Annotated in this window: 52 protein-coding genes and 2 pseudogenes (1 of these 54 only partly in view); 31 read left to right on the top strand and 23 right to left on the bottom strand. The window is 50.3% G+C overall.

Translation table 11 applies throughout. The annotated features are described in order from the left end of the window. On the bottom strand, nt 1-597 hold the 5' portion of the coding sequence (gene brnQ, locus FD09_RS08680) for a branched-chain amino acid transport system II carrier protein (protein ID WP_057820429.1). It extends 756 nt beyond the left edge of the window; only the first 597 of its 1353 coding nucleotides appear in the window; its start codon is at nt 595-597; its stop codon lies off the left edge, out of view. Nucleotides 598-768: 171 nt separating this feature from the next. Between brnQ and FD09_RS08675 the strand changes: the two genes are divergently transcribed. Next, nucleotides 769-1458 carry a YoaK family protein gene (locus tag FD09_RS08675; RefSeq protein WP_157053737.1) on the top strand — a complete coding sequence of 230 codons (690 nt, stop codon included), beginning with the start codon at nt 769-771 and terminating at the stop codon, nt 1456-1458. A gap of 61 nt (nt 1459-1519) precedes the next feature. On the opposite strand, the gene FD09_RS08670 is transcribed toward FD09_RS08675, so the two are convergent. Further along, the gene (locus tag FD09_RS08670; protein WP_057820426.1) at nt 1520-2155 is read right to left on the bottom strand and encodes an LVIS_2131 family protein; all 636 of its coding nucleotides are present in this window, start codon (nt 2153-2155) and stop codon (nt 1520-1522) included. A gap of 522 nt (nt 2156-2677) precedes the next feature. On the opposite strand from FD09_RS08670, the gene FD09_RS08665 reads away from it, so the two are divergent. Continuing rightward, nucleotides 2678-3988, top strand: a complete 1311-nt coding sequence (locus FD09_RS08665) for an APC family permease (RefSeq protein ID WP_083487702.1) — start codon at nt 2678-2680, stop codon at nt 3986-3988. Here FD09_RS08665 and FD09_RS08660 read toward each other — a convergent pair. Further along, nucleotides 3985-4893, bottom strand: a complete 909-nt coding sequence (locus FD09_RS08660) for a LysR family transcriptional regulator (RefSeq protein ID WP_057820424.1) — start codon at nt 4891-4893, stop codon at nt 3985-3987. The two genes, FD09_RS08665 and FD09_RS08660, sit on opposite strands and share 4 nt — an antisense overlap. A gap of 164 nt (nt 4894-5057) precedes the next feature. Between FD09_RS08660 and FD09_RS08655 the strand changes: the two genes are divergently transcribed. The 4 genes from FD09_RS08655 (at nt 5058) to nrdF (ending at nt 10117) form a co-directional block, all read left to right on the top strand. Next, on the top strand, nt 5058-6272 hold the full coding sequence (locus FD09_RS08655; RefSeq protein WP_057820422.1) for an aminotransferase-like domain-containing protein: 1215 nt from the start codon (nt 5058-5060) through the stop codon (nt 6270-6272). Nucleotides 6273-6557: 285 nt separating this feature from the next. Then, nucleotides 6558-6788 carry a glutaredoxin-like protein NrdH gene (nrdH, locus tag FD09_RS08650; protein ID WP_057820417.1) on the top strand — a complete coding sequence of 77 codons (231 nt, stop codon included), beginning with the start codon at nt 6558-6560 and terminating at the stop codon, nt 6786-6788. Nucleotides 6789-6913: 125 nt separating this feature from the next. Next, entirely contained in the window at nt 6914-9079 is a 2166-nt protein-coding gene (gene nrdE / locus FD09_RS08645) for a class 1b ribonucleoside-diphosphate reductase subunit alpha (RefSeq protein ID WP_057820414.1), read from the top strand. Nucleotides 9080-9115: 36 nt separating this feature from the next. Beyond that, a complete protein-coding gene (nrdF, locus tag FD09_RS08640; protein ID WP_057820412.1) occupies nt 9116-10117 on the top strand; it encodes a class 1b ribonucleoside-diphosphate reductase subunit beta in 1002 nt (333 codons plus the stop codon). A gap of 289 nt (nt 10118-10406) precedes the next feature. On the opposite strand, the gene FD09_RS08635 is transcribed toward nrdF, so the two are convergent. The 7 genes from FD09_RS08635 to FD09_RS08605 form a co-directional block, all read right to left on the bottom strand. Next, on the bottom strand, nt 10407-11543 hold the full coding sequence (locus tag FD09_RS08635; protein WP_057820410.1) for a hypothetical protein: 1137 nt from the start codon (nt 11541-11543) through the stop codon (nt 10407-10409). After that, nucleotides 11515-12042, bottom strand: coding sequence for a sigma-70 family RNA polymerase sigma factor (locus FD09_RS08630; RefSeq protein WP_057820408.1), 528 nt, complete (start codon nt 12040-12042; stop codon nt 11515-11517). Before FD09_RS08630 ends, FD09_RS08635 begins: the two co-directional genes overlap by 29 nt. A gap of 116 nt (nt 12043-12158) precedes the next feature. Next, nucleotides 12159-13358: a CPBP family intramembrane glutamic endopeptidase gene (locus tag FD09_RS08625; protein ID WP_057820406.1), complete on the bottom strand. Its 1200-nt coding sequence runs from the start codon at nt 13356-13358 to the stop codon at nt 12159-12161. Between the two features lie 130 nt (nt 13359-13488). Then, entirely contained in the window at nt 13489-14028 is a 540-nt protein-coding gene (locus tag FD09_RS08620; RefSeq protein WP_057820404.1) for a GNAT family N-acetyltransferase, read from the bottom strand. Further along, nucleotides 14015-14383: a DUF1634 domain-containing protein gene (locus tag FD09_RS08615; RefSeq protein ID WP_057820403.1), complete on the bottom strand. Its 369-nt coding sequence runs from the start codon at nt 14381-14383 to the stop codon at nt 14015-14017. Before FD09_RS08615 ends, FD09_RS08620 begins: the two co-directional genes overlap by 14 nt. Further along, nucleotides 14383-15234 (bottom strand): sulfite exporter TauE/SafE family protein, encoded by an 852-nt coding sequence (locus FD09_RS08610; RefSeq protein ID WP_057820401.1) that lies wholly within the window; start codon nt 15232-15234, stop codon nt 14383-14385. The genes FD09_RS08615 and FD09_RS08610 overlap by 1 nt, the downstream gene beginning before the upstream one ends. 2 nt (nt 15235-15236) lie before the next feature. Continuing rightward, nucleotides 15237-15941, bottom strand: coding sequence for a hypothetical protein (locus FD09_RS08605; RefSeq protein ID WP_057820399.1), 705 nt, complete (start codon nt 15939-15941; stop codon nt 15237-15239). Nucleotides 15942-16084: 143 nt separating this feature from the next. On the opposite strand from FD09_RS08605, the gene FD09_RS08600 reads away from it, so the two are divergent. Next, nucleotides 16085-17044 carry a helix-turn-helix domain-containing protein gene (locus FD09_RS08600; protein ID WP_057820395.1) on the top strand — a complete coding sequence of 320 codons (960 nt, stop codon included), beginning with the start codon at nt 16085-16087 and terminating at the stop codon, nt 17042-17044. A 115-nt stretch (nt 17045-17159) separates the two neighbouring features. On the opposite strand, the gene FD09_RS08595 is transcribed toward FD09_RS08600, so the two are convergent. Both FD09_RS08595 and FD09_RS08590 read right to left on the bottom strand, forming a co-directional pair. Continuing rightward, complete coding sequence (locus FD09_RS08595) at nt 17160-18461, bottom strand: ABC transporter substrate-binding protein (RefSeq protein ID WP_057820394.1); 1302 nt, start codon at nt 18459-18461, stop codon at nt 17160-17162. A 204-nt stretch (nt 18462-18665) separates the two neighbouring features. Next, entirely contained in the window at nt 18666-19634 is a 969-nt protein-coding gene (locus FD09_RS08590; protein ID WP_057820392.1) for a helix-turn-helix domain-containing protein, read from the bottom strand. A 96-nt stretch (nt 19635-19730) separates the two neighbouring features. Here FD09_RS08590 and FD09_RS08585 point away from each other — a divergent pair, with 96 nt between their 5' ends. Further along, nucleotides 19731-21017 carry an MFS transporter gene (locus tag FD09_RS08585; RefSeq protein WP_057820391.1) on the top strand — a complete coding sequence of 429 codons (1287 nt, stop codon included), beginning with the start codon at nt 19731-19733 and terminating at the stop codon, nt 21015-21017. Here the strand turns inward: FD09_RS08585 and FD09_RS08580 are convergent. Genes FD09_RS08580 through FD09_RS08570 form a run of 3 tightly spaced genes read right to left on the bottom strand, consistent with a single transcriptional unit; the run spans nt 20977 to nt 26595 of the window. Then, a complete protein-coding gene (locus FD09_RS08580; RefSeq protein WP_057820389.1) occupies nt 20977-22872 on the bottom strand; it encodes an alpha-glucosidase in 1896 nt (631 codons plus the stop codon). The two genes, FD09_RS08585 and FD09_RS08580, sit on opposite strands and share 41 nt — an antisense overlap. Then, nucleotides 22869-24260, bottom strand: a complete 1392-nt coding sequence (locus FD09_RS08575) for a glycoside-pentoside-hexuronide (GPH):cation symporter (protein WP_057820386.1) — start codon at nt 24258-24260, stop codon at nt 22869-22871. Before FD09_RS08575 ends, FD09_RS08580 begins: the two co-directional genes overlap by 4 nt. Beyond that, complete coding sequence (locus FD09_RS08570) at nt 24253-26595, bottom strand: alpha-galactosidase (protein WP_057820384.1); 2343 nt, start codon at nt 26593-26595, stop codon at nt 24253-24255. Before FD09_RS08570 ends, FD09_RS08575 begins: the two co-directional genes overlap by 8 nt. A 237-nt stretch (nt 26596-26832) precedes the next feature. Between FD09_RS08570 and FD09_RS08565 the strand changes: the two genes are divergently transcribed. Genes FD09_RS08565 through FD09_RS08555 form a run of 3 tightly spaced genes read left to right on the top strand, consistent with a single transcriptional unit; the run spans nt 26833 to nt 30795 of the window. Beyond that, nucleotides 26833-29223: an ATP-dependent DNA helicase gene (locus FD09_RS08565; RefSeq protein ID WP_057820383.1), complete on the top strand. Its 2391-nt coding sequence runs from the start codon at nt 26833-26835 to the stop codon at nt 29221-29223. Then, the gene (locus tag FD09_RS08560; RefSeq protein WP_083487695.1) at nt 29198-29911 is read left to right on the top strand and encodes a hypothetical protein; all 714 of its coding nucleotides are present in this window, start codon (nt 29198-29200) and stop codon (nt 29909-29911) included. The genes FD09_RS08565 and FD09_RS08560 overlap by 26 nt, the downstream gene beginning before the upstream one ends. After that, nucleotides 29908-30795, top strand: coding sequence for a sce7725 family protein (locus FD09_RS08555; RefSeq protein ID WP_057820380.1), 888 nt, complete (start codon nt 29908-29910; stop codon nt 30793-30795). The genes FD09_RS08560 and FD09_RS08555 overlap by 4 nt, the downstream gene beginning before the upstream one ends. A gap of 9 nt (nt 30796-30804) precedes the next feature. On the opposite strand, the pseudogene FD09_RS08550 reads toward FD09_RS08555, so the two are convergent. From FD09_RS08550 to deoC, 4 genes and pseudogenes are all read right to left on the bottom strand, one after another. Then, nucleotides 30805-32246, bottom strand: a pseudogene (locus FD09_RS08550) (MFS transporter). 324 nt (nt 32247-32570) lie between these two features. Next, a complete protein-coding gene (gene deoD, locus FD09_RS08545; protein WP_057820378.1) occupies nt 32571-33278 on the bottom strand; it encodes a purine-nucleoside phosphorylase in 708 nt (235 codons plus the stop codon). A 21-nt stretch (nt 33279-33299) separates the two neighbouring features. Continuing rightward, nucleotides 33300-34505 (bottom strand): phosphopentomutase, encoded by a 1206-nt coding sequence (locus FD09_RS08540; RefSeq protein WP_057820376.1) that lies wholly within the window; start codon nt 34503-34505, stop codon nt 33300-33302. Nucleotides 34506-34525: 20 nt separating this feature from the next. Next, nucleotides 34526-35182 (bottom strand): deoxyribose-phosphate aldolase, encoded by a 657-nt coding sequence (gene deoC / locus FD09_RS08535; protein WP_057820498.1) that lies wholly within the window; start codon nt 35180-35182, stop codon nt 34526-34528. Nucleotides 35183-35413: 231 nt separating this feature from the next. Between deoC and FD09_RS08530 the strand changes: the two genes are divergently transcribed. The 3 genes from FD09_RS08530 to FD09_RS08520 all read left to right on the top strand — a co-directional run bounded on the left by FD09_RS08530 (nt 35414) and on the right by FD09_RS08520 (nt 38967). Continuing rightward, the gene (locus FD09_RS08530; RefSeq protein ID WP_057820374.1) at nt 35414-36841 is read left to right on the top strand and encodes a PTS transporter subunit EIIC; all 1428 of its coding nucleotides are present in this window, start codon (nt 35414-35416) and stop codon (nt 36839-36841) included. Beyond that, nucleotides 36786-37703: an alpha/beta hydrolase gene (locus FD09_RS08525; protein WP_057820496.1), complete on the top strand. Its 918-nt coding sequence runs from the start codon at nt 36786-36788 to the stop codon at nt 37701-37703. The genes FD09_RS08530 and FD09_RS08525 overlap by 56 nt, the downstream gene beginning before the upstream one ends. A 142-nt stretch (nt 37704-37845) precedes the next feature. Continuing rightward, nucleotides 37846-38967, top strand: coding sequence for an NAD(P)-dependent alcohol dehydrogenase (locus FD09_RS08520; RefSeq protein WP_057820372.1), 1122 nt, complete (start codon nt 37846-37848; stop codon nt 38965-38967). A gap of 449 nt (nt 38968-39416) precedes the next feature. Here the strand turns inward: FD09_RS08520 and FD09_RS08515 are convergent, their stop codons facing one another. Both FD09_RS08515 and FD09_RS08510 read right to left on the bottom strand, forming a co-directional pair. Beyond that, nucleotides 39417-39887: a threonine/serine exporter family protein gene (locus FD09_RS08515; protein ID WP_057820370.1), complete on the bottom strand. Its 471-nt coding sequence runs from the start codon at nt 39885-39887 to the stop codon at nt 39417-39419. 21 nt (nt 39888-39908) lie between these two features. Continuing rightward, complete coding sequence (locus FD09_RS08510) at nt 39909-40691, bottom strand: threonine/serine exporter family protein (RefSeq protein ID WP_057820368.1); 783 nt, start codon at nt 40689-40691, stop codon at nt 39909-39911. 182 nt (nt 40692-40873) lie between these two features. Between FD09_RS08510 and FD09_RS08505 the strand changes: the two genes are divergently transcribed. From FD09_RS08505 to FD09_RS08485, 5 genes are all read left to right on the top strand, one after another. Beyond that, on the top strand, nt 40874-41608 hold the full coding sequence (locus tag FD09_RS08505) for an ABC transporter ATP-binding protein (protein ID WP_057820366.1): 735 nt from the start codon (nt 40874-40876) through the stop codon (nt 41606-41608). Next, nucleotides 41601-43235 carry a hypothetical protein gene (locus tag FD09_RS08500; protein WP_057820364.1) on the top strand — a complete coding sequence of 545 codons (1635 nt, stop codon included), beginning with the start codon at nt 41601-41603 and terminating at the stop codon, nt 43233-43235. The genes FD09_RS08505 and FD09_RS08500 overlap by 8 nt, the downstream gene beginning before the upstream one ends. 151 nt (nt 43236-43386) lie before the next feature. Then, nucleotides 43387-44154: an acetoin reductase gene (locus FD09_RS08495; protein ID WP_057820362.1), complete on the top strand. Its 768-nt coding sequence runs from the start codon at nt 43387-43389 to the stop codon at nt 44152-44154. Between the two features lie 368 nt (nt 44155-44522). After that, nucleotides 44523-45791 carry a CPBP family intramembrane glutamic endopeptidase gene (locus tag FD09_RS08490; RefSeq protein ID WP_057820360.1) on the top strand — a complete coding sequence of 423 codons (1269 nt, stop codon included), beginning with the start codon at nt 44523-44525 and terminating at the stop codon, nt 45789-45791. Between the two features lie 14 nt (nt 45792-45805). Beyond that, nucleotides 45806-46435, top strand: coding sequence for an SDR family oxidoreductase (locus FD09_RS08485; protein WP_057820355.1), 630 nt, complete (start codon nt 45806-45808; stop codon nt 46433-46435). Between the two features lie 247 nt (nt 46436-46682). Here the strand turns inward: FD09_RS08485 and FD09_RS08480 are convergent, their stop codons facing one another. Next, entirely contained in the window at nt 46683-47144 is a 462-nt protein-coding gene (locus FD09_RS08480) for an Hsp20/alpha crystallin family protein (protein WP_057820347.1), read from the bottom strand. Between the two features lie 382 nt (nt 47145-47526). Between FD09_RS08480 and FD09_RS08475 the strand changes: the two genes are divergently transcribed. The 12 genes and pseudogenes from FD09_RS08475 to FD09_RS08425 all read left to right on the top strand — a co-directional run bounded on the left by FD09_RS08475 (nt 47527) and on the right by FD09_RS08425 (nt 56762). After that, nucleotides 47527-48636 (top strand): hypothetical protein, encoded by a 1110-nt coding sequence (locus FD09_RS08475; RefSeq protein ID WP_057820345.1) that lies wholly within the window; start codon nt 47527-47529, stop codon nt 48634-48636. Beyond that, complete coding sequence (locus FD09_RS08470; protein WP_057820344.1) at nt 48633-49829, top strand: hypothetical protein; 1197 nt, start codon at nt 48633-48635, stop codon at nt 49827-49829. Before FD09_RS08475 ends, FD09_RS08470 begins: the two co-directional genes overlap by 4 nt. A 12-nt stretch (nt 49830-49841) precedes the next feature. After that, a complete protein-coding gene (locus FD09_RS08465) occupies nt 49842-50726 on the top strand; it encodes an ABC transporter ATP-binding protein (protein WP_057820342.1) in 885 nt (294 codons plus the stop codon). 174 nt (nt 50727-50900) lie between these two features. Beyond that, nucleotides 50901-51641 carry a hypothetical protein gene (locus FD09_RS08460; protein WP_157053733.1) on the top strand — a complete coding sequence of 247 codons (741 nt, stop codon included), beginning with the start codon at nt 50901-50903 and terminating at the stop codon, nt 51639-51641. After that, nucleotides 51613-52320 carry a hypothetical protein gene (locus FD09_RS08455; protein ID WP_057820338.1) on the top strand — a complete coding sequence of 236 codons (708 nt, stop codon included), beginning with the start codon at nt 51613-51615 and terminating at the stop codon, nt 52318-52320. The genes FD09_RS08460 and FD09_RS08455 overlap by 29 nt, the downstream gene beginning before the upstream one ends. Before the next feature lie 29 nt (nt 52321-52349). Next, the gene (locus tag FD09_RS08450) at nt 52350-53015 is read left to right on the top strand and encodes an ABC transporter ATP-binding protein (protein WP_057820336.1); all 666 of its coding nucleotides are present in this window, start codon (nt 52350-52352) and stop codon (nt 53013-53015) included. After that, nucleotides 52996-53454 carry a hypothetical protein gene (locus tag FD09_RS08445; RefSeq protein ID WP_057820334.1) on the top strand — a complete coding sequence of 153 codons (459 nt, stop codon included), beginning with the start codon at nt 52996-52998 and terminating at the stop codon, nt 53452-53454. Before FD09_RS08450 ends, FD09_RS08445 begins: the two co-directional genes overlap by 20 nt. A 153-nt stretch (nt 53455-53607) precedes the next feature. Then, nucleotides 53608-53787, top strand: coding sequence for a hypothetical protein (locus FD09_RS08440; RefSeq protein WP_057820332.1), 180 nt, complete (start codon nt 53608-53610; stop codon nt 53785-53787). After that, nucleotides 53747-54055 (top strand): annotated as a pseudogene (locus tag FD09_RS08435) (hypothetical protein); the annotation flags it as partial. The gene FD09_RS08440 and the pseudogene FD09_RS08435, both read left to right, overlap by 41 nt. A 37-nt stretch (nt 54056-54092) precedes the next feature. Then, the gene (locus FD09_RS17090) at nt 54093-54380 is read left to right on the top strand and encodes a hypothetical protein (protein ID WP_420806852.1); all 288 of its coding nucleotides are present in this window, start codon (nt 54093-54095) and stop codon (nt 54378-54380) included. 9 nt (nt 54381-54389) lie between these two features. Continuing rightward, a complete protein-coding gene (locus FD09_RS17085; protein WP_420806851.1) occupies nt 54390-54764 on the top strand; it encodes a DUF2399 domain-containing protein in 375 nt (124 codons plus the stop codon). A gap of 381 nt (nt 54765-55145) precedes the next feature. After that, nucleotides 55146-56762 (top strand): ATP-binding cassette domain-containing protein, encoded by a 1617-nt coding sequence (locus FD09_RS08425; protein WP_057820328.1) that lies wholly within the window; start codon nt 55146-55148, stop codon nt 56760-56762. 107 nt (nt 56763-56869) lie between these two features. On the opposite strand, the gene FD09_RS08420 is transcribed toward FD09_RS08425, so the two are convergent. Continuing rightward, the gene (locus tag FD09_RS08420; protein ID WP_057820326.1) at nt 56870-57637 is read right to left on the bottom strand and encodes an SDR family NAD(P)-dependent oxidoreductase; all 768 of its coding nucleotides are present in this window, start codon (nt 57635-57637) and stop codon (nt 56870-56872) included. Between the last annotated feature and the right edge of the window lie 34 nt (nt 57638-57671).

Here is a 57671-nt window from a genome sequence, read left to right as displayed (position 1 = left end):
GCCCTCTACAAAACCGGTATTGAGCGGATGGGACTGATACGTGTGCAAAGAACTCATCGCACCTGCATGACCCAACGGCAAGAATAATGCCGTCAACATCAATACGCCTAAGAGGACCAAGAAAGTAGGCGTCAAAAATTTCCCCACGTATTCCATGATGCGGGATGGTTTGCGGGAAAATAGCCACACGGTGAGAAAGAATAAAATAGAGAAGATGGCTAAAACCAAAGTCTGTTGACCGCTGGGGACAAACCGGCGAATACCAACTTCATAGGATACGGTAGCCAACCGTGGCGTGGACAATAGCGGCCCAATGACCCAGTAAAGGAGGACGGTGAAAATGAGGGCGAAGGGGCGATTCACATTCTTGGCCAGGTCAAATACCCCTGCCGCCCGGGTGATACCGATGGCGACGACACCGAGCAACGGCAAGCCGACACCAGTGAGTAAGAAACCAATAATGGCCGGCCAGACGTGATTGCCCGCCTGTTGGCCCATGAAGATGGGAAAAATAAGATTGCCGGCACCAAAGAACATGCCGAATAACATGATTCCGACAAAGGTCAGGTCTTTGCTTCGTAAACGCGAATTATTCATGGCGATGCCTCCGAGTTGTGATAACCCATTCTACGAAATTAAATGCTGAATTGACAACTATTTACCATGTCGCCACCGAATTATTTTCGTCGTGAGACATTCCTGAATCACGCCGATGTATTTCATGGCATAATAGGTCATATCTGATTTTCAGAAAGGACAGTGTTCACTGTGGCGCAACTAACCGCCAATCATCCACCTGTGTTTCCCCTCCATGAACAACTTTCCGCTGCTATGATCCTAGCTGGCGTCGGCGGGTTTATGGATGCCTATTCCTACCTGCTCCACGGTAATGTATTTTCCAGTCTGCAATCCGGAAATGTCATTCTCTTGGGGATTCATCTTGCGCGCGGACAGTGGGCCAGTAGCGGCCATTATTTACTGCCGCTGGCTGCCTTCTTTCTTGGCGCCTTTCTCATTACTTGGTTCGCGCGCTATGTGCACAAGCCGGGCCAACGGCGCACCCATATTGTCGGGGTAAGTGCCGAAATCTTCGTGCTTTTATTGACTGCGATCTTTGCAAATCGGTTGCCGGATACTGTGGTGATTGCAATGATGTCCTTCACCGCCGCCATTCAGCTCAGTGTTTTCCGTAAAATGAAAGGTCAGCCCTATACCACCACCATGACCACCGGCAACATTCAAGCCAGTGCGGCCAATCTGGCCAACGCCGCCATGGGCGCCCAGCCCAATGCCGCCCACCGCAGTTGGGACCGATTCGCAGTTGCCCTGGGCTTTGGCCTCGGAGCTTTCCTCTCCGCTAGTCTTGTTCCGTTCTTGGGGCAGCACGCCATTATCGGTGGGGTCTTGCTCCTCGGCATTATTCTGCTCTTGTTATTGCGCGAAAAACCGACGGATTAAACGCAACCGCTAAAAAAGCCCGTGCACTTCAGACAAGTGTACGGGCTTTCTAGCAACCCCATTATTTAGTCGGATTATCAATATACACGAATAAGTCACTGGGCAGCCGAATCAGCTCATGATAGCTGGCTGCGCGTCCAGCATGCAGCCCCAACCCATTGAATGGCGTGTTCTTGTATGTGGCGCGAATTACAGCCACAAAGGATTGGCGGGTATTTTTATCGACCCGATCCAATGCCTTCGTCTGCCAAGGATAAGCCGCCGCTTCAGCCGGGACAATCTTTTTACCGGTAGAAATCGTTGCAGTTTGGCTGCTGATTTGGTACCGGGACCCTTCCGTCCAGTAGGTATACGTCTGAATTGGATTATGACCAGCGCCATTGTGCACCCGCACCAAATATCCCTGATCCCCTTTGGTCTGCATGACCAAAGTCCGGTACGAGTACTTCAATTCAATGGCGTGACGATTGTCGATATTGTCGCTGTGCAAAAACGTCGCATACGTCATAAAACCAAAACTGGCGACTAACACAATGATCCAGACAAGATCGAGTGCAAAATTTTTACCGGAAAAACGTCGGTGTTCAGTTACCAACATTTTTAACCGTCGTTTGCGGATATTTTGTACGGCGAATACTAAGATGATCACGGCCAGTGTCCAGCAAGCGACACCCAGCCAGTTCCACGATGCCCACATGGGTAAAAACTCCCCTCTCAATAACTGCTGATGGTCTAATTATACATTGGAAAGCAAGAGAGCGGAACCCGCCGTTTGAGGAGGAGTTGTTTTTTAGTGCCTGGCATCATTAAATTCAGCACGGCAGCAACTAGACAAAGTTTTGAATTCCGATGGATATAGTGCCAATGCGGAGCAAGCGAAGGTGGCAGGGGGCTCAGTGGTGGAAACGTCACAGTGGCCCGGTTTTGGCCACTGATGACGTTAAGCGTGTTTGAGACCGCGCCCCTCAGCGGGCTCAAAGCGCCGTCACAGCTAGCTTCGCCTGCGGCTACGCACTAGCTGCGCGTCGCCAGCCCATTTCAGCCGTAGCTTACGCAGCTTTGGCACGGCCCATCATACAAGAAATTCTACAATTCCGAACATTAAATGAGAATTGAAAACAATTACACCATATTTTCCCAACTTTTTATTGACGCCATCCCCACCATACCGTAGCATGGTACCCGTATAGAGAACAATTGATATAGTGGAGGCGCAGTCATGGAAGCACAGCAGGACAAAGGAGCCCAGTTAGGGCTCTTCAGTATTGTATTACTTGGTATTAACGGCATTATCGGGTCCGGTATCTTCTTATTACCTAATCAAGTGGCCACTTTGATGGGCACCGCTGGTATTTTTTCTTTAATCTTTGACGCCTTCCTGGTTATCACCATTGCCATGTGCTTCGCCAAAGCGGCCACCTATTACGACCAAGACGGCGGTCCCTACCTGTACGCCAAGGATGCATTTGGTGACTTTGTCGGTTTCGAAGTGGGGTTTGTGACCTGGGCGATTCAAATTATCGCGGAAGCGACCATGGCCGTGGCCTTTGCGACTGCGCTAGGGGCCACTTTCCCCGCCTTGGCCACCGTGTTGGGCAAAAATATCACTGTGACGGTATTATTAGGTCTCATGGCATTGATGAACATCGCCGGGGTGAAGGTATCTAAGATTGTTAACAATATCGTGGCTCTCTCTAAGTTGATCCCGCTGGTACTCTTCGTGGCCCTCGGCATTTGGTTTATCCACGGGGGTAATTTCACCCCGATGTTTCCCCATGGTCATTATGTCGCCGGTCATTTTGGGGCCGCAGCGGTGACCATGTTTTATGCCTTTGCCGGGTTTGAACGGGTCGTGGTCGCCGCTGGCGATATGCGCAATCCAAAGAAAAATCTCCCCCGCGCGTTGCTCATTATGGTGGGAGTCGTGTTGGCCTTCTACCTATTGATCCAAACAGTTTGTACTGGCGTCCTCGGAGCCAGTGCCTTAAGCCACACGACGGCGCCGATTCAAGCCGCCTTCGCCCATTTTGCCGGCGGTTTCGGTAATGCATTGGTGGCGGCGGGGACGCTGCTCTCCACTGCCGGTTTCTTGGTTGCCTCTAGCTATGTCACGCCACGGTCTGGCGTCGCCTTGGCGGAAAACCATATGATGCCCGCCATGATCGCCAAGCGGAACAAAAAGAACGCCCCCTATATTGCAATCTTGATTTCCATCAGTATCAGTATCCTCATCGCCTGGTCAGGACAATTCGCCTATCTGGCCCAAATTAGTGCGGTTTCTCGGTTTGCTCAGTATATCCCCACTTGTCTGGCCGTCTTGATTTTCCGTCATTCTAAATCAGCTGTGCCTGGTCGCTTTAACTTGCCCCTGGGTCCAGTAATTCCCATCGTGGCCGTGGCCGTCAGCGGCTGGTTGCTATTGCAAGTATCGGCGCAGCAACTGATCCTCGGATTAGGCGCATTAATTGTGGCCGTACCGTTTTACTTCTTGATGGGCAAACAGGCGGCGACTGTAAAAGATCTTTCTTAATGGCTCGGCGCGCTTTGCCCCAAATAATCATCTCCATATGTTTTCTGCAAATAACGATGAATATCATTTAAGAAATGTTGGGTCGACGGCGCCGGTGCCTCCTTCCGGGTCAACACACAGATAGTCCGGCGAAAGGCCTCCGAAAATGGATAGATGTGCACATTACCGACCAGTTTCTGCAATGCTAAATCGGGCAGGATGCCAAACCCCAGGCCGCTTTCTACCATTGAGAGGATCGATTGGTCATCGATGGAATAGGCCAGCGAATTGGGAGCAACATTGTACCGATCCAGCGCTTTCTTGGTGTCCCCATCGTAATCGGCTTGTTGCAAAATAAAGTGCTGGTCGGCGATATCCGCTCCAGTGACGAATTCTTTGTTGTGGGGGGTGAAATCGGCAGGTGTCACACAACGGATCGTGTCCGCTGCCACCGGTTCGACCTGAACGTTTTCCTCCACCGGTAATGTGGAAAACCCAATATCAATCGAACCCACCCGGACCTGGCGGGCAATTTCTGGGAAGGTACCCTGGACGACTTCCACGTCCACTTGGGGGTACCTTTTTTTGAATGTTTGAATAATGGTCGGCAACCAGTTGATGCAGACACTACTGAAGGCCCCCAACCGCACCAGGCCAGAATTCAAGCCCTGGATGCTGTCGGCAACTTGTTGCAGCTGGGCCTCTTTATTGAGGATCTCTTGGATCACCGGCAAGATTGCTGAGCCGTCCGGAGTCAACTCAACGCCGGTGCGGTGCCGGATAAATAAGGGAAAGCCGAGGGTCGTTTCTAGCTGAGCGATGGAGTGGCTCACCGCGCTGGGGGTGACATTAAGCCGGGCAGCGGCGGCCACGAAAGTCTTTTGCTGGACCACTTCGGTAAATACTTCATAGGCAAAATCAGCCATGGTGATTCCTCCAATAGTGAATTGAATTCATCTTAAATTGAATAAGTTGAGTTTTACTAATCATACCACAGGCCGTATGATAATCAATGAAAGCAAGGCAGAAACAATTTACCGCGCCGGATCGAGCGTGCCGCGCACGCAATACTAATCAGGGGGTCATCATTATGAAAAAGGAAATTTTTGCTAAACGGACCATTGAAGCAGCTCAGGCGGGCATTGCCGATGCATTTGCCGCCAGTAACAACACCGAGTTGATCTCCTTTGCCGGCGGCTTCCCTGATGCCCAACTCTTCCCAAATGACGAAATGGGTGAAAGCTTCCGTCAAGCCTTCACCGAAAATAGTTTAAATGTTTTGCAATATCACGATAACCGCGGTTATGCTAAGTTGCGTCAGATCTTGGCCAAGCGCCTCACGGCCGATGGCACAAATACCAGCGCGGATGATATTATTTTGACCCAAGGTGCGCAACAGGCCATTGATCTGGTTGCCCGCATGCTCATCAACCCCGGCGACGGCTTGGTCGTGGAAGCACCGACTTACTTTGGTGCGCTGGGCGCGTTCGATGCTTACGATCCGACTTATTATGAAATCCCCATGGACGCCGATGGCATGAACATGCACGCCCTGCAAAAAGTGTTAATGGCCCATTCCGTGAAGATGATCTACACGATCCCTGATTTTCAGAATCCCACCGGCGCAGTGATGTCCCTGGCTAAGCGTCAAGAATTGATCCGGTTAGCTAACCAATACGATGTGGTGGTCCTGGAAGATTCCCCGTACCGCTGGCTGCGTTTTTCTGGCAAACAATTGCCGACACTGCGTTCTCTGGACACCGAAGACCGGGTCATTTCCCTAGGCAGTTTCTCGAAGATCCTGGCTCCCGGCCTGCGTCTGGGTTGGGCAACCGGCGGTCAAAAGTGGATTGATGCCATTGCCACTCTGAAGAACGGTGCGGATCTAGAAAGTCCCTTCATCACGATGGTGGCCGTAGCCAATTACTTAAGCAATAATGATTTGGATGCCCACTTGGCGACATTGCGGAAAATTTACGCTAGCAAAAAGGACGCTATGGTGGCTGCGCTGCAAGAGAACTTGCCCAATGGCTTCACGGTGAATAACCCCCAAGGCGGTTTCTTCGTTTGGCTGCAAGCGCCGGCTGGGGTCGATATGGGCCAGATCATGAAAGCCGACATCACCCCTAACGAAGGCGTTGCCTATATTCCGTCACAGAACTTGTATCCATCTAAGACCGTCTGCAATGCAGCTCGGTTGAACTTCACCGGTGAAGACATCCCCACGATTCAAAAGGGAATCGCCCGGTTAAGCAAGGCGCTACAAAAGTACGCACCAGTGGTACCGGCTGCGGCCCTTTCCTAATTATTTTGCACCACCAGATATAGGGCTTTCTGAATTTTTTGAACCTGCAAAAATTCAGAAAGTCCTTTTGTTATCGATTGCACAATTCCTGCACATTTCTATGGGTCTAGGCGCGTGGAACGCGGCCTGGTGTGGATTTTCAAGGGGTGCCTCACAAATGGCCGATATCATTTGATACCACTGAATGTGGTGCTACTGTAAATAAGTAAGCACAACATATTGTGTTCTGTGCGCTAACGCTTTATACTTAACACATGAATTAAGTGAACTACTGGAGGGATTCCGATGAGTCAAGTGGTTGTATATACCCGTACCGGTTGCATGCAATGTCGCATGACCGAGCGTTATTTAAAGGAACACAACGTGCCGTTTGAAGAGCACAATATCAATGAAGAGCCGCAATACGTGGATCATTTGAAGGCTTTGGGTTTCCGTTCGCTGCCTGTCGTGATGCCTAAAGACGCCGAACCCATTGTCGGTTTTCGGCCTGATTCACTCAAAGCATTGGTCGGCTAGCCGCATCAAGATGGTTGCAAAATGACCGTTTGAAAACACCAAGGCGTGGTCGTGAATTGCCCCTTGGTGTTTTTTTGACCCATTTCACGCATTCGCTAGGATTGTAGAAAGGACAGTGGTGCAGCATGTCACTGAAGACGCTGGACATTGATAAAGTGTCATATTTCAAACTCAATAACGAGGTGAACCGCCCCGTTAACGGCAAGATTCCGTTGAACAAGGATAAAGAAGCTTTGGCCGCATTTTTACAGGAAAATGTGCAGCCCAATATGAAACACTTCGATTCCATCTTGGCGAAGATCGATTATTTAATCGCCAATGATTATTTGGAAGAAGGGTTCATCGATAAGTACCCGCGGCAGTTTATTGCTGACCTGTACCAGCGCCTGCTGGATGTGGATTTCCACTTCCAGTCTTTCATGGCCGCCTACAAGTTTTACAACCAATATGCCATGAAGACCAACGACGGTACTGAATATCTGGAAAACATCGAGGAGCGGGTTCTTTTTAACGCCTTGTATTTCGCAGATGGCGATCAATCCTTGGCGACGGATATTGCGGATGAAATTATCCATCAGCGGTATCAACCGGCCACCCCGTCCTTCCTGAATGCTGGTCGCGCGCGCCGGGGCGAGTTTGTATCGTGTTTCTTGATCCAGTTAACCGATGACATGAACAGCATTGGCCGGGGAATCAATTCGGCCTTGCAACTGTCTCGAATCGGCGGCGGCGTGGGGATTGCCCTGTCCAATCTGCGTGAAGCCGGTGCGCCCATCAAGGGCATCGAAGGAGCTTCCAGCGGTGTGTTGCCCGTCATGAAATTGCTAGAAGACAGCTTTTCATACAGCAACCAGTTAGGCCAGCGGCAAGGAGCTGGTGCCGTTTATTTGAATGTCTTCCATCCTGATGTCATCCGCTTCCTGTCCGCAAAGAAGGAAAATGCCGATGAAAAGATTCGGGTGAAGACTCTCAGCTTAGGTCTGGTGGTTCCGGATAAGTTCTATGAATTAGTCCGGGAAGATGCCGACATGTATCTCTTCTCCCCCTACTCTGTGGAACGCGAATACCACGAACCCTTTGCTTATGTAGACATCACCAAGGAATATGACAATTTGGTGGCCAATCCGCGGATCAAGAAGTACAAGATCAAGGCTCGGGATTTAGAGAACGAAATTTCTAAGTTACAACAGGAATCCGGCTATCCTTATATCTTGAATGTGGATACCGCCAACCGCAGCAATCCCATCGATGGCAAGATCGTCATGTCCAATCTGTGTTCTGAAATCCAGCAGGTTCAGATTCCGTCCAAGATCGATGATGCCCAACATTATGAGGAAATGGGTACCGATGTCAGCTGCAACTTGGGTTCTACGAATATCTTGAATCTGATGCATTCACCGGACTTCGGCCACTCTGTGCGAATCATGACCCGAGCGTTAACTTATATCACCGACCATTCCAATATCGTCGCCGTACCCACCGTCGCCCACGGCAACAAGTTGAGCCACTCCATCGGTTTGGGCGCCATGGGGTTGCATACCTTCCTAGCGGTCAACCATATGGAATACGGTTCTAAAGAAGCGCTGGATTTTGTGAGTACCTACTTCATGTTGCTGAACTACTGGACATTGGTGGAATCCAACAACATTGCCCGGGAACGCCATGAATCGTTCTATAATTTTGAAAAATCCAAGTACGCTGATGGTTCATATTTCGATAAATACTTGGACAACAGTTTTGCGCCCAAGACTGCTCGGGTTCAGAAGCTGTTTGCAGACATCTTCGTTCCCGCCACCGCTGATTGGGCCGCTCTACGCGATGCGATTAAAAAGTACGGTCTGTATCATCAAAATCGGTTGGCCGTGGCACCAACTGGGTCCATTTCATACATCAACGACACCAGTGCCTCACTCCATCCGATTACCCGCTTAGTCGAAGAGCGGACTGAGAAGAAGAACGGCAAGTTGTACTTCCCAGCGCCCCACCTGAGCAACGACACACTGCCTTATTACAAGTCTGCGTATGACACAGATATGCGTAAAGTGATCGACACCTATGCGGCGGCCCAGGCGCATGTCGACCAGGGTATGAGCCTCACCTTGTTCCTGCGCTCCACGATTCCCGATGGTTTGTACGACTGGAAGCACGAGCCGGAACAAACCACCCGGGATTTGAGCATTTTGCGTAACTATGCTTTTTACCAGGGAATCAAGTCCCTGTACTATGTCCGGACATTTACGGATGATGCCCAGGAAGTTGGCAGCAACGACTGTGAAAGTTGTATTATCTAGTTATGCATTCCGCAAGAATCGGTAAAGGAGTTAAACATGGCGAACACTGACACACCGAGCAGTACGTATTACAAAGCAATTAACTGGAACAACATCGAAGACCAAATCGATAAGGCCACATGGGAAAAGCTGACCGAGCAGTTTTGGCTTGATACTCGGATTCCGCTATCCAACGACTTGGATGACTGGCGGACCCTGTCTCCCCTGGAGCACACACTGGTGGGTCACGTCTTTGGCGGTCTCACCCTGCTGGATACCCTGCAGTCCCAGGATGGTATGAACCAAGTCCGCAAAGATGTCCGGACACCCCAGGAGCTGGCGGTTTTTAACCAGATTCAGTTCATGGAATCGGTCCACGCCAAGAGTTATTCTTCCATCTTCAGCACACTGAATACGTCAGAAGAAATTGACGAAATCTTTGACTGGACCAGCAAGAACCCCTATCTGCAGAAAAAGGCCAAAATCGTCAATGAGATTTACCAAAACGGGACACCATTGGAGAAAAAGGTGGCCAGTGTCTTCTTGGAAACCTTCTTGTTCTATTCAGGTTTCTACACGCCGCTGTATTACTTGGGCAACAACAAGTTGGCTAATGTGGCGGAAATCATCAAGTTGATTATTCGGGATGAATCTGTGCATGGGACATATATTGGTTATAAGTTCCAGCTTGGCTTCAACGAGTTATCTGATGATGAGCAGCAGCGTCTGCGGGATTGGATGTACGATTTATTGTATGAACTGGCATCCAACGAAGAGAATTATACAGAGACGTTGTACGGTGAAATTGGCTGGGTCGATGAAGTAAAGGTATTCTTACACTACAACGCCAACAAAGCTTTGATGAATCTGGGGCAGGAACCGTTGTATCCGGAGACTGCGGATGATGTGAACCCGATCGTCATGAATGGGATTTCGACGGGGACGTCAAATCATGACTTCTTCTCGCAGGTGGGTAATGGGTACTTGCTGGGTCATGTGGAAGCGATGAATGATTCGGATTATGATATTGGTCGGCCGAAGAAGGACGACAAGAAGTAATTGAGTGCACACTAAAAAGGGTTGCGGCAGTAGTCTCCTCTGATGTCGTGCCAAGTGCTGCGCAATCTCCGGCTGACTGAGGCTGGAACGCTGTGACGGCGGTTTGAGCCCGCAAAGTGCGCGGTCTCAAACACGTCTAACAACATCAGCGCGGAAAACCACCGCGCTGTGTTGTTTCCACAGCTGAGCCTCATTCAGCCTCCGATTGCTCCGCACTTGGCACTGGTTGCATCGGGGATCTGACTATTGCTTCAACCCTTTTTGTGTCCAGATTTTTTCTCGAATCAACTTATTTTTCGAGTAATGACTTCAACGGCACAGTGAATGAACCGACTGTTTGGCGTTCGTGGCCGGATTTGCTGGGAATTTCTAGGACGAATTTGACTTGGGTGCCGGCGGGGGCGGTGGTGAGTTTGTGTTTGGTCGCCGCGCCGGTGGTGTATATTTTGGCGAATGTGGAACTGAACTGAGTGGTGACTTGTTTGCCGGTGGTCTTGGTGTTTAAGAATTGGCCGCCGCTGGCCAGTTGGAGCATACCGACTTCCTTGCCCGCTGCGTCGACGAGTTTGGCTTCTGATATCCAAGCGGCTTGTTGGTAGTTGCTGATTTGTTTTTTGGTCATCTCATCCGTGATCGTGAATGCGGTGGTGTAATTGATCACCATCGAGGTGCCCGTGGTTTTGGCATTCACGAGATGGCCGGTGACTTTCCCGCCGAACGGGACGGCTGCCGAGATTGTTTGTTGAATTGGGACGTCTTTCATTGGCGGCTGTTGCAACGGAATGTTGCCAAAATCAACGGTTTGGTGCACACCGTTGATATCGGTTAGCTGCAGTTTGATGCCTGTCACGGCCGCAGGATCTGGGCCGATGGTATAAAAGGCGATGACTTGCCGATAATGGCCCAACACAATCTTGCCAAAATTAAAGTTTGTGTCCATGATCGCCTGGCCATTGGTTTGCTGAACTTTCACCATTTGTTGGCGTAAGTGGTCGGGTTGGATGCCGGGGCCGGTGTAATCGACAATGACTGCCGCCACGCCCGCCGTGGTGATCGTACCAATGGGTTGGACCTTAATGCCCCCCACTTCTTGCGCGGGCACGCTCAGCTTATGATAATTGTCCGTATCGGCCAAGTCTCCGAGGATGGCATCCATGGTGTCATCAAAATAGTGGGTCTTGGCCATTTCTTTATCTAATAGTTGCGTAAATGCCGGGATGATTCCCCCCGCTTGAATCGATACTGGGGCAATCACTGCGGTACCAGCTAGCAGCACAGTAGCCGCGGCTCCCATGATCGCCCAGTGGCGCCGATTGGTCCGCCGTTGCCGGGGAGCCGCATCACTGATCCCCCGGGCAATGGCTGCACTCACTAAATTCTCTGGTACCGGAATAGTCTCAATGGTTTTGTGAAAATCGGTATTCATGAATGACGTCTCCTTCCTCACGCATCCGCTGCAATCCTCTAGCGATCCGACTCTTGACGGTCCCTGTGGGAATGTGCAGCACTTGGGCCACTTCTTGCAGCGATAAGTCGTTGAAATAATAGAGAATCAAGACATCGCGCAACTTAGGCGGTAGTTTATTCAGATCCTGCAACAAGTCCCAATGCAGTTCTGGTCGAGCAGCCGTGGTTCCCTGATGCATGTCGGCCAACTCAGTGTTTTTCTGATGCCGCAGCAATCGGTATGCCGAGTTAATCAGAATACGAATGAGCCAGGTATCAAAGAACTCTGGCTGGCGCAGCTTTTTAATGCTCAGCATCGCCTGCAGCGCTGTTTCCTGAATGACATCCAGCGCATCCGTCTGGTTATGGACGTAAAGAAAAGCCGTTCGATAGAGCTTATCTTGACGGGCCTGTAACAATTGACCCAATGCCTCCCCGTCTCCCGCTTGGGCCTGGGTAATTAGCGATCCTTCATTCATGTTGTCCCTCCTTATTCGTCACACCAATTAGTGCCACTGAGAAGGTAAAAGGTTCCATTTTCTGTATAAAAAAGACGACGTATCATGATATCGACATGATGCGCCGTCCAATTAGTCTAAGTCAACGAATCGAGTGTTTGCTGCGCCACTGCCCGCTGTTTCCCCATTGTGAGCAGGGCTGCGGCAGCCACGAAGATTAATGTGGTAATGATCGTAATTTCCCACTGATAAAGATTCGGTGTCGTCGAAATTACCGTCCCCGTGGCGAAGAAACCCATCAGATCAGTCATCGTATGCATCAGGATGGCCAGGCTAATGCTGCCACTGTAGAAGTACAGCGCGGCCATGAACAGCCCGCCGCCAAATGCGGATATCATTTGGTTCACTGTAGCTGGCACATTTTGCACCACCAGGTTGGTGATGTGCCACAAGCCAAAGATAGCGCCACTGATCAGAGCCAGTGTAAACGGTGACCGATGCGCCCAGTGTTGCGGCAGAGTAAGCAGCAGCGAGACGATCAAGCCTCGATGCAGCCACTCTTCCCCAATCCCTGCCTCTAGCGCTTGGTAAAATAAATTCAACTTGGGATAATGTGGCACCGCCCAGTGTGTGAGCAGGGTCTGCCATTGATCGGCCGTGCTAAATCCATTGAAAATGACATACGCGGTGCCCACCACGACCGCAATCAAAAGAATGGACCAACGCAGATTCTTATTAAAACGCCACCGCGGTAGTTTGATGTGCCATAACGGGGCAAAAACGAAGGAGGCCAAAACAAACATCAAAATACCCATCAAATTAGTGTCGATGACATCTCCGAGGATACCGTGTTTCGCCAATCCCATGGGTGACCAAAACATTGTGGGATACAGACCAAAGGCCGAAAACACAACAAATAGAAGCATCAACGTGCGATCCAATGTCGATTTAATTTCCGGCAAAACGACCTTCGCAAAGAGAATAGCAATTCCTACCATCAGAAGAATACCCAAAGGTGCCATGATCAAGGCTGGTAAATGCGTGCTATTATGCAGCATGGTTAAGAGATCCGCTAATAGAATACTGGTTAAATTAAGAAAAACGATGCTCATGGCATAGGCCAGCACTGAATGCCAGCGGCCATGCCCACTATGATATAAGAACAGATACAAGAACACCGTGAATACTGCAAAAATAACCAATTGCAGGATCAATTGACTTATTTTTCCCCGATGTAACTGCAACACGGCCCAGGCTCGCCACCCCATACTGATTAATGCCGCCAACAACACTGTCCACATCGTCCAGCGTCGATATTGTCTTGCTTGTTTATCCATGATGCTTCGCTTCTTTCCATTATTTCCCACATTTGTTCCATCGATGCCATTATACCATGGTTAATTAAAAAGGGTTTCAAAAATGCACAAAAAAAGCATTCCAACATTTCGTCAGAATGCGCATTGTCATTTAAAAGTCCCAATAAAAATAGATGTCTGACTTGCCCTCTTGTACGGTATGGTTGTAGTCCCGAGTATTGAGCCCACCAATCCGGAAACCATTGGCTAAATAAAATTGGCAGGCATCAATGTTGTTATCCTGACCAATGGTAGACACACCCGCATAACCATGGTGTTTCGCGATGGGAATCGCAGCGGCCAATAATTGGCGCGCAATCCCTTGGTGCCGAAAGGCCTGGCTCACCTTTAAGTCATCCAAATACAAATACTTGAAGAATGCCGCCTGATAAATCGCCAGCCCCACCGGCACATCGCCAGTAAAAGCCCCCAGAGCGAACCCCTTTTCAGCCACCTCGGCGTATTGGTAGTGTTCCTCTGGAAAAGTCTGCAGGGTTGTCGTGGCAGTTTCCTCAATCCGATAGTGCCATGCAGAATCATCCCGGGTCACGATCATTCGGCCGTGCAATAGAAACGGCTCATTTGGCAATTGTAACGCTGCTGTGTCTTGAGCTGTCAGTTGGCGAATATGCACTGTGTTATTTTCCGGCATAGCCAATCACCATCGCAATCACCAGAATCACCAACACGATCGACGTGATTGCGACATACAAGGAATCTCTTTCCACAATGAAGGCATAAATCGAGACGGCCACCCGCAACACCGGTGTGAGAATCAAACAGAATAATCCCAGCATGATGATGGCAAAAGGTTTGAGTTGGATGACACCTTGAAAAATCGCCCGAAATCCCAGGGGTACCTGGTCATTGGGGTAACCGCTGCCGCCTTCTAAGAACAACGCCAGTAAGCCGACGGCAATTACAATTGCCGAAATGATGACCCCAATGCGCAAAATTACGCCAATGAGTTGTTCCACGCTGGCCATTTCTTTTTTACGATCGACCATCAGATGTTCACCCCGAATCCTTTCAATGCCATCTGCAAGCCCATATAAATCAGGATCGGAATGAAGATCATCCGAATCACCCGAGGCCGCAAGCGGGTCATAATATGGGTCCCAATCGTGGCTCCCACTAAAATACCAATGGCCAACGGCGCCGCAATTTGCGGCTGAATGGAGCCATTAAAGAAATACACTGTCGCACTGGCGGCTGCCGTGACTCCCATCATCAGATTGGAAGTCGCACTGGACGGCTTCAAGGGCATCTTCATAATCGTATCCATGGCAATAACCTTGAACGCGCCGCTGCCGATCCCGAGCAAACCGGAAGCAATCCCGGCGCCAAACATCATGGCAAATCCACCAGGGACATTTTTGACTTGATAATCGACTTCCTTGTGTTCAAACACATCGTAATAACTGCCATTCAGATTCAATTTTTCTGACCATTTATCGGGAGTCACGGGACGATAGGCTTCGTCTTGGGTGCCCCGCAATTTGCGAATCATGTTGGTACTGGAATACATCAGCAACAGACCAAAGAAAATATACAGCATGGCGTGGGGAATGACGCCGGTGAGCAGCGCCCCAGTGATTGCCCCCACCGTGGTGGCAATTTCCAGAAACATCGCCACGCGTAAATTCAATAGATCATCTTTAATATAAGCGACGGTCGCCCCAGAGCTGGTGGCAATCACCGCAATGATGCTGGCACCGATGGCATACTTAATATCGATACCCATCATAATGGTCAGTACTGGCGTGATGATCATGCCACCGCCGATACCGAGGATCGCACCAAAAATACCCGCCAGCAGCCCCACGGCGATAAGTTCAAGTACTTGCTGTACGACCATAGCTATTCCTCCGTGGTTTTCTTTGCCCGACTGGTCCGGCTCGTCGCCGTCTTACGGGTGGTGGTCTTCTTAGCGGTCGTCGTCTTGCGGGTGGTTGTCCGCTTCTTCGCTGGTGCCTTCTTAGCCGCCGCGGTACGGCGAGTGGTCGTCTTCTTAGCCGCGGGTTTCCGAGTAGTCGTTCGTTTCGTCGGCGTCTTCTTTTCTGCCGCCGCTTTAGCCTTCTCTGCCGCTTCAATTTCCGCCGGTGTCGGATGCTCAACGGTTTGCAGATAATCCCACTTTTCCTGTGCCGCTGTCAGGATTTGGTTGCGAATCGGATCGCCATGCTTGACGAACTCGTCTACAGTTGCCATCTCGTCAATGCGCAGATGGGAGACATTGATGTCGTCAGACTCCGTAATGAAATAAACATTGACCGGCGCCGTGGCGTTCAAGTCAAAGAACTGGTAAAGCTTATTGCTGTCGGCCAGGGGTAAATTAATGACGTTGGTTTCCAACCGGAAAGTCACCGGCACTTCGGTGGCGATGGTCAGATTGGCCTGAGTCATTTGCTCCGCAGACACGCTGGCTTCAAAATTATCCAGTAAACTACTCAGAACGCTAGTGAGGCCCTCTTTTTTTATTTGCGCAGGGGTCTTCGTAATAGTCACCGTATGGACTTGTTCTGCTGGCACCATGTCCACGATTTTTTGCACTTGAATTTCCACGAGAAATCTCCTTTTTGTCTGTACTTATTCACCTATACTAACACGGAGCCAGCGAAGTAGAAAAACTGAACTCGATGCTAACCATCACTTGCATATCTGCAAGTGGCATTGTTATACTCGGGCAAAGAGAGAAAGGTGAGCATATGAATTATGGCGCATTGATCCGCAGAATTCGGCAGGCCAAACACGTCCGGTTGACCGATCTGGCCGATGATCAGCTGTCTGAAGCATTATTGTCGCGGTTTGAACGGGGCCAAACCGATATGACGCTGAATAAGTTTATTCATTTGTTGACCCGGCTGCATGTCACCCCAGATGAATTTATCGCCCACACTGAACAACACGAAGATGGTCACGAACCTTATGCCAATAACGGTGCTTTCTTTGGTCATTTTCCAAGCTTCTTTTTTCGCTTAGAGGCCAGTGGTCACCTGGAAGAACCCCACAAAGTGTTGCGTGAAGCGGAAGACTTGCTGCAGATCACTGAAAAAGAATATCGGGCGAGTCCTACCCGGTGGCATCTCATTAGTCTGCGCGGGGCGCAGTTGCATCTCAGGCGAGCAAAGCAGCACCTGGACCCGCAGTATATGACCACCATCGACTTTACCCCGGTCAAAGAATACTTGCTCAATCTCGACATGTGGACCAGCGTGGACATGTGGGTATACGCCTACTTCCTGACCCAACTGGACGATGACGCCAACCATCTCATTCTCCAAGCCGCCGCCAAGCACATCCCGAATCACGCCACCGTCTCTTCTTGGCGCGATGTGTTATTTCCAGTGGGAGAGGCCCAATTTGTCACCTTCATGAGTCACCACAGACTAGAATATGCCCGTGATGCATTAGACGTCCTCAACAAAATTAAGACCAATCTGCGCCCCCAGGAAGCCATGAACGCCGAAGTCCGCCTCAATTTCCTCACCGGTTGGCTGAACCTCGATCAAGGAGCCGACCGCCAAACGGCACTGCGCCAAATGGACGACGCCATTTCAATTTTTTCCATTCTCCATTATGACTGGGAAACCCGTTATTACAGCAGTTTAAAGGCTAAGATTACAGGCAAAGACCCGACCCCGATTGAACCAGATATATTCATCTAATTGCTTGCGCAGCATTGGCACGGCAGTCACCCAATTTCACAAGAAAAGGGCTGGCCCCGTTCGTCTCCTCTTGGAAATGAACAGGCCAGTCCTTTTGGCTAGGTATCTGTAAAAGTTAGTTGTTTTCTTTGATCGTTTGTTCCGTCTTTTGCTGTAAAGTCTTCAACTCAGCCGTTGGATCAGCCTTCTTCGTCACCGTGTGATCAACGAACTCCAACAAGTTGTTGCGGAATTCACCATAACCGGCGAAAATCGTCGAAGCAAAGGAATGATCGTTGGCCTCAGCGGCGGCTTTGAACTGCGGTACTTTCTTCAGATAGTTTTGATAAATCTTGCTTTGGACACCACTCTTGGTGACTGGTGTATAACCAGAATCAACGGCCCATTGCGCAGTGTTGTCTGTCTTCATCAAGAACTTCATGAACGCCCAGGCACCATCTTGTTGGGCCTTCGTGGCACCCTTGAAGACGACGTTGTCGTTACCGGCCAAAGCCGATGTGGACTTGCCGTTATATTCCGGTACTAAGGCCGTATCCCAATTCAAAGTCTTGGGGGCCTGTTGCAATAGTGCTGGAATAGTGGCGGAAGAACCGATGCCAAAGACCGTCTTGCTCGCGGAGAATGGATAGGAGAAGTACTTATCCTCCCCGGCAGTCCGGGCATATCCCTTGTTAATGAGATCCATCAAGGTGTTTTCAGCCTTGATCGTCTTCGGGTTGTCCATGTTGACCTTCAGTTTCGGCGTCACGTATTGGCTGCCGGCGGCATAAGCCATGCCTTCCAGCTCCATATCGTAACTGCTGTCAAAAATCAATGTGTAGAGGTTATCCTTCTTCAAGGTTTCCCCGTAAGAAGCCAACTCTTCCCAAGTCTTCGGTACCTTCAGGTTGTACTTCTTCAGCAAGTCTTTGTTGTAAAAAAGGACCCGCGTCGACAGAGAATAAGGCGTTGCATATTGCTTGCCCTTGTAAGTCCCTGTAGCCCAGAATGCTGGATCCACATCGGCCTTTTCATCTGCCGTCCACTTATTAGCGCCGGAGTTAATTTCACTGTCCAACGGTTGTAAGAGGTTGCTCTTGACGTAATCCCCAATATTGGTGTAAGGCGCTTGCGCCATGACGGGCAAAGTCTTGGACTTCGCCGCGGCCATGATCTTTTGTTGCAACGCATCATAGGAGCCCTGGGAAGTCGCGACCACCTTGTACTTGTTTTGCGACTTGTTGAACTTATCAATGAGCTTTTGTTGCGCCTTATCCCAACTGCCGGTCATCCGGTGCCAATAAGTAATGGTCACCGGCTTAGTGCTCTTCGAACTGCTACTGCTGGAACTACTATTACTATTGCTGCAACCAGCCATAATCAGCATGGCAGCCAGCGCCAGTGTCGATACAAGCGCTAAAAGCTTTGTTTTCTTCATGATATAATGTCCCTCATTTTCCTATACTGACGAACGCCAATGATCGACAATGGAAGCCATTCGCCGTTGATTTGTCCCTAGCCCAGACAAATACATTATGCAATACATTCGCAGTACCGTCAATGAATCAGTTCGGTAAAATCCGAACATTATCGTTTGAAGTATGCAAGAATTCCCGTGAAATGTTCGGTTTTGATTGAATCATCAATAGATGATACCAGCGTCTGGATCATGGTATCCCGCGATAATCACATTGCGGTACTTAGTCAAGCGCTGGACAATGACTGGTTGATCCAAAATGTGTGCAATGCTGATGGCCTGATCACACATTTCTTTACCCTGATCAAAATTTTCCTCATACATGGTGTACCAGCCCCGTTGGAACCGCAAAATGACAGCTTCCATCAATTCACCAGTATTGCGCACCAAGTCAGCCTGCTGATCCAGACATTCTTTGGCCCACTGGGTATTGCCGCCATTAATAAATGTGCGAAAAGCCCCCGCCAATAAATTCAGCCGCAACTTGTAAATGAGCGGCAGCGCTTCTTCTTTAGCAGAAAGTGACAACGCCGTACCCAATAATTGATGGACCGTGGCCGGCGCCATGAAGTTTTGAAAAAGCGTGAAGGTGACCAATTCAAAACTACCCCAATTGTCGATGGTATACAGATAACTGACCACCGGCCGCGTCATGGCTTGAATGGCTGCCCAATCGGTCTGCCGTTCGTGGAGACTATCCGTAATGAATACCCGATTGATGGCGATAAAAATCTTCAACAGCTGGCCCCAGCGCGTGGTGTCGTCTAAAGTGGCGGCAATTTTGGCCAGCGCCGCCAAATCAGCTGGCGTATTGCCACCGCGATTGCTGCGGTCAATAATTTGCCATATGTCATTCAGCGGTAACGGAGAATCGGCGGTGAGATAGAAACTGCGCAGCATGTCCATCTGAATAGCGGGAACCACCCCGCGCTTGGTGGCTCGCAGAAACAAAAATTCCTCAAAGGGGACATTAATCTGACTGAGTAAGTGTTCCAACCGATTGAAACTGATGCGGGTTTCGCCCCGTTCGAATTTACCGATGAACGACACACTATTTTGCGGATCGGCCAATTCAGTTAGCGTCATGCCTCGGTCTTTGCGCAGTTGACGGAACAACGGCCCTTCAATATTCATCCGGTTCACCTTTTTTCTCATATAGTGGTATTTCACCCACTGCTCATTCTCCCACTTGTATGCTGGCAGTACAAATTAAAGAAAAAGGTGATCGTGATGCACGAATATCGAAAAAACAGAGGGTTTAGGGCCTTAATTAATGCCAGCTTGCTGGACGGGATTGGTAACGCCCTGTTTAATATTGTTTTTGTCATCTATGCCAGTACCCTGCCCTTTAATAAGTTGGCCGTTTCCTTGGCCAGTCTTGCGGGATTACTGCCCTCATTGTTAATGATGGTGACTGGGTATTGGGCGGATCGTGCAACTAAAAAAACAGGCGCGATGATCGCCGCCCGTTTCGGTCAATTTGCACTATTTATTGGGTTAACCTTGCTGATTCGGCTACCTGGTACGTTGATGATTTTCTTGGTCCTATTAGCCATCAATGTCGTTTCAGATATTCTCGGGCAATATTCTGCCGGGTTAGGATTGCCCCTCTTTCGCCGGTTACTTCCTGACGAAGCACTCAATAGCGCCATGTCCTTTGAAAGTGCCACGCAGACCACTGTGGGAATGGTATTTGAAGGCATTGGGGCATGGACCATCGTGCTATTGCACCATGACTTCGCCCTGTTTGGATTCATCAATGCCGTCACGTTCCTGGCGGCGGCCTTAGTGATCGGCCATCGGCGGCGATTATTGCGCCACGCCGAGCCAGCAGTCAATGCTGGCGCGAATGCCACCCCATCATTCAAAAATAGCCTGCAAGCCCTGGTCAAACTCGCCCAAGAGAACCACTTCATTGGTTGGTCTGTTGCTCTTGCTTTCTGCGTCAACATGATCGGCATGAGCATTAGCGGCTTACAAAACGTCACATTATTGCAAGAAAGTTCTGCTTGGATCGGCAATTATGGTAATACCGTAGCCATCCTCAGTATCACATTCTCTCTGGGGGTAATCGCCGGTGCCTTGTTCAGTAACGACCCCTTCAAACGGGTCAGTATCATCAGCATGATTGGCGGCGTCACTGCTTTGGCGGCCTTGCTCGGCGTGAGTTTCATGGCCTCCTGGGGCATCGTCCCGGTGATTATCTTGAACTTTGTCATTGCTTATTTACTAGGAAAAGTCAATCCGCGCTTCAGTACCGTTCTATTGATGACCGTTGACGAACATCACTTGGGCGCCACCATGGGAGCGATGAGCACCATTGTGACCCTGGGTGCACCTTTGGGTCAAGCAGTGTTCTTAGGCATTGCCAACATTATCAGTCCCGCAACGAGCTGGCTGATCTTTGCCGTCAGTGCCCTCGCCATCACTGTGTTCACTGCGGTGTTGACACGGCGCATCTCTGACCCCTCAGTCTTTACTCCGGCAAGCGATAGACTCGCGCCTCGTAAGCCTTGAAGCGACCGTCGTGGGCAGGATAGTTACGATATAACAAACTGCCGCCAGCCGGAATCGTCATGCGCTTTTGGCGGGCACTCAAATTGATGAGCACTTGGATCGGCTGATGGTCATCATCCCGACGGATATAGGACCAGGCGTTGCGCCGCCGATCCACGGTATCCGTCGCGCCATATACCAGCACTGGATTAGCCTGGCGCAACTTGATCAGGTGCCGATAAGTGGACCATACCGACCGGGGGTTGGCCATTTCACTGTAGGCGTTGTACTGCCGATAATCGTCGTCCCCCGCCAACCACGGCGTCCCAGTGGTGAACCCGCCATGGGGGGTCGTATCCCAAGGCATGGGTGTGCGGGCATGATCCCGCGAACCCGCCAGTAAAACGGCCAAGGCGGCCTGTTCTGTTTGTCCAGCGGCCAGTAGTTCATGATACTTATTGATACTTTCCACATCTTGAAAATCACGGATATTGTGGAATTGGGCATTCACTCGGCCTAGCTCCTGGCCTTGGAAAATGAAAGGGGTGCCCCGCAGCGTTAACTCAATTACTGCCAACAATTTAGCGATGGCTATGCGGTATTGAGGATCTGGATTGGCCTTGGAAATCATCCGCGGATTGTCGTGATTTTCAATGAATAAGGCCTGCCAGTAATGGCTGCCGTAGTGGTCTTGATAGTCTGCCAAGTAATCTCGCAGATAATTCAAATCATATCGGTAATCGTCCCAGCGCACGTGACCGGGAGTCTCTAAGACATCGAAATCAAAGACCATATCCAGTTCATGGCGGTAATCCCCCGTCAACAACTTACTCATTTGCATTCCGATCCCCGGCGTTTCTCCCACCGAAAAAGCATGGTGGGGCGTAAAGCTGCGTTCTTGCAGCTCCCGCAAATATTCATGGAGATGGCGGCCGTAAAAGTATTCTTCTACCCCGGTAAAGCCCATGAGCTGGCCGATCAATGGATCGCCAGCGGGCAACCCGGGGTTTTTCGCGATGTAATTGATCACGTCTAGTCGGAACCCGTCCACGCCACGGTCCAGCCACCAATTAACCATATGACACACCGCGTCCCGTACCGGCGGATAAGACCAATTCAAGTCCATCTGCTTCGGTGAGAACAAATGCAGCCCCCACAATTGCTGCTCAGGGAACCAGCGCCAGGCACTACCGGAAAAGAATGACGTCCAGTTGTTTGGGGGCGTGTCGGGTTGACCGGGCCGCAGAAAATAATATTGGCCAAATGGCCCTGATGGATCAGCCAATGCTTTTTGAAACCACGGGTGCTCATCCGAGGTATGGTTCACTACCAAGTCCATGATCAGTTTCATACCCCGCGCATGCAGACCATCCCGCAATCGGTCGAAGTCGGCCATGGTGCCAAACTCGGCCATGATTTTTTGGTAATTACGGATATCGTAACCCATATCGTCATTGGGCGAGTCATAAATTGGCGACAGCCAGACAGCGGTGATCCCCAATTCCTGCAGGTAATCCAACCGGTCAATAATACCCGGCAAATCACCAATGCCATCACCGTTACTATCCTGGAAGGAGCGCGGATAAATCTGATAAAACACCGCCTCTTTCCACCACGCTGGCAACATGGAACCGTCGTCTTTGCGCGGAATAGCTTGTTCACCATTCAACAGATTAAGCACTTTTTGGAAAAAGGCTTGATTGAGCTTGCCCCGTGTGAGCGTTTGAATAGACTGGAGGGATAAATTACCCACCACCGGATTCGTCAGCCACTTGGGCGAACGTCCCACCTGTAATAAAATCTTGGCGATAATATCGTGGCCCACCGGATGACGATAAATATCTTTCAGTTTGCTTTTCATGGTCCAGGTGGTCATGGCTTTTGCTCCCTTCTCTTGGCCAGGTCCTGCACAATTTTTTGATAGAACTGGGCGTCAATCTTGTAGTGGCGGCGGTAAACGAGATAGCCGGCCAGGATGCACAGCAGCGGTAAAATCATCATGAAACTTTTGAAAATCCAAATGCCTTGGGCAGTCATCCGCGCGGCACTGCCCGCTTCCTTCATACCAGACAAGATCAAGGTGAAACCGACCACCCCATTGGCGATGGCCCCGCCCAGCTTATTGATGAAGGCCTGCAGCGATAGCGTGATACTTTCATTGCGCTGGTGAAATAGCCATTCGCCGTACTCCACGGTATCCGTGATGAACATCAGCATGAGCAGCTGAATCGCCGCCTGGCCGACAAAAATCAGCACCCCGGCTAAGCCGATGAACAGCATCGTCGTCGTGGGCGCAAAAAAGAAGATCACGTAGCCAAGAACGACCATGCCCGTGGTCACCCGGTACATTTTTTGCCGGGAAAAGTGGCGGCTGACCAGCGGGAATAAGCTCAGCGAAAGGATTTGCGAAATTCCGAGGACCAAGGCAAAAACGGAATACATGGTTTCATTGCCATAAACATACTTGAAGTAGTAGATGCCAAAACTGGTCGTGGTGACATACCCCACCATGAACAGAGTCAGCGAGATGGTGATCCAAAGGAGCTGATCATTTTTGAAAATCACCTGCACCATTCCCTTGAGCGTGGTATGCCCCTGCTCTTGGGTACTGAAGCGGCCTTCACGCGTCAAGCTCAAACTGATCGTCAAGAAGAACAACATCACGATCACGACGCAGATCGCTAGTAATTGATATGCCCCAGACAGGCTGCCACTGGTGAACCGGGTCAGCCAATTGGTGATCGGCACAATGCCCACCACCATGGCAAACAGACCGATATTGGCACAGATTCGGGCGAACCCGCCGATGCGCTCCCGCTCCTGTTGATCCTGACTAAGTGCCGGCAGCATACCCCAATAGCCGATGTCATTGGCGGTGAAACTGATTTCCCACAGGATATATGTCAATAAGAAGACCGCCAAGAATGCCCCTCCGGTCAGATGCCAATCGGTGAACATCAAAACGGTGAAAACAGAGGTCACCAAGCCACCGGCAACGATCCAGGGTTTGAACTTACCAAAACGGCTATGGGTATTATCGACGACGATGCCCATAAAGGGGTCATTCACGGCGTCAAACACTCGGGTAATAATCATGATCACGGTCACCCCGCCCAGCAGTGAGGTGGGAATTTTGATCACATCGGTTAGATAAAACAGCAGATACATACTGACCATCGTATATAAAGCATCCCGGCCGATGGTGCCGATACCAAAACCGTAACGATTACGGCGGGTTTGGGGAGATACACTCGGTTTAGTCATCATGGGCCTCCGCTGCCGGCTGGATACAATAAAGCGTGGAACCATAGTCTCCGAGCATGCGCACCTGCTTATTGTATCCTGAACCCATGAATTGATTCACCAGTAACACGCCGGTGGCCAATAACGCCCCAGTACCCACATAATGTTCCTGGGCATCAGGCAAGCTGAGATGGCGACTGGCAGTGGTCATGATTCTGCCATGGGGATCTAATTTGACCGGGGTGACATGTTTCAAGAGCTCACCAAACCGGTCGATCATCAACCGCTGAGGTTTGCTGTCCATTGTGTACAGCGTATTGGCGACCAGCCCGGTCACCGGCAGCCGATCATACGTGGGTGAGGCCGGCACATGCTGCTGGAAGAAACCAGCAATGGCTTGATCCCCGCGTTGCACTTGCCAGAGAAATTGGCCAGGGCGGCGACCAAAATGGCGGCTGAATTGGCCAAATTGAAGCAACGCCCGATGCTTTTTATAGAATTCCGTCTGGTCTCGAATCTCAGCCCGTTCAATGGGCGTCAATAAATTGAGATCCATTTCATATCCAAGCACCCCGAAGCTGGCCACATTTCCTCGGGTCGACAGCGGCGTATCCCGCAGCGTTTGCTGGTGGGGCGCACTGGACACATGGGCGGAAATGGTCGATAGCGGATAAAGATAGCTAAGACCCTGTTGAATATCCAGCCGTTCAATCGGATCAGTGTCGTCTGATGTCCAAATCTGAGGACCAAACGTCATCATCCCGAGATCGAACCGATTGCCGCCGGATGAACAAGTCTCTAGTAAAATATTGGGCCGCGGGTTAAATATCCGCCGCAGTACATCGTACAGCCCCAAAATATAGCGATGATTAAACTCTGCCTGTTCCGTCAATGCAGCGGAATACATATCAGTCAGATGCCGGTTCATGTCCCACTTCACATAACTGATCCCAGTCTCATCAATGGTTCGACTGACATTGTCCACGATGTAATCCCGCACTTCTGGCCGAGTGAGATCCAACACCAACTGATGGCGGCCCAGGACAGGCTGACGGCCAGGCACGCGCACGGCCCAGTCCGGATGGTCCGCGTACAACCGGCTCTTTTCGTTGACCATTTCTGGTTCAAACCATAACCCCACCTGCAAGCCAAGCGCATTCACTTGGGTGACAAAGTCCCGCAGACCATGGCGAAACTTCTTCGGATTCACATCATAATCCCCTAACCCCTGGGTATCATCATTCCGGGTGCCAAACCAGCCGTCATCAATGACGAATAGTTCCACCCCCAAGTCTTTGGCTTGTTTTGCCAACTCAAACAGTTTTTTGTCATTAAAGTTAAAGAAAGTGGCTTCCCAGTTGTTGTACACCACCGGCCGTTCCCGTTGTTGGAAATGCGCCGGCACCACGTGGTTATTCACGAATTGATGGAAATGGTGGGAGACGCCGTTAAAGCCCGCATCCGAGAACGTCAGCACTGCACTGGGGGTTTCAAAATCACTATTGGGGGCCAATTGCCAATGGAAGCCCTGGCTATTAATGCCGGTCATGATTCTTAAGAAATCCTGATTATTCCGCTGGATCCGGCTTTCGTGATTCCCGCTATAAAACAAATTGACGCCATATGCCCAGCCTGTATCTTCCGTCGCGGCCTTTTCACCCACCAAGAAGCCCGGATTCTGCCGGTTGGAACTGGCACCAGTGAGACTGTTCAGCACGATCGTGCCGTCCTCCACGGGCTGCACATGATGGTGAGCTTCACTGGCCCAGCCCCCAGAAAACGAATGGACTTGGTAGTCGAGATTGGGCATATCCCACTGAGCACTCATGATTTTATCGATCACCAAGGTTTGCTCAGTATGATTGTGCAAAGTGGCGCGCCGACTGATCACATCCGTCGCCGGGAAGACGGTGTATTCCAGCGTGAGGGTGATGTCTTGCACTTGATCCTTCAGCGTCACGATCAAAGTATCCGCTTCGCTGGCACTGGCCTTACCGTATGGCAGCGTCGGTGACGGCACGACTCCAGCGACGATACGGTATTTTTCGTACACAAAATCCGACACATAGGTCCCGTCGGCCATTTTCACGATCAACGGACTATCCCGGAAGTCCCCCCGGCCAAACCCGGCATATTCCTGGGGCAATGTGTCCAGACTGTACGAGACATCGCTTTCGTCATACGCCACAGTACTGCCCAACTGCGCCGTATGCTTAAAGGCCACCGCCGCCGGGTCCTGGGGAATCTGGCGCGGGCCAAAATAGAGATGTTCCAATTGGCCATGGGCAGTGACGCGGAACCAATACGAGGTATGGACAGTCGTGAGATAAAAAACGTGCTGCTTTTCTTCAATCATCAATATGACCTCCAGGGGGTGCTGCGTTCAATTGGATGCAGGGCAGAACCCGATTTATGCGTGCTGAAAAAGCTTTCTAGATATCTTCATTATAACGAATGAGTTGAACGAAAGTGAGCAAAACCCACTCATGTGCTCTTTCTACATAATTTAATAAGGTCATCTCCCAACTTCACCACACGAACGCTCGTTTCTTAGTATAATGGAAGTACTTATTTGTGAGAAAGGACCTGAGTGATGGCGAACCGGATTGGGGTGCGGGAATTTGTGGAATTTGAATGCAAATCTGGTTCCCTGGATGAAACCCAGAACAGTCAGCACACTGCCCAAGAAGGGGCCCGCATTCACCGCCAGCTGCAAAAGGCGGCGGGGCCGCATTATGAAGCGGAAGTGGCGTTGAAAACCACCGTATTGCTCAACGGTACCGAGTGGACAATTGACGGCCGAGCAGACGGCGTGGATGTGGATGACAACAGTGGTTTGACCGTGGTGGACGAAATTAAGACCGCTGAGGACGACTTCGCCGATCTGACCAACGACGCCCTTGGACGCTACTGGGCGCAAGTGGCGATTTATGGCCACTTTCTTTGTGCGGACCGGGATTTGACTCAAATCATCTTGCAACTCACCTATTATCAGACCACCACAAAAAAGATTACCCGGACCCAGTGGCCTTTTTCCGCCGCCGAACTCACCGAATATTTTGAAACCCTGGTGCATGATTACGAAAGCTGGATTATCTTCCGCGATGAGCTGCGGGAAAAACGGGATGCCTCTATTAAGGAGTTGGCCTTCCCATTTGGTCATTTTCGGCCGCAGCAGCGGGAATTTGCGGCGGCGGTTTATAAGACGATCCACACCAGCCAACGGCTTTTTGTCCAAGCCCCCACTGGCACGGGCAAAACCATGGCAACCCTGTTCCCGGCGGTGAAGGCATTGCGGGGCGAGAAAATGAACCGGTTATTTTACCTCACCGCCAAAGAATCCACCCGCCACAGTGCCGAGGAGGCCTGCCAGGTTTTGATCGACCAGGGTGCTCAACTGCGCTGCATTACTCTCACAGCCAAGGATAAAATCAGTTTTTGTCCACCGGAGAAGCGGACTCCGGAGACCTGTCCCTACTATAAAGATTACTATGATCGCAACAAGGATGCAGTGAAAGACATGGTCAGTCACGCGCATATGATGAACCGGGCGACGATTGAAAAATACGCTCGGGCGCATACGGTGGATCCGTTTGAGTTCTCACTGGATGCCGCCCGGTTCGCCGATGTGGTGATCTGCGACTATAACTATTTATTTGACCCGCTGGTGTTTTTACAACGGTTCTTTGCCCAAAGCGATCCAGATCAATTTTTCTTGGTGGATGAAGCCCACAATTTGATCCATCGAGCCCGGGATATGTATTCTGCCGTCCTCACCAATGCCCATTTGGCCACGGTGAGTCGGCACCTGACAAAAACTAATTTTCATAACGCCAAAGAAGCCCGCAACGCCCTCCGCCAATTACGGACGGCGTTTACTGAGATTGGCCAGCCCGTTCAGGAATCTGGTCAAGAAGAAGTCGTGACCACCGCTCTTAATCCAGATTTTAATCGGCGTGTGGCCCGTTTTTGCGATCGCATCCATGAGTGGCTGCCCACTCAGCCGCGCACTCCGCAACTGGAAGAATTGTTGGATGTCTACTTCGACTGTATTACCTTCATGCGCATCAGCGAATTCTATGGACCGCAATACCGAACTGTGGTGGAAGTGGATAAAAAGGCGGTCCAGGTGACTTTGCTCTGTCTGGACCCGGCCCCCTTCATTAACGATTCACTCCATAAGGGGCGCGGTGCAGTGCTTTTTTCTGCGACCATGTCACCGTTAGCCTATTATCAAGAACTCCTGGCTGATCCGACAGACAGTTTGTTGTACCAATTGCCGTCCCCGTTTCCTGCTCAGCACCAGCTCGTCTTGATTCAGGACAATATTGTCACCACGTATAAGCGGCGGGCGGCCAATGAAGATCGGATCGTCACCGCGTTGGCCGATTTTGCCAGGGCAAAGATTGGAAATTATCTGGTCTTTTTACCCTCTTATTCGTACTTACACCAGATATTTACAGCGTTTACCCAAGCCCATCCCGATATGGCGGCTTTCGAACAAACCAACGGTATGGATGCCGCGGCGCGGGCCGACTTTTTAGCCCATTTTGCGCCCCAGCCAACCGTTACCCAAATTGGTTTTGCTGTCTTGGGCGGTTCCTTTGGCGAAGGTATTGATTTGCCAGCGGATCGGCTGATTGGCGTGGCCGTGGTCGGGGTCGGACTGCCTGGTTTGTCTTTACGCAACAACTTATTGAAAGAATACTTTGATGCCCAGCGGGGCACCGGCTTCACTTACGCCTATCAGCTGCCAGGCTTAAACAATGTCTTACAAGCGGGCGGGCGCCTGATTCGCGGGATGCAGGATCAGGGCGTCATCTTACTGCTGGACGAACGCTTTGGTGAACGCCGGTATCAGCAATATCTGCCAGTGTCCTGGACTCGTAATATGCAGCGTGTCCACAACGACCAGCAACTGCAAACGGCCCTTGATGCATTTTGGAAGGAGCATACCGATGACGAAAACAGCCCTCACGCTTGATTTAGAACGGACGCTTTATGGCTATTGCCGTGAGAGCGGCGCCGCTGTGGTGGAAGAAGTGACCATGCCTGAGGAACGGGGAATCGTGGACACCTTGTCCTGTCAGTTGACCGCCTCAGGGGAATTTGAGTGGCGGTGCTATGAGCTGAAAGTGACCAAGTCTGATTTTCATTCCAGTGCTCAATTGTCCTTTGTGGGCCATTACAATTATTTCGTGCTGCCATTGGCCTTGTATCAGCAAGTCGCCGCGGAAATTCCCGCCCATATTGGCGTGCTCATTTACCGCCCCTTCGATGCCGCTGATCCGGATCAAGTGGCCACCGCGTATCCGGGGTATTTAACGATCGTCAAGACCGCCCGTCAACAGGCTCTGCAAGTCCCTGGGGAGCAATTGCTGGACCGTTTTCTCCATGCCCTCACCCGGGAGGTGGATAAGGCCAAACGGATGGATCTGGGGCTGACCGGCTTTGGCACAGATCAATTGTATCGGGAATTAAAACGGCGGGCCGCGGTGCAAGATCCGTTGTACCCCACCCAGCCTTATTACAACCGGTTTATTCAAGATCTAAACCAAGAAGCCATTACTGATTTGAGCGATCAGGCCACCGCGCTGCGCGCAGAAAACGCCCGCCTGCGCCGGGAAGCCAGTTACTGGCAGTGGCGGGCCGGTCAGAGGCGACTGCCATGAGTGGATTCCAATATTGGCCGCTACTACGGGGACGGCAATTTGATTTGCTGGCGTTACAATTATTGACCCAGGATAATTTACTGACCAATCGGATCATTCCTATGATTGAACCGATCCGAGATGCAGCGGGACTGCCGCGGTTATTGAAGCTGCGCAATCAAGCGGGGTTGCCCACCGTGGTGATTCGGAATCCGAGTGTGGGGACATATGGCTTGGGGACCCATAAACGGTATCCCTTAACCCCTTTTTTTGCGGACGCCAATGTATGGTCCGGCTGGTGGTGGCGACCGGATTTACAAATTCCGCCCGCTGCTCGTCAGGTATTATTAATCGATGACTTTCGCCGCTTACCGGCACCGGCGATCTTGATGCAATTTCATACGATCGTAGTGCAAAACGACCCGCGGATTACCCAGGCCATCGATCACCCTCGGCGTATTTTTCTTCATGATCCGTGGCCGCGGGTGCACCGTACTCGAGAATTTGCCCAATACGCCGACACGCCGCTCTTCACCGAGCGCCACTGGGCGATGCATCATGGCTTCGAGGGAATCAGTGACTACAGTCTCAATGGTGCCCCTTACTTTGACAAAGGTTGGCCGCAAGGGACAATTGCTTTCCATATCGCGTACTTGCGCGACGGCGGTATCTGGCTGCATCATTTCTTACCTCTGCCCACTGGCGGCACCCAGGCTGAACAGTTTCAATATCTCCAAGGTGAACTGCGGCGCTGGCTGGCGTCCCATCGGCACAGTATCTTATGGGATGGTCCCCTGAAAGAATTGCTGCACTACGGGGATATCAACCACTATCCCGGACTTGGGGTCATCAAAAAACTCAGCGTCGCCCACCAAATTTTATCGGTGCAGCAACTGCTGAGTTGATTGACATGACTATTTGGCCTGTACCCGCCGGTGCAAATACCGCCAGAGATTGATCAAGGTGGCCAGGGCACAGATGAAGAATGCCACCGTTAATGTCGTATGCATCCCGGCCAGAAAAATATCGGGACGGCCAGCAATGTAAGTGGTCGTCGGTTTGCCATAAGCTTGGCTCATGGACGCGAAGAGGACCGTCGTCGAAGCTGAAATACCCACGACCATCCCTAGGTTGCGGGCCAGGGCATTCATCCCCCCGGCCACACCCAAATCACGCTGGGAAACCGTGGACATGACGATGGTGTTGTTGGGCGACTGGAAAACCCCGTTGCCAAATCCCATCACCCCGACCCAAGTGCCAAAAAGCCACAACGGTGTGGATAACGTCGCGGTCATATACCCGATTTGGGTGATCGACAGAATGACTAGGCCGACAGTGGTCAATAATTCCGGGGCAAAGCGATTCTGCAGCGATCCAGAAATGGGCGAGACCACCACTTGCACAATGGGGAACAACATGAGGAGGTAGCCTGCCTCGTTGGGCATCAAGCCCCGGGCGTTTTGCAGATAGAATGGGGCAATGACGTTGAAAAAGAAGTTGGCCACGAAGATCAAAAACCCGTCAGCAAACTCATGGAGAAATCCAAGTTTTTAAATAGGTGGAAACTGAGCAGCGGATCAACTGCTCTTTTTTGCTCAATCCAGGCAAACAAAGCGAACACCAGAATGGCAAATGCAAAGAGCGCCAGCACGGAGAGGTTGGCAAACCCCACTGCTTGACCCATGAAGATTGCCAGAAACAGGCTAATAATTGCGACGGCAAACGTGATCGCCCCTGGCCAATCAATCGGGTGATTGTCCCAGGCAATATCTTTGGGCAAGATAAAATGGCCAAAACCAATCGTCAGCAACCCCAACGGGACATTGATCCAAAAGATGTAAGCCCATGGTAATTGGGCCAGCAACATGCCACCGATACCAGGACCAGCGATCGCTCCCAGCGAAACAAAGGATCCAATCAAACCCAATGCCTTGCCGCGCTCTTTCATCGGGAATACTTCTGTAATAATGCCGTTATTGGTACTCATGGTCATACTGGCACCAAGGGCTTGAATCACCCGCGCTGCTAAGAGAAAAATCAATGAATGGTTAAAACCGCAAAGTAATGAGCCAATGGTAAACAATACTGTGCCCACGCGAAAGACTCGAATCTTACCGAAGTTATCGCCAATTTTACCGAATAAGAGCAACAGTGCGCAGATGGTGAGGAGATAGATGGAGACGATCCACTCTGCCTGGTTGGTCATGATGTGCATGTCTTTGCTAATGACGGGTAATGCAATGTTGACGATGCTGCCGTCCAGTGTGGCCATGAAGGTGAACAATCCGACGGCGGTGAGAATCCACCAGCGATGTTTCTGGACCGTGGGGTTGTCGACATAGTTTGTTGTGGGCAAAATGTGACTCCTTTCGTGTAACTAGTCTGAGAGAAAAAAAGAGCTGTGCCAAAAGTTATCCTGATAAGCCGTGCCAAAGCTGCGCAATCTCCGGCGTCAGGGGGCTGGAACGTGGTGACGGCGCTTTGAACCCGCTGAGGAGCGCGGTTTCAAAGTCGCCTAACAGCATATAAACTTGGCCAAGACCGGGCCAAGTTTATTGCTGTTTCCACCACTGAGCCCCCCTGACGCCTCCGATTGCTCCGCGTTGGCACTGGATCTGGCAGGATTCAAACTTTTGTGACAGCTCTTTTATTATACGCTGATTTTCAGAAAAACCAGCTGCTACTTGCCCGTCGCGGCTTTCAATGCCACGTCCATCATGTCGCCGAAGGTGCGGGCGCGTTCTTCTGAGGTGGTTTCTTCACCGGTCAAAATATTGTTGGAAATGGTCATCACACCCAGGGCGTGGCGACCGTATTCTGCGGCAATCAAGTATAATGCGGCGCATTCCATTTCCAGCGCGAGGATGCCGTATTTTTGCCATAGTGCAAAGTCTTTGCCCTCTGCATAGAACTGGTCCTCGCTGAGAACATTGCCCACATGGACCGGGTAGCCGGCGTCTTTGGCCGCGTGGTAGGCGCGATCTAACAGGCCAAAATCGGCAATTGGGGCATAATGAATGCGATCTTTGAAAGTATGATCCACGACTGCAGAATCCGTGGAAGCGCCCTGGGCCAAGACAATATCTCGAATGTTCACGTCTGGGTTGATACTGCCAGCCGTACCTACTCGAATCAAGGTATGGACATCATAATCCTGAATTAACTCATTGGCGTAAATACTAATCGAAGGAATCCCCATCCCAGTCGCCTGGACAGACACTGGCGTGCCACCGTATGTGCCTGTGTAACCCCAGGCATTGCGCACCGTGTTATAGCGTTTAGCATTCGTCAGGAAGTTTTGGGCGATGTATTCCGCCCGTAATGGATCGCCTGGTAACAAAACAATATCAGCGATATCGCCCTTTTTTGCCTCAATATGCGTACTCAAAGTTTTTTCCTCCTGTTATTCTTACTTCAATGCGGACAAGAAGCTGTGACCGACTTCGTTACCGGTCACGTTGAAGTTATCCAAGATCGTCGCACCTAGGTTCGCGAACGGTGTCTGCACGCCGAGACTGCCAAAGCCAGTCATGTTGGAAGAATAGGCCAGCAGCGGCACATACTCCCGGGTGTGATCTGTGCCCCGATAAGTCGGGTCGTTACCGTGATCAGCGGTGATCATCAACAGGTCCGTGGGTTCCATCGCACTCAGCATTTCACCGAGTCGGCCGTCAAAGGCTTCCAGTGCTTCCCCGTCGCCCTTAGCGTTACGGCGATGGCCGTACATGGCATCAAAATCCACCAGGTTGGCGAACGCGAAGCCCGTGAAGTCTTCCTCTTTGACCACCCGAATCACATGATCCATACCATCCATGTTGGAAATCGTATGCCATCCTTGGCTGATTCCTTGACCTGAGAAAATATCATTGATTTTACCAATGCCCAAAGTGGTGTAGCCAGCTTTTTGCAGCCGATCTAGATCAGTTTCGCCCGTGGGTGGCAACGCGTAGTCGTGCCGGTCGCTGCTGCGCACAAAATGGTCTTTATCGGGGCCGCTGTATGGGCGAGCAATAATCCGGCCGATCCGGTACGGTTGGTCAATGGTAATCTTGCGGGCGTATTCGCAGATTCGATATAATTCTTTCAACGGAATAATATCCGTGTGCGCCGCAATCTGCAATACGGAATCGCCAGATGTGTAGACGATCAGATCGCCAGTCTTCATCTGTTCCTCACCATAGTCATGAATGACATCGGTGCCCGAATATGGTTTATTCACGATTACTTTGCGGTGCGCGAAGTCTTCAATTTTCTGAATTAATTCCGGTGGAAAGCCCTGAGGAAAATAGCCCAGCGGTTCGGTAACCGGTAAGCCCATCATTTCCCAATGACCATCCATACTGTCTTTCCCCGCCGAAATTTCGGCCATTTTACCGAAATAACCCAGCGGCCGTTCAGCAACTGGTACCCCAGCAATGGGATTATCTGGGCGAATATTGCTCAACCCCAGCTTGGCCAAATGGGGAATGTTCAATTTCCCTTGGAAGAAGGTACCAATGTGCCCCAGTGTATCAGCGCCCACGTCATTAAACTTGGCCGCATCGGGTGCTTCGCCGATACCAATGGAATCCAAAACAATCACAAATACGCGTTTAAATTTCTTGTAGTCAGCCATGCCTATAAATTCTCTCCTTTTTACTTTGCGGTCACAATGGCCACAGATGCACTGGCACCAATCCGAGTCGCGCCGGCTTCGATCATGGCCAGTGCGTCCGCCTTGGTATGAATGCCGCCGGCCGCTTTAACGCCGAGATGATCGCCCACGGTTTTACGCATTAATTCTACGTCATGAACTGTAGCGCCGCCGCTGGCAAATCCTGTGGAGGTTTTGACATAATCAGCACCCGCTTTTTCAGCCAATTGGCACGCAATTACCTTTTCATCATCGGTGAGCAGGACGGCTTCGATAATTACCTTCAACAGTCCGTGACCGGCATGGGTCGCCTCGGCCACAGCCTTGATGTCCGCTTGGACGGTATCATAGTGACGGCCCTTAAGCTCGCCGATATTGATCACCATGTCTAATTCATCGGCCCCGTCGGCCAACGCCTGCTTGCTTTCGGCCACTTTGCTATCGGTTGTGGTGGCTCCCAGTGGGAAACCAATGACGGTGCAGGTGTTCACGTCGGTGCCGACAAGCTGCTGATGGCATAATTTGACCCAATACGGGTTAATGCAGACTGAAGCAAAGTCATATTGCTTAGCCTCCGCAATGACCCGCGTCACGTCTGTTTCAGTGGCCTCCGGTTTCAACAACGTGTGATCCAAGTATTTTGCCAGTGGTTTATTCAAGATTTGTCTTCCTTTCTTGATTAACGTTAAAAAGTCATCTTTCCGTAAGACTTTCGCCGCGTTTTTTAGCAGCAAAAACAGTACAATGAAAATGAAGCGTGACTGTCCACCAAAGACCGGTACCGAACGTTCGATCATTCTCCCGGTGGGCTTTACCCTCGTATTTTACCATGACTTTGGCTGTCACCGATATTTAATAAAAGCGAATACAGCTAGAAGGGAGCTGGTGCTATGCTCAGTCCCATGGAAACTTGGCTTGCCAATCGTTATTTACGGATTCAACAATACATCCGGCAAAAAAAAGTCTACATTGCGGTTTCTCATACCCTCGGCAGTTTACTGCCTTTTGTCATCATTGGTTCTTTCTTGCAGGCGTTTGCCCGCAGCGCATTGATGGCTAACGGTTTCTTCTACAATATTTACCACGTGGGTGAATGGTTGCCCAATGCGCGCAACATCGGTCAGGTCGTGAATTCCTTGAGCGATATCACGATTAATTTCTCGTTGTTTATTGCCGCATTTCTCTTCGCTAAATACTTAGCACGCTTGTACAAATTAAATGATGGCATTGTGGGCTGGACCGCTTTACTGGCCGCGATGATTTTACAAACCAATATTGTCAACGGTCTGAATCGGGTCAACTTGGTCAGCGGACTGAATAATAACGGTGGTGGCGTCCATAACCTCTTTGTCGGATTAATCGTGGGTTATGTGGCCGCTCAAAGTTATCGGAGCTTGACCTGGATCGCCGCCCATTGGCAGCATGCCCCAGTCAGTTGGCAGGATGAAACCTTTGTGACCCGGGGATTGCAGGCCATTTTCCCGGTATCTATGATATTGGCCGGGGCTTTGGGGTTGTCTTTCTTGATCAGTCTCACTGGTCAACAAGGTTTCGCTGGATTGGTCCTCTACACAATTGCCCTGCCGCGGTGGGTCTTCTCACATGCTATCGTGACAATCATGATTATCACTTTCTGGAATAACATCTTGAATGTGATCGGTTTGTCCGGACCACTTTCACCATTTACTCAACTGACCATTGATTCTAGCCAATCTACCACAAATCTTTCAACGGCTCTGAAGAATGGATCGCTCAATAACTTGCCGTATCCGGTGACGTTCCATACGATTTACGACACTTATGGGGCCATGGGCGGCAACGGCATGGTCTTGGTGCTGGTCTTTGCCCTCATTCTCTTCTCCCGCCAACCGGATCGCCGTCATGTGGCCTGGTGGAGTTTGTTTCCAACGTTAATGAATTTTAACGACATCGCCATGGTGGGCTTCCCGATTTTCTTCAATCCGATTTATATCGTGCCCTATCTTCTGTCACCGCTCGTCGGTATGTTTGTGGGATGGGTACCGATTCATTTCCATTGGATACCACCAGTGGTGTACAGCGTCCCCAACACCACGCCCAGTTTCCTCGCAGGCTTCATGGGCACGAACGGAAACTGGGCGGTCTTGCTCGTGAGCGTATTGGCCCTCATCGCCAGCCTGCTTGTTTATCTGCCATTCATTCGAATCGACAATTTAGTCTGGTTAAAGACGCTTGCTGGTGAATTACCGGATCAACAAACAGAGGAGGTGAAAATCAGTGGCCATGAAGTTATCGCCCAACGAACAGGCCCAGCTGTCAAAAAGTCCGAGTCGTATTAAACGGATCATTTGGCTGGTCATCGCCTTATTGCTGGTGGCCGGCATGGCAGTTCCTGGGTATTTCTACCAAAAAACCGCCGTGGCCAACGCTCGGGTAATTCATAACTCCCGGATGGCCCCAGTGATTTTTATCCCCGGCTCCAGTGCCACCCAAAACCGGTTTGATTCCTTGATTAAGGAACTGAATAGTCGCTCCATCGGTCACAGTTATCTCAAAATTACTGTCAAGACAAATGACGAACTCAGTATCACCGGTAAAATTGGGACAAACGACAATGAACCATTTATCGTGGTCGGATTCCAAAACAACAAGGATGGTTACAGTAATATCAAAAAACAGGCCCGATGGTTCAGTATTGCCATGAAGTACTTGCAAAACCGTTACCGTTTTAATAATTTTGTGGGCATCGGCCATTCCAACGGCGGACTGATTTATACCTTGTATTTGGAAGAGTACCTGAATCAGGATGACCTCACGATTAATAAACTCATGACCATTGGAACACCTTATAACTTGTCTGAAAAAAACATTGCCAACCGAACGGAAATTTTGACAGATATGATTAAGGATAGAACATATTTACCTAAAAACATCCGGATGTGGTCCATCGCCGGGACCGAAAACTATTCCGACGATGGCATTGTCCCTGTAGAATCTGTAGAAGCTGGTAAATATGTGTACCAAGATCAAGTCAAGCAATACACCCTGATCAACGTCACCGGGGATGACAGCCAACATTCTGATTTGCCGCAAAATCAAGAAATTGTGGGTTACATCCAGCAGTATATGCTGACTAACCCGAACCAAAATCGGCCAGGGACGCGAAATAATACCGGTCAAGGCAGCCGTAACTCAAATTAATCACTCATTTCGAAGAGGGCACTCGCCCAGATATCTGTGAATCGGATACCTGGGCGAGTGCCTTTCTGCAAAATCGGCATTGACAGAGGATTCAAGTAAACACATACTGTAGGTGTAAACAATCACAAGGGGGTTTGCGAGTATGAAGATTAAAGCAGCTGTTGTTGATAAACAGGGAGCAGATTTCAAGATTCGCGACGATATTGAACTCGCTCCCATGGGTCCCGACGATCTGCAAGTCCATATGGTCGCCACCGGAATTTGTCACTCTGATGAGGCATTACGCATTGGCGACGCAGTGATCGGCTACCCGATCATCTTGGGCCATGAGGGTTCCGGTATTGTTGAAAAAGTGGGACCAGAAGTCACCCAGTTCAAGCCTGGCGACCATGTTGTCTTGAGTTTCTATGCTTGTGGAAACTGTGAAAACTGTCTCAAAGGCATTCCGACACAGTGCTTAAATTACGCTCATAACAATCTCTCTGGCACCCGTCCCGATGGCAGTGCCCACTTTACCGAAAACGGTAAGCCGATTGCAGACATGTTCGATCAAAGTGCCTTTACAACCACCACTGTCGTCCGCGAACGTAACGCTGTGAAAGTCGATAAAGACTTAGATCTGCGTGAATTAGGACCACTGGGTTGTGGTTATGTGACCGGCTCTGGCACTGTGCTAAACACCTTGAAGCCAAAGCCAGGTGATACCATTGCCGTATTTGGTACTGGGGCTGTTGGTCTGGCTGCCATGATGGCTGGCCGCATCTCTGGCTGCACCAAGGTTATCGGGGTTGATATCGTCGACTCCCGGTTAGCTTTAGCGAAAGAGTTAGGTGCCACCGATGTCATCAACAGCAAGACCACCGATCCCGTCAAAGCCATCCAAGACTTAACCGATGGCCGCGGCGTGAACTTTGCCGTCGATACCACTGGTGTCACTCAAGTGATGGAAGACTCCATCAAAGCCTTAGCCCAAGGCGGCACCACCGCCACGATCGCTGTGACTAAACACCACATTGATGTGGATACCTGGAATGACCTCTGTGTCGATGACAAAAAGATTGTGGGCGTCAACATGGGCGATTCCATTCCGCAAATCGACATTCCCCGCTTACTCCGCTTCTACAAGATGGGTATGTTCGACTTCGACAAGACTGAAAAATTCTATAAATTCAGCGAAATCAACCAAGCCAACGCCGACTCCCGCTCCGGCAAGACCATCAAGCCAGTCCTGATCATCGACGAAGACTACGTACCGGGAAAGTAATTATCTGAGTCACCCTTATTTTGGCCGCGATAAAGTTTCGAACTGGACGGATATAGTGCCAATGCGGAGCAATCGGAGGAAAAATGAGGGGCTCAAAGCGCCGTCACAGCTTGCTACGCCTGCGGCTGCGCACTTGCTGCGCTTCGCAGCCCCTCATTTTTCCGTAGATTGCGCAGCATTGGCACGGCCGCCGAGAAGAAACCTTATCGCGGCCTATTTTTGCGCAAAAAAATAAGCAACCAGCCTAATGGGAGAACCCCTCAGGTTAGTTGCTATGACCAGTACTGATCCAAAAACCAATAGCCAGCGGACTCCACAATCCAACTGACGGTATCCTGCAAATCCGACAGTGCACATTCAAGTGCTGATATCCTGGCAGTATTGGCGCATTACTACGCCGTTACTCGACTCATCGCATGCATTTACAATACCACGCGAACCTACCTGTTTCAAGGTCGCTGCCGAAACTGCCAGCTCGATCGCAGATACCGGCTATAAAATTCACCGAATAATTGGGCGATCATGAACCCCACCGCGATCGACCCCGCCACCAATGTGACCCGCACGACAAGACGCATGGAGGCATCAATGTCGCCCAACACCAATTCCCGGACGGCTTGGTACGCTGTCGCCCCAGGAACCAATGGAAAAAGGCCAGGTATATTGAAGATGATGGCTGGCATTTTATACCGCCGCGCAAACAGCACCCCAGAAAAGGCCAGGATGACAGCCCCAGCAGTGTTGGCCAACATCCGCCCACTCCCCAGCTGCCACAAGACCCAATAAACCATCCACCCCAGCAGTCCCGACCATCCGCAGGGAATCAATGCCCGTCGGGGGACGTTAATACAGAGGGCAAAGGCCGCCGTGGCAAAGAAGCTAAAAAGTGCTTGGATAATGAATTGCAACCAAATTGGCATGTCGATCTCCTTTCAGACAACCTAAGCCCAGGGAATCAGGAAACGGAAAATCAGGGCGATCCCCACGCCAATCGCGACCGCACTCAAAATGGCTTCTACACCGCGAGCAATACCGCTGAGCAAGTCACCAGCCAGTAAGTCTCGAATCGAGGTCGTCAACGCCACGCCGGGGACCAGCGGCATGACGCCGCCAATTAGAATGTTATCGATGCTATGTCCTAAACCCAAGAGAATCCCCACGTAGGCGATGATTCCCACCGCGAGGGCGGCGACTGTCTGGGTGATGAAATAAACCCGAGTGAACCGGCCTAAGTAATACGCCACAAGATACCCACCGGTCCCGGCTAGCGCTGCCAGCGGCATGTCCAGCCAATCGTATTGGCCGGAAAAGATGATCATCAATAACGCGCTGGCCACGGCTGCCCCAACACATTGGAGCCATAACGGAAAGGTCGGAGTGGCCCGGTCCACATCCCGCAACGCGGCATAGAGTTGGTCAAAATCGATCTGTTGCGCCGCAAACAACCGGCTTAAATTGTTGACCCGGCTAATTTTTTCAATATTCAATACCCGCTGATCGACTGTCCCCAGTGAGGTCAGCGGCCGGTCCTGCAAGCCCACAAAAATACCCGTGGGGGTCGTAAAAATAACCGGGTGTTCAATCCCGGCATTTTGCGCGATCCGGCGCATGGTGTCCTCCACCCGATACATCTCTGACCCATTGGCAATCATTAGGCGTCCCGCTAATATGCAGGCATCCATGACCCGTTCCATGTAGGTCCCGACCTGCCGTTGAATTTCCATTATGCCGCCTGCCTCCCGATCGTGTCGTTTCTCCTAGAATACGGTGTCTAGTGCCGGTTGTAAAGAGATGGCCGCAGCATAAAAATGAGTCGTTATTTTCCCCAACTGATTAAGTGGTATGGTACGATAATTGCAAATATGTGAAATTTATCCTCAGTACCACCCAAACAAGGAGGTCCCTCATGAAACAACTCCAAATTAGTCAGTTGGACAAGGCGTTTGATAAGCAGGTCATCTTTAATCAAGCCAGTTACACGTTTGATCAAGGGAAGATTTATGGCTTGCTTGGCCGTAACGGTTCTGGCAAGTCCACCCTATTTAATATGATTGCCCGCAACATCCCTCTGGATCACGGCGAAATACGCATTGATGCCGATGATGGCCGTGGCTTGCAAAGTAGTTATCCAGATATCGATGTCGGAATGGTATACACCCAACCTCACCTGCCCGCATTTATGACCGGTGCCGAATTTGTGAAATTCTTTGTGGAAATTAACAGCCGCCGCCTGGCCGCAATCCATACCTCCCAAAACCCCCGGGATTTCCTAGACATGGCTGGTTTATCCGAGGCCGACGGCAATAAGTTGTTACGGGATTATTCAGAAGGCATGCGTAACAAATTACAAATGGTAGTCTCCCTCATGCTCAAGCCGCCAGTTCTCTTACTGGATGAGCCTTTGACCACCGTGGATGTCGTGGCCGCCCACGAGATGCAGCAAATGATCGTGCAAATGAAGACGGATTCCGTGGTGGTTTTTTCCACCCATATTATGCAGCTGGCCCAAGATATTTGTGATGCCGTGGTGCTGCTGCATAATCACGGATTGGAGGAACTCACCGGATTGGACATTCACTCCCAAGCGTTTGAAGATGAAGTGATTGCCCGTTTAACAGACGAGGTGACCGCTGATGCGTAGACTGATTCAGCTCTACTGGTTCAAACACCGGGTCAAAACCACGAGCCGATTGAATGGCTTCTTCTGGTTTCTGCGCCATTTACCGTGGATCGGTAAAAAAATCTCGCCGCGGGTCTTTCAGCTTCCTGGGCTGAAACTCGCCGGGGCGGTCATCATCGCCATCGCTCGGTTGGCCATGGCCATTGGTTTCTCCCTATTGGTCTTTCTGATTGGCTTCCTGGGCAGTGATCTTTACTTTTCCAATATTCTTCAGACTAACCCCAAACACGCCGGCCTGTTCGTGGCGGCGATGTTTGCGACCCTGACCTGGGCGACGGCCTTGGCGCTGTTGCGGGGGTTCGTGCTGACGGATTTGAGTATTGAAAAAGAAGACCTCGACTTGGCGGATCAGTTCGGCATCGGCCGCCAGGATGTCGTTTCCGAATTTGCCATCGGCGGCACCATCAGCTCTTGGGTGACCGGGGCGTTGATTCCGTTGACTCTTTTTGCCATCTTGTCCCGCAACCCCTGGCTCGCCATCACTGGACTGGGAATCAGTGCGCTGACCCTGTTATGGGGTGAATTTTTGCCCCGATTTACTTGGCACCATCAGAATCGAGCCTGGCCCAGTGCGATATTGTATTGGTTAGTGATGGTGGTCATTCCGGTTCTCTTTTTCTTCACCGGCCGTCTGATCACCTTGGCCCACATTGTCTTTTCGCCGATCGGTGCGGCGATCGTCTGGGTGCTCAATGCGGCATTTCTCTACACCTGGTGGCAATTTAAAGACACCCCTGCTTTATTAACAGAAGCCATCATGACCCAGCTGGGCGCCCAGGCCGTCTTAACCAAGGCCAAGAGCAATCAATACCTGGATGAGGGCACCACCATGCAGCAAAAACTGACGGTCAATACCACTGGCGAAATGGTGAAAACCAAGACGACCGGCAACAACTATCTCAATACCCTGCTCTTTGCCCGCTACCAAAAACAACTGATGCGCAAGTTTGCCATCCGTGCAGGTATGATTGCTGCGGTGGGAATCGCCGGGTTATTGGTCATCAAAATATTCGGCACGACCAAGAACTTCACCAATGATGGGATCACCAGCGTATACGGCCTTCTTTTCTTCGTCATGTTTCTGGCTTCTTTCGGCCGGCCCATTGTCCAGATGCTCTTCGTCAACTGTGATTCCGCCATGTTATATTACCCGTTCTACCGCCAGCGGCAAGCTATCTTGAAGGGGTTCTTCTATCGTTTTGGCCGGACTGCCCTCTTAAATAGCGGCATCAGTGCGCTGATTTTCGTCCTATTTCTTGGACTTTACTTGGTGGCGCCTTACCCGCCCAATTCCACTTTCTATCTTGTATTAGCCTTGGAACTAGTCGGCTTAACCCTATTCTTTTCCTTCCATGAATTGTTCCTCTATTATTTGCTGCAACCATTCACAGACGATATGAACGTGACGAGTCCTGTCTACAAGACCATCTACGGGGCCATGTACTGGGTCTCCTTCGGGGTGATGCGGGCCAATTTATCCGGTTACGGTTATGCCATCGCCATTGGTGTCATCACTTTGCTCTATGTCGCCATCGGGACGGCGGTCATTTATCAGAAAGCGCCGCAAACATTCCGTGTCAAAAGCTAGACCAGTTTAACAGCATCACGACGCAGTTGTTATCGCTTTCACTTTTGCTTGATCCATGCTATGATATGACCCATAAAAGCGAGAAGCACCGGTCATGTTTCTGAAAGCTTTGCCCGGTTATCTTCTCAATCCAACAATTGGAGGAACAACCATGACAAAAACAGCAATTGTCACTGGCGCCGGTCAAGGTATCGGGCGCGGTATCGCCTTACAACTCGCTAAGGACGGCTTCAACATTGTGGTCGCTGATTTGAACGAAAAAACTGCGGCCACCACGGCTGCAGAAATCAAGAACTTGAATGTGGACAGCATCCCGGTGGTCGCCGATGTGTCGGATGAAGAAGCCTTTCAGCATTTGATTGCCACGGCTAAAGATCATTTCGAAACCATCGATGTCTTGGTCAACAATGCCGGTATTGCCCAAGTTGGGCTCATTGAAGAAACCAGCAAGGAAGACTTCGAAAAGATCTTCCGAATCAACGTGAACAGCATTTTCTTCGGTATTAAAGCGGTGGCGCCGGTCATGCGGGCTCAAGGCGGCGGCACGATCATCAACGCCGGTTCCATCGCCAGTCATAAAGGAATCGAACTGCTCGGCCCGTATTCCGCCACGAAGTTCGCCATTCGGGGATTGACCCAGGCCGCCGCCCAGGAATTGGCCAAGGATCATATCACAGTCAATGCGTATGCTCCTGGGATCGTACTCACCCCAATGTGGGATCTCATCGATAAACGAATGAGTGAAATCCACGGTGTGCCAATCGGCGCATCCCGGCAGAAGTTCATTGACGGGATCGCCTTGGGCCGCGGTGAACAGCCCGAAGATGTGGCTGGCTTGGTATCCTTCTTAGCTAGTGACAAAGCGGGTTACATCACTGGTCAAACCATTATTGTCGATGGCGGGATCGATTACGTTTAATCCGTAATTGTGAGGGGTGGGACAAAATCACTCCTGATGCGCCGTGCCAAAGCTTCACAATCTCCGGCTGAAATGGGTGGCGACGCGCAGCTAGTGCGTAGCCGCAGGCGAAGCTAGCTGTGACGGCGGTTTGAGCCCGCAAAACCCGCGGTCTCAAACACGCCTAACCACATCCGCGCAAAGAGCGCGCGGTGTGGTTTCCACAGCTGAGCCCATTCAGCCTCCGATTGCTACGCATTGGCACTATATACATCAGGGTTCAGGATTTTGTTCCACCCCTTTTTTGTGCATTCGCCTTTAATGATTTCCTCATTTATGGAATAATTGAATCACATACTCTGTCCGTATCCGAGAAAGGAAGTCTCCCTATGACCGTTCAACCAGTAATCACCACCAACCATTCCGCGAATCCGATTACCCCGTTTTGGCGGTGGTGGTTTGTCCTCCAGGGCGGCCTGTTCACCTGGCTGAGTCTGGCGGCGCTGGGCGGTAAAGACCGGCTGCTGGGGGTAGCGGCCGGTCTTGCGGTGGCATTGATCGAAAGCCTATTGCTATATGTGGCGACGCGGACTACACCCCACAACATTATTTTACGTTGGCTTTATGCAGCTAACTTTCTTCTCCAAATTTATACCGTGCCATTTTTGATCGCCAATATGACCAATGTCGTATTGCGTTGGCTCGATCTGCGCAACAGCCTCGTGGCCACCATTGTGTTAGCGGGCCTGTTAGCCCTTGGCGCCGTCCTGCATATTCCCTGCGCCATGGTGCTTCTTGCACCGCTGCGCAGTTTATGGACGCGGGGAATTGTGGCCATCGTCAGCTTTGACGGTGTGGTGGGTGCGTCTACCGGCATTACTGATCATCTGAGCAAAGCTGTCTATCCAGCAGTTTGGCGGCAACTGCTGGATACCGGTCTTTATGGGGCGTTACTGTTGGTCCTGGTGGGCGCCATCGCCATGTATCAATGGGGTTATCGCGGCCCCAGTTGGCGGTTTAACCCCCAGGCACAATGGTGGGTATTGACGATTGCCGCCGTGGTAATACTCTATTTCATCGGTCAAAATTCGTTTGGCGGCGGCGATTCGTTCAAGGGATTAGTGGTGTGGCAGTTCCAACTGAAAGCAGTCAATTTTACTTCCATCGCCGAAGGGTTACGGGCCGGAATTGCGGAGGAGTGGCTCTATCGCTACATCGTTTTGGCGTTGTTACTCCACGGACTGCACGATTCCCGCTGGCAAATTGGCGGCAGTGTCTTTTTATGCGGCTTCCTATTCGGTGTCTGGCATCTGGACAATGCATCGGTCCAACCTTTGCTGGCGACATTGGATCAAGTCCAATTTGCGATCATTACCGGCTGGCTCATCGCGGCATTGTACTTGTACACTGGCTCATTCATCGTACCGGTGGCGTTCCACGCCGGGCTGGATATCCTAGCCATTATGGCCAGCGGCACGACGCTATCCAGTACACCGACCTTTAACCAATACTTGTGGGGTACTATCGTAGAACTGACGCTCGTCCTATTGACGGTATGGCTGCTGACGGGCCGCCGCAAAGACGCGATGACGTGGACGGTGGATAATATCGTACCGGGAAACACCTTGCATTTTTCAACACCATTTATTCAAGCCTAAAGGAGGAACAATTAATGAAAGTATTAGTTATTGGTGCACATGGTAAAGTGGCCCAATTGTTGATTCCTAAGTTAGTCGCTGCCGGTCACACCGTCATTGGCGGAGTGCATAATACGGATCAAAATGCAGCAATTGAAAAATTGGGTGCGACACCCATCATCTTTGATTTATTAGGACCCGTGGAAAAGATGGCCGCCGCCATGCAATCCGTGGATGCGATTGTCTTCAGTGCCGGTGCTGGCGGCCGCGGCTACGACCAAACGATTCTAATTGACTTGGATGGTGCCGTGAAATCCATGGAAGCCGCAAAGATGGCTGGTGTACGCCGATATGTAATGGTCAGCTCTGGCGCCAGCAATCACCGAGAGACTTGGGGAAATGCCATTCGTCCCTACATGGCTGCTAAGTTCTATGCAGATCGGGAGTTAAAACGCTCTGCTCTGGACTATACGATTATCCGTCCGGGCATATTGACCGATGACCCAGAGACCGGTCTGTATCAAACGCCCACTACTAATCAGCGGTCCATTACCCGCGGTGATGTGGCAGAATTCATTAATGCTGCGATTGCCGATCCGGCAACGATCCGTCAAGCGTACGACATCGTCAACGGCCCATACTCCCTCTCAGAAGTTCTACATTAAGCAATTGCACGTACCAAAAAATCGGCACCGTTAGCTTTTTACAGTTAACGATGTCGATTTTTTGTGTGCTTCATAAACTGTCCTATCTATGCCGCTGTCAATTGTACACGCAATCAACCGGTGATCTGCTTCGGACGATTTACAATATATACCACGGGTTCTGCCCGCCACAGCGGATAGCCGTCAGTGGCAAGTTCACCGATTCATCCAATGGGCAATTCCGGCAAACGACATATGGCGATCCAAGTTATTGAATCTCAATGTGGCGACCAAGCTCCTTAGATTCAGTCAGCTTAGGCAAAGTGATTGTGAGTACGCCTTTGTCGAAGTTGGCCTTAATGTTCTTCACATCGACGTTAGGGAGTTGATAGCTCCGGCTCATGGTGCCGCTGGAACGCTCAGACATAAGGACATTGCCGTCCTTGTCGGCGTGATCCTCTACATCATTCTTGGAAACATTAATGCTCAAAACATTGTCGTGATAGTTGAGCTTAATATCATTCTTGTCGACACCTGGGATGTCCACCCGAGTGATATAAGCGTTCTTAGTTTCCTTCACGTCAGTTAGCAGTCCGTTAACGGCTGTTGAGCTGATGCTTGGCTCTTCCCAATCGCCAACGACTGGATTGAAGAACCGACGCGCTAAGTTTTCAAAGAACGTATCGTTCATTAACGCATTGTTGCGACGAGTCATCATATCAGTAGCCATAACAGAAAACTTCCTTTAGTTCTGAATTTAGAACGCTGGTTGAAGGCGCTGATCTCTCAACTCCTTCTCCCTCGCTCCACCTATAATGTACCACCATTTAGCACTTATGTTAAGTGATTGCCAAAATTGGTTTGACTAATTGACCGTGGCTGGAACACAACCGACGTGCCACAGCTGAGCCCCCTGCCGCCTCCGATTTCTCCGCATTGGCACTGTATCCATCGGTCTTCATCATGTTGGTCTAGTCACACTTACTTATCAGCTTTTCTATCGCTCACTTTTTCACCTTGCCTCATCATCTTAGTCGGGGTACTATGAGGGCACTGTGATGGTGCTTTATTTATTGCCATTATTTCCTCAGTCAACAGAAAGGAGCCAGCGTATGGCTGCTTTACAGCACTTTGCTTTCACCGCCTTTTGGCGCAATAAGAAAAACATTGCTGTCGCCCTATTTCTCCTGCTCTTCACCGCTGGTTTCCTCTATATTGCCCGGTATCAGGGAATCGGCGACCAATTGCGGCAAGTGACCGGGGTTCAGTTATCACTGAATGCCAATGTGAATCGGTATGATCAATACGCCACTGGGCAAAAGCGTAAGTTAGCAGTCTATCACAACCTGCTTGCGCAAAAACAAGCCTACGCAGAAGCCCAGGCGGGGATGTTACTGGGAGACCGCAGTATGCTGGCAGAGGGTAATCTGGATGTGGCCCGTATTCAATTGGCTGGTTACCGGTTAGGCTATACTGGTACGGCTGATTTGAACATTCCAGATGAATTTACCGTCCGGCAGAATTTAACGTTGGCAAAAGGTCTGGTCCACTCTAACCATCAAATTCAATTTCAAATCAACACCGCCATCAGCTATCTCATCTTGATCATGCAGGTGCTTGGTCCCTGGTTCTTTCTGGTTATTCTTTTACTGACCAGTGACATCTGGCTGGATAAACAGACGCACCTCTCTGTGATGGCCAATATCCCGGTCACGCCGCTGCAGCAAGCGTTGGCCAAGCTCACGGCGGGCACTAGCATGAGCTTGCTGCTAATCATCGGCGCCTTCATGACCGCCGGAATGACCGCCGGTGTCGCGTTTGGCTTTGGCGATTGGACTTATCCAGTGGTCACCACGGCCGGCCAGTTAACCACCGTCCCTTTTTGGCTGGCCTTAATTCTGTATCTTACGTTGGCAGCTGTTCTGACGTTTTTCACCGTGTGTTTGGCGCTGCTGCTTAACAGTCTGACTCACAATCTCTACGTCACTTTATTTGCTGGCGCAGCACTGTGGTGTGTGGGTATGTTATTCCCGACCGCATCCCACTGGCTCTGGTTTATTCCCACAGGCATCCTCAACCTCGGGGCTCTCTTCACGGGAGCCGCGACCACCCAAACCCCTTTGGCGCTCACCGGTCTAATTGGTCCGGTCGCGTTGCTACTGGGGTGGAGTGCGATTCTCCTCTACCTCTTTGGTCAAAATGAAAGGCGGGCCCAGCGATGACGATGATGTATTTTCACGTCCAATGGCTGCGTTTTTGGCATAATCGCAAAAACCAAGCGGTCACCCTAGTGGTGCTCATTGCCACACTGGCCTACTGTTTTTATTCCGTGCCCAGTTACCAGCCCACCTGGCCCATCGATCCGGTGACAATCAAAGCGACTCGAGATCGCCGTCGTTCGGAACTATCTCCTTTCAGCACCAGCAGTGCGGTCCAGGATTATCCAATCCTCGTTAAGCAGGCCACGGCTGAACTGGCCGCATTGGATCAGAAGGATTACCGGGCCTATGCCGCGGTAGCCCGGAAGCAAGTGCTATACGTGGATGAACGGATTGATCCGATGGCTTCGATCCAGTTTTATTTCTATCCCATGCCCTATTACGCGGATGATAATCCCTTTGCGCTGTATGATGGTCACTATGGCAGTCAGGAAATTGCCGCCCGGTACCTGGCCGTGAGCCGCTATCGCGGGGGTACTGTCACCGGTAATGTGTTGGAGGAACGGACTTCGTTGCAAACTTTGCAACGGACAATTAGTGGTGGTTTGACGCTATTCTTACTTTTAGGCGCAGTGTTCTTGGCCAATGATCTGGTCACCAACGACCGCCGCCATCGCACGGTCGTTCAAGGACTGCCCTTAACTCCTTGGCGCGCGTTAACGGCCAAAACCGGGTTGGCGTGGTTAGCCACCATGGGGATCACCGGTGGTTTCATCCTCATTTTGATATTGACCACAGTTTTTCGGTACGGCTTTGGCAGTTTGGGCATCCCCACCACCTTATTTCATTTACCGCCGGGCAGAACGGCCTATTTTTCCACCACGCCGTTGGGCCTGTATTTAGCCAAATGGCTGGTGTTGTTGGCCTTGCTTATTTGGTTATTCACGCGTCTAACGTTGTTGCTGTCAATTCTTTTTCGCAACGAGTACATTCCACTACTCTTAGCGGGTGGCGCGATCTTTTCCCAGGCGTTGTACCTAGAAAGCGGCGTCGGTGCCATTAAGAATTGGACAACGTGGACATTACTGACATATTTCGATGTGGGCAAGATATTAAGCGGTTATCAAAAATATCTCTACCAAACAGATCAAATCACTTTTAACCGCGGCCTGTTACTGATCGGTGGCGCTGTGCTGCTCGTGGAACTGATCGTCTTGCTGGTCACCCACCGCCGTCATTTTGCCTTAGTCCATTAGGAGGTTGTATCGATGCTCGAAATTAATCATGTGACTGTTTCTTTTCCCCAGAAGGGCCATGTGCTGGACGATTTATCATTAAAGATCAATCCTGGTGCTATTGTGGGCATCATTGCGCCCAATGGCACCGGTAAATCGACCTTGCTGCATGCCATTTTGAATACTGTTCATCCTGACAGCGGCGATGTGGTGGTGGACAATCTGCGGTACACCAATCAAAAAACGACACAGCAGATTCACACCCGGCTTTGCGCCTTTCCCGAACAGAGCGACCTCTTTGCCGAGCTTAGCGGTACGACCCATCTGCAACTCTATGCCAAGTTATGGCACAATCAGCGGACCACGCCAGCATCCATCAGTGCCCAGCTGCACATGACTGACTATATTGACCAACCCGTCCGGACCTATTCATTGGGCATGAAACAGCGGCTGTGCTTCGCCATGGTGCTGGCGTCTGATGCCCCCATCATGTTGCTGGATGAAGTGATGAACGGACTGGACCCGATCAATGTGGCATTGATTTCGGCCATCATTGAACAGTTACGCACGGACGGCAAGTTAATCGTGATCGTCTCGCATCTGTTGACGAACTTGCAGGAATATACAGACAGGGCATTGTTCATGAAAGGGGGCAAATTTGTGCTGGATGTGGATATGCATGCGGAGCAGCCGCAATATCTGAAGTATACTTTGGCCAATCCGACGACCACCCAGCAGCAATTTGCCCAGACTCGCCACGCCCTTGTTTTCCCCAATGGTCTAGTGGCGTTGCCGCTCACTGACCAGACCGATGATCAAATTGCTGAGTGGCTGGCTACCGTGCGGCCATGGTCTGCTACGGTGATGGTGGGACCAATTACCTTGGCGGAGCACTTTTCTCGGCTGTACGAATCCTGAATACGTATCATCACCCCTGCATTTTGCAGAAATTAGGAAAACTTAAGCCACGTTTCTCAGCCGCTTGTTTACACTTAACCTGTCTAGAACGTTATTCCAGGAAGCCAGGCGAAAACAATGCGCGCCATATTTCTCCGTATCCGCGCTCCCCGTTACAGTGTTGGTTTATTACTCATGCTGGTGGTAGTGTTACTGCACGTCACTTTGGGCATGCTGCCCGATGTACCGTACTTGGACGGTATCCGGGTCGACCATATCGCAGTCACAGAATGGATTGGCTTTGATCTTCAAAATTCCTACCTCACTGCCTTTACTTTCCTTCTCTCCATTGCGGTCATGCTGAGCCCAGCCACCACGATCACGGAAGACATCCGCAGCGGCGCTTGGATGTATCTGGCAAAGTCTTCTCGCCGCCGATATCTTATCCGCCATCTGACTGTTTCTTTCATTAGCGGCTTTTGCATTGCAGCAATACCTTTGACCGTTGATGCAGTCTTTGCGTACCTCCTTTTCCCTAATATCACACCCAACCTCGTCACCAATTATAACGAGGCCGTCGCTTCGACAGTCACCTATTGGAGTCAGTGGTATTATACCCAACCGGCACGCCTGATTGTAACGTACATCATTTTTATTGGTGCATTTGGCGGACTATTTGCATTATTGGGCAGTGCTCTCGGTGTGGCCACCCGGCGCCGTGTGGTTGCTTTAATTAGTCCCTTCGTTATGGTCTTGGCCCTCACCATTGGAACTAGTATTTTCCCACAATTTATTTCTTCCCCCGTCTTTGTGTTGAGTCCGCTTAGTCCCGCTTATCTGCCCACACTTTGGTCAGTATTCGTCACTTACGGAATCACATTGGTCTGTGCGATTGGAGGGATTCTTTTTGCCAGTAAACATCAGACAGAACTCTAGATTGCGCAGATGGCGATTGGCGGGTTTTATTTTAACGACCAGTGCCTTTCTCGCAAGCACAGCCCTCAGAATCCGCAGCGCAGATTCTGCCGATTACCTTTTGCTGTTCATTCGGGGCACCTTAACACCATTTTCCCTTTGCTATCTTTGGCTTCCTGCGATTTGGTTAACATTACTGGTTTGGCATCCTAAGGTTTTACAAATCACTGTCTATCACCTCAACTCCACTCGTCAGTTTATCCGTCTATTATGGAGACAAACCCTTCGATTTACCATTGTTCTCATGGTGGCCCAATTGCCGGCGATCGTCTTAGCCTGCTGGTACTCATGGCAAAGGGGGCAAGCCCTTATTCTCCAGAATAATGTCTTTGCACTCGCCGTTTGGCTTCTTGTATTGTGTTGGAATACCCTCTTTTCTTTCCTGCTACTGGGTATCCGCAACACCACCCGCGGGCCGTCGCCCATATTGCTTTGGGGCATCGTCCTCAGTGCTGTCAATCTATTCTTCTTTTCCTCCATGACCTGGCAGCTGGGCCCAGCTGAACTCTCTGCCCTGATCAACTCACCGGTGGTTAATTTACAGGTCTTGCTTTCCAATCTTGCTGAAACACTTATCTTCGGTGGATTATGTTGGTGGGGAGTGCGCTATCGACTAACCAAAATGGATTATTTAGGCTGATTCTTTCAGTGACCAATAAGGAGCGAAATATGTCCCCATTAATTCGTGTCACCCATGTGTCGAAGCAATTGAAAAAGCACCACGTATTAACCGATATCAACTTCACCGTGAATACTGGCGAAACATTGGGCATCAGCGGGCCAAACGGTTCCGGCAAAACTGTTTTGCTCAAGACAATTCTCGGATTTGTGCGCCCAGACACTGGGACAGTAATCGTCAATGGCCAAAAGATTCGCCAGGACATTCTATTTGCCCCGCACATCGGCTTTTCCTTTGGTGTTGAAGGCCAATTAGATTTTTATACCGGCAAACAAAATCTGGCACTGGTTGCGGCGGCGGCTAATTCATCCACCGACCAATCCGCCTTGTTGCAATTAGTTGGACTCGACCCAACGGATAAGCGTTTGGTGAAAGACTATTCTCTGGGGATGCGGCAACGGTTAAGCGTGGCCATGGCCTTGGTTAACGACGAGCCTATTTTAATCTTTGACGAACCGACCAATGCGTTGGATAAAAAGGGACAACTGGATCTGCAAGATCTCATTAAAACTTTGCACAAGCAGGGACGAACTCTCTTAATGACCAGCCATGATGAACGATTTTTACAATCTGTCACGGATCGCATCGTGTATTTGAATGAGGGCCGCCTGGCACAAGAAGAGGATGGGGAAACGGATGCAGAAACTCACGCGTAATTTTGTTTGGGCGGCACTGATCGGTATCGTCTTAATTTTCCTCATCATTGCCGGTTATGGATTAACCCACCGCCAACAAGTTGAACGATATGATGGTTTACAAATCATTGACCGCCAGCCAACTGCTGAGATTCACTTGCCCCGCATGACCTTGACCAAAATTGAACGACGCGGGTCAACAATTACATTTATGGCCACTAGTCAAAAAGATGCAGAAATTAACTGGGTAAGATGGTATGTCATGGATCGGACAACGCAGTATGTGAGCTTAATTGATTTGGCAAAGTTCCGAGTGGATGGCCAGTCTGCGCGAATCATTCCCCGTGGCAGACATCGGGTCAGTGTATTCATGGGGCAACAAGCCACACCAACCACCCAGATCGTTTACGCCCGTTATGACAGGATAAAGCATGCCTATATTAATCAAATAATTCATTAGTGACATCTCTTGTCACACTTTCCCGAATGATCGGTGAGCTGGAATAAAAATTTCAACCCTGCTGAATGTAGTGTCAATGCGGAGCAATCGGAGGTGGCAGGGGCTCAGTGGTGGGAACAGCAATAAACTTGACCCAAAAACCGGCAAGCCGTTTTGGCAGACAAGAAAAAAGATAAACAACAGCAAATTCAAATAGAACAAGTAATGCTAGATCCGCATTTCGATGAAACAATGGTAGCCAAGACCATCGCTGCGGCCAAGGAAAGTTTGAGTCACTTAATTGTGGATGACACCATTGCTCTTGGTGCCCAAAATGGTATTACGGCAGGCTAAAGAGACCGATTCCCCTTATCTGGTCATGTTCGCCGAATTTGCGGACAAACTGGATCCAGAAACGGCCAAATCCTTTGTCAATACAATTGCTCGGTTCGGTTTCTGCTTTATCGCCACCATGCCCACCGGTGCGCAAAATAAAGTCCTGGCCGACGACGTAGATAACATTGCGTATACGGTGCTCGCCCCTAAGCAGCAAGACGATGGTCAATTTCATCTGAACCGAGTTGAACCGGCATTGATTTGGCAAAAGGGGTCCGCCCAATGAGCCGATACCAACACGCATACACAGCCGCCACCGGTCGGTGCCAATTGAAGCCAATACGTTGGATGTGCTCTTTGACCAGATTGCAGCGGGGAAGACACTGCCGCCCCGCGCCCAACAGGCGGTTGCCTTGGGATTCACAGCCCATGGCTTGAATGACGCCAAAGAAAACCTGGCGCTGTTTGATTATTACCGCTGGGTGCTCACCAATTGCTTTGCGGCCGATCAATTCAACGAATTAACAGCTAAATTCATCGGCATGGCATTTACCAGCGCTAATGTTTTCCAAACCGACCTGCCCCAAGCAATCACATTGAATCCCTGGTAAATCAGCGCCATGCTGGACTTTCCATTGTCCACTAGCAAAGCCGTGGTCATCGAAAACAACGGTATCTTCGCCTTGCTGCACCAGCACCACCCCGACTGGCCGCTGATTGTGCAATCGGGCAATGATTTTAATCCAGCCTATGTGCAATTATTGCAACAATTAGAAAAACGCGGCGTCCAGTTCACCTACATTGGTGACCTCGACAGCCGCGGTATTCAGATGGCTGATCATTTCTACACTTTGCTCCAACAGACGCCAATCGAAACTGTCACTGCCCTGCAAGACCCCAAGACGGTGGCGCGCTGGGTATCGCTATATGGCAAAAAGGATGCCCAACGCACCCGCAAGCTTCTGTCCAACATTCTATCTATCAACGGGAATTGAATATTATCCATTTACAAAAAAGTTCGTGGAACAGGATCAGTTGATGGACGAATACGAAAACCTAATTCCACGTTGATTGGCCAAATAGTGAAAACACGGTCTCACCACGCATGCTCTCGAGTCATCACCAAACGAAATGGTCGTGTTACTGGATTTTTTTTGATTACTTAGTACTATTAAGGTGTAAGCGAAATCTATTTCTACATTTGGCATTAAATGTGCTTGAGAAATGACGCTAATGGACATTTCACAAACCACGTGGTTGTAAAGTTGGATTAGGTAATATCATTTCCCCACGCACTCAGCATTAAATTTCTTGAAATTCATTCAAGTAATTTTCTTATGCTTGTTTCAAGTTCCGCGTGAAGGGGGGTAACAGCAATGAAAAAATTAATTAGCCAATTCAAGTTTAAGATCTCGATCATCGCCATTCTGATCGCTCTTGGTACAGTATTAGAAACGGGAAGCAGTCTGGTTACAGCGTTCGCGATTAACCGCATGATATCCCGCCAGATCAGCCAATTCTTCCAATTTATGATATTGGCTGCACTTCTTTCATTTGCAGCATCGGGATTCGCATATTTTGGCCGGGTATTGTTTGTTGTCGTGTCTCAAAATATGACCCACACAATACGTAAACAATATGTGCGGCAACTCGTTAGCAACTACAAACCTTTTTCGAGCGTTTCTTCTTCCGACTCAGTCAACACGTTAACTAACGATATGCAATTACTTTTCCAAAACACTTTTACTGGTTATCTTGGGATCTTTGCCAGTTGTTGTAATATTCTCTTTGCCAGTATTGCCCTGATATCATTCAATTGGATGTTACTAATGGCTACCGCAGTGTTGGCCGCGATCATGATTTTACTACCCAGAATATTCAAGCATAAATTAAGTGAGGCCACACGAGCTATCTCTACTCGTAATACGGGATTTATTAGTGAAGCTACCAACTGGATCAATGGTTTAACTGATCTATTCTGGAGTAAGACGATCAATAAAGTGTGGCCGCAGATTCGTCAATCGTCAACGGATCTTGAAAATGCCTATATTCATCAGGCTAAAGTGAGCCAGAAAGTTTCCTTAGTCGAATCAATTATGAATATGGCTTCCCAATTTATTCTGGTTGTCTTCGGCGGCATTCTGGCTATTTACCGGATTATTACATTTGGTGCTGCAATGAGTACCGGCAATCTTGCTTTCCAAGCATTCAATGCACTTCTGACCATGTCCGATCGGCTGTCGTTGGCCATGTCTGGACATGCCATTGTGCAAGAAGTTGATCACATTATGAATGATGAGAAGCAGACCGATGATCAACCAACATCCGCAGATGTCATTATTAAGGGCAATGTGGACACGATTGAGGCAAAAAATCTCTCTTATCGTTTTTCGAATTCATCCAAGCAATTAGAATTCCCCGACTTTCACATCAGCAGGGGTGAGAAGGTTGCGGTCGTTGGTCCAAGTGGTGGCGGGAAGACGACACTGCTCAAGTTAATCTCAGGACGCCTGCGAAACTACAACGGTCTACTGAGAATTAACGACATTGATCAACAACAAATTGATTTTTCCAATGTGACAGATTACATGGACTTTATGCCACAAAAACCAACAGTCTTTCGTGCCACCCTATTGGAAAATATCGAACTCTTTCAAGAGGGGTCAAAGGAACAACTGCAAACGGCGATACAAAAAGCAAACATCGCAAGCTTAATTGAAAAAACGCCAGAAGGGTCCCTGGACTCCCCTGCCGAATCAATCTCGGGAGGCGAAGCGCAAAGAATTGCTCTGGCTAGAATCTTTTACCATAACCGAAAATTGGTTTTAGTCGATGAAGGTACATCCTCTCTAGATCCACAGAACGCTCAACTCGTTGTAAAAAGTCTGACAAGTGATCCAGAATTGACCGTGATCTTTGTGACACATACCACTGATTCCGGCTTGCTCAATCAGTTCGATCAAATTGTACGGTTAACAGGTACCCAGCAATAATAACCGGGTTGCTAAAGATGCGAAAAGAGCAGCAGGGTCAGGGAATCATCCCTCGTCCTGCTGCCCTTTTCTCGAATAAACACCATCGTTGTGTGGATGTCTTATTGTCAATAAGCCGTCCAGCCGCCATCAGCGACTAGCACAGCCCCATTAACGAACTTAGCCTCATCGGATACCAGATACAGCGCAGCATTCGCCATATCCTCACCAGTACCTTGGGGACCACTATATCCGCCCGCATCTCGCAATGCCTGATCACCCATTGGATCAGGATCGGTGATGGCGGCGCGGATATTCGTTTGAATCGTCCCAGGAGCCAAGGCATTGGCGCGCACCTTGCCTTGCACGCCATAAGTCGCCGCTATGTTCTTAGTTAGACCAATGACCCCGTGTTTCGATGCGACATAGGCCGCACCGCCCAGGGCGCCATAAAGACCGCCGACTGAGCTGACATTCAGAATCACACCGCCTGAGCTCTGGGTATTCATGATCGAGACTGCCTCTCGGCAAGCCCAGAATGGGGCGTACAGATTGATCTTTAGCACTCTGTCCCAAGTTTCATCGGTGGCGGTGACCACAGTCTTAAAGTTGTCCGGAATTCCTGCATTATTCACCAAAATATCCAATCGACCAAATTCTTTGACGGCACGATGGATCAGTGTCTTCACTGCCGCTTCATCACTGACATCAGTGACATCGGCCACTGCCGTACCGCCAGCATCGGTAATTTCCTTCACAGTCGCGTTGATCCAGGCTTCATCGCGATCACTGGCCAACACCTTGGCCCCTTCCTGGGCAAACCGGATGGCCATGGCTTTGCCCATGCCGTTACCGGCGCCGGTGATGATCAAGACTTTATTTGCTAAACGTGCCATTTCTGTCGTCTCCTTTATTTATGTGACACGGATC

The organism is Schleiferilactobacillus perolens DSM 12744 (assembly GCF_001435585.1).
Lineage (GTDB): Bacteria > Bacillota > Bacilli > Lactobacillales > Lactobacillaceae > Schleiferilactobacillus > Schleiferilactobacillus perolens.
Note: the sequence above shows the minus strand (reverse complement) of the source record. Positions and strands in the feature narration are given on the sequence as shown.

Coding starts and splice junctions, on each gene's coding strand:
- FD09_RS08670 (WP_057820426.1), bottom strand. CDS start 2,155: ATGTGGGCATCGTGGAACTGGCTGGGTGTCGCTTGCTGGACACTGGCC.
- FD09_RS08665 (WP_083487702.1), top strand. CDS start 2,678: ATGGAAGCACAGCAGGACAAAGGAGCCCAGTTAGGGCTCTTCAGTATT.
- FD09_RS08660 (WP_057820424.1), bottom strand. CDS start 4,893: ATGGCTGATTTTGCCTATGAAGTATTTACCGAAGTGGTCCAGCAAAAG.
- FD09_RS08655 (WP_057820422.1), top strand. CDS start 5,058: ATGAAAAAGGAAATTTTTGCTAAACGGACCATTGAAGCAGCTCAGGCG.
- nrdH (WP_057820417.1), top strand. CDS start 6,558: ATGAGTCAAGTGGTTGTATATACCCGTACCGGTTGCATGCAATGTCGC.
- nrdE (WP_057820414.1), top strand. CDS start 6,914: ATGTCACTGAAGACGCTGGACATTGATAAAGTGTCATATTTCAAACTC.
- nrdF (WP_057820412.1), top strand. CDS start 9,116: ATGGCGAACACTGACACACCGAGCAGTACGTATTACAAAGCAATTAAC.
- FD09_RS08635 (WP_057820410.1), bottom strand. CDS start 11,543: ATGAATACCGATTTTCACAAAACCATTGAGACTATTCCGGTACCAGAG.
- FD09_RS08630 (WP_057820408.1), bottom strand. CDS start 12,042: ATGAATGAAGGATCGCTAATTACCCAGGCCCAAGCGGGAGACGGGGAG.
- FD09_RS08625 (WP_057820406.1), bottom strand. CDS start 13,358: ATGGATAAACAAGCAAGACAATATCGACGCTGGACGATGTGGACAGTG.
- FD09_RS08620 (WP_057820404.1), bottom strand. CDS start 14,028: ATGCCGGAAAATAACACAGTGCATATTCGCCAACTGACAGCTCAAGAC.
- FD09_RS08615 (WP_057820403.1), bottom strand. CDS start 14,383: ATGGTCGATCGTAAAAAAGAAATGGCCAGCGTGGAACAACTCATTGGC.
- FD09_RS08610 (WP_057820401.1), bottom strand. CDS start 15,234: ATGGTCGTACAGCAAGTACTTGAACTTATCGCCGTGGGGCTGCTGGCG.
- FD09_RS08600 (WP_057820395.1), top strand. CDS start 16,085: ATGAATTATGGCGCATTGATCCGCAGAATTCGGCAGGCCAAACACGTC.
- FD09_RS08595 (WP_057820394.1), bottom strand. CDS start 18,461: ATGAAGAAAACAAAGCTTTTAGCGCTTGTATCGACACTGGCGCTGGCT.
- FD09_RS08590 (WP_057820392.1), bottom strand. CDS start 19,634: ATGAATATTGAAGGGCCGTTGTTCCGTCAACTGCGCAAAGACCGAGGC.
- FD09_RS08585 (WP_057820391.1), top strand. CDS start 19,731: ATGCACGAATATCGAAAAAACAGAGGGTTTAGGGCCTTAATTAATGCC.
- FD09_RS08580 (WP_057820389.1), bottom strand. CDS start 22,872: ATGACCACCTGGACCATGAAAAGCAAACTGAAAGATATTTATCGTCAT.
- FD09_RS08575 (WP_057820386.1), bottom strand. CDS start 24,260: ATGACTAAACCGAGTGTATCTCCCCAAACCCGCCGTAATCGTTACGGT.
- FD09_RS08570 (WP_057820384.1), bottom strand. CDS start 26,595: ATGATTGAAGAAAAGCAGCACGTTTTTTATCTCACGACTGTCCATACC.
- FD09_RS08565 (WP_057820383.1), top strand. CDS start 26,833: ATGGCGAACCGGATTGGGGTGCGGGAATTTGTGGAATTTGAATGCAAA.
- FD09_RS08560 (WP_083487695.1), top strand. CDS start 29,198: ATGACGAAAACAGCCCTCACGCTTGATTTAGAACGGACGCTTTATGGC.
- FD09_RS08555 (WP_057820380.1), top strand. CDS start 29,908: ATGAGTGGATTCCAATATTGGCCGCTACTACGGGGACGGCAATTTGAT.
- FD09_RS08540 (WP_057820376.1), bottom strand. CDS start 34,505: ATGGCTGACTACAAGAAATTTAAACGCGTATTTGTGATTGTTTTGGAT.
- FD09_RS08530 (WP_057820374.1), top strand. CDS start 35,414: ATGCTCAGTCCCATGGAAACTTGGCTTGCCAATCGTTATTTACGGATT.
- FD09_RS08525 (WP_057820496.1), top strand. CDS start 36,786: ATGAAGTTATCGCCCAACGAACAGGCCCAGCTGTCAAAAAGTCCGAGT.
- FD09_RS08520 (WP_057820372.1), top strand. CDS start 37,846: ATGAAGATTAAAGCAGCTGTTGTTGATAAACAGGGAGCAGATTTCAAG.
- FD09_RS08515 (WP_057820370.1), bottom strand. CDS start 39,887: ATGCCAATTTGGTTGCAATTCATTATCCAAGCACTTTTTAGCTTCTTT.
- FD09_RS08510 (WP_057820368.1), bottom strand. CDS start 40,691: ATGGAAATTCAACGGCAGGTCGGGACCTACATGGAACGGGTCATGGAT.
- FD09_RS08505 (WP_057820366.1), top strand. CDS start 40,874: ATGAAACAACTCCAAATTAGTCAGTTGGACAAGGCGTTTGATAAGCAG.
- FD09_RS08500 (WP_057820364.1), top strand. CDS start 41,601: ATGCGTAGACTGATTCAGCTCTACTGGTTCAAACACCGGGTCAAAACC.
- FD09_RS08495 (WP_057820362.1), top strand. CDS start 43,387: ATGACAAAAACAGCAATTGTCACTGGCGCCGGTCAAGGTATCGGGCGC.
- FD09_RS08490 (WP_057820360.1), top strand. CDS start 44,523: ATGACCGTTCAACCAGTAATCACCACCAACCATTCCGCGAATCCGATT.
- FD09_RS08485 (WP_057820355.1), top strand. CDS start 45,806: ATGAAAGTATTAGTTATTGGTGCACATGGTAAAGTGGCCCAATTGTTG.
- FD09_RS08480 (WP_057820347.1), bottom strand. CDS start 47,144: ATGGCTACTGATATGATGACTCGTCGCAACAATGCGTTAATGAACGAT.
- FD09_RS08475 (WP_057820345.1), top strand. CDS start 47,527: ATGGCTGCTTTACAGCACTTTGCTTTCACCGCCTTTTGGCGCAATAAG.
- FD09_RS08470 (WP_057820344.1), top strand. CDS start 48,633: ATGACGATGATGTATTTTCACGTCCAATGGCTGCGTTTTTGGCATAAT.
- FD09_RS08465 (WP_057820342.1), top strand. CDS start 49,842: ATGCTCGAAATTAATCATGTGACTGTTTCTTTTCCCCAGAAGGGCCAT.
- FD09_RS08460 (WP_157053733.1), top strand. CDS start 50,901: ATGCTGGTGGTAGTGTTACTGCACGTCACTTTGGGCATGCTGCCCGAT.
- FD09_RS08450 (WP_057820336.1), top strand. CDS start 52,350: ATGTCCCCATTAATTCGTGTCACCCATGTGTCGAAGCAATTGAAAAAG.
- FD09_RS08445 (WP_057820334.1), top strand. CDS start 52,996: ATGCAGAAACTCACGCGTAATTTTGTTTGGGCGGCACTGATCGGTATC.
- FD09_RS17085 (WP_420806851.1), top strand. CDS start 54,390: ATGCTGGACTTTCCATTGTCCACTAGCAAAGCCGTGGTCATCGAAAAC.
- FD09_RS08425 (WP_057820328.1), top strand. CDS start 55,146: ATGAAAAAATTAATTAGCCAATTCAAGTTTAAGATCTCGATCATCGCC.
- FD09_RS08420 (WP_057820326.1), bottom strand. CDS start 57,637: ATGGCACGTTTAGCAAATAAAGTCTTGATCATCACCGGCGCCGGTAAC.